We start from the raw sequence: 48,492 nt of genomic DNA, 5'->3' as shown, positions 1-48,492 counted from the left end.
GTTCGAGCGCGCGGCCGCGAGCCACGGCGCCGGCGTGCGCGGCATCGTGCGGCTCTCGGCCAGCGACGTGATCGCCGTCGAAGTGCTGCCGCCGATTCTCGCGCAATTGCGGCGCAACCATCCGGGGCTCGTCATCGAACTGGTGCCGACCGACCGCATCCAGGACGTGCTCAAGCGCGAGGCCGACATCGCGGTCCGGATGGCGCCGCCCGCGCAGGAAGCGCTCGTGGCGCGGCGCATCGGCGAAATCGACATCGGGCTGTTTGCACGCGACGACTACCTGGCGCGCAACGGCGCGCCCGCGACGATCGACGAACTCGCGCATCACGCGCTGATCGGTTTCGATACGGTCACGCCGTTCATCCGCTCGGCGGGGCGCGGCATGCCGCTGTGGAAGCGCGATGCGTTCGCGCTGCGCACCGACAGCAACCTCGCGCAGCTCGCGATGATCCGCGCCGGCTACGGGATCGGCTTCTGCCAGACCGCGCTCGCGAAACGCGACGCGCGGCTCGTGCGCGTGCTGCCGGACGGGCCCGCGATGCAGCTGGAAACCTGGGTCGTGATGCACGAGGACCTGCGGACGAGCCCGCGCTGCCGCGCGGTGTTCGATGCGCTGGCCGACGGGCTGCGTGCGTACGTGAACGGCGAAGCCTTCGAATAGACGATTCGCGGCGACAACCACGGACGAAATGGGCGAATCGCCCGAACCGCACTACTCGTAGATTTTTCCGGCGAACAGGATGTCCGCCATGCGCCGCCACGGATTGTCGGGCACGTCGTAAAAGCGCAGCCCTTCCTCCGACGCCTCGGCCCAGTCGACCATCGCGTCCAGGTATTCGCCGATCGAGCGGTTTTCCCAGCCGAGCGCGGCATGCGCATACGGCGACGGCGGCACGTCGGCTTCGAGCTGGCGCTCCTTGTTCCAGTCGTGGCCGAGCACGCGCAGGAAATGGATCAGCGAGCGTTCGTCGACCACGCGCTCCAGCGCATCCTGCAGCTTCGCGGCCATCTGGCGTTGCAGTTCGTCGTTCATTTCTTGTCTCCTGGCGCGCCTCTCAGGTACGCGCCGCCGCATGTCGTGCGGCCCGGTTTTACATCAGCAATTGCCGCGACAGCACCTCGCGCGCCTGCGTGACGGTTTCGCGTTCGCCCGGCATCGGCGGCGTCAGCGAAAACACCGCGTCGGGCAGCGGCGGCAGCCGGTATTTCGCGCCGAGCCGCATCAGGCCCTCGCCGATCGCCGACGCGCACAGGCAGCCCACACCGAGCCCCGCCGCCAGCATCGACTGCAGCCCGGCCACCCCCGACGCGCTGTGCACGAGCCGGTACGGCGTGTGCTGCTCGTCGAGCGAGCGCACTGCGACCTGATGCATCATGCAGTCGTCCGGCAGCAGCACGAGCGGCAGCGGCTCGGGCAACGGCTCGGCGAGCGCGGGCGATGCGACCCACGACAGCGGCTCGCGCCGCAGCACCCAGCGCGTATCGGCCGACGCCGGCCGGAACGGCCCGCTCGACAGGTTCATCACCACGCCGAGATCGACCTGCCCGCGCGCGTGCGCGGCCTCGATATCGGCGCTCTTCATCGCGCTGACGTGCAGGCTCAGCTGCGGGTAGCACTCCCTCAGCCGCGCGAGCAGGCCCGCGACTTCGTTGGTCCGGTAGTAATCGGTGATCGCGACGCGCAACTCGCCCTTGATCGCCTGCCCGCGCACTTCGTCGAACGCGGCCTCGTTCAGCGCGACGATGCGCCGCGCGTGCTGCAGCAGCCGCGAGCCGGCCGGGGTCGGCTCGACCCCGCGCTTGCTGCGCACGAACAGCGGCACGCCGGCGCGCGATTCGAGCTTGCGCACCTGCTCGCTGACCGTCGACTGCGACAGGTGCAGCAGCGGCGCGGCGGCCGTCAGGCTGCCGGCGTCCGCGACCGCCGCGAAAGTACGCAACTGATCCAGGTCGAAACCGCGCATCGCCATTCTCCATCCATCGAATAACCCGATGGATGCTACCACCAATTCCCGCTTTTCCGATTCATAGCCACCATCCAGAATGGGGGTCAATCGCCCTTCCCGGGCCGAACCGGCGCTCCCTGCGTCGTGCCCGGCCTGAATGCGGCCCTCATTCCTTCGGATTTGCTTCCATGACGAACGACACCCTTGCCCCCTGCGTGCCGGCCGGCACGGCTGCCGCGGCGACGCCGCGCAGCCACCACGGCTGGGCGCTGGTGGTCCTGCTGGTTGGCGCGATTCTGCCGCCGCTCGACTACTTCATTGTGAATCTCGCGCTGCCGGCCATCCGCGACGGCATCGGCGCGCGCCCGGCCGAGCTGCAGCTGGTCGTGTCGGCGTACGCGTGCGCGAACGCCGTCGTGCAGATCGCCGGCGGCCGGCTCGGCGACCTGTACGGCCGCAAGCGCATGTTCATGATCGGGATGGCCGGCTTCGTCGTCGCGTCGACGCTGTGCGGGCTCGCCGGCAGCGGCGCGGTGCTGGTCGGCGGCCGCGTGCTGCAGGGCCTGTTCGCCGCGATCCTCGCGCCGCAAGTGCTCGCGACGATCCGCAGCGTGTTCAGCCCGCAGGAGCAGGTGCGCGTGATGGGCTTCTACGGTTTCGTGTTCGGCCTCGCGGCCGTGATCGGCCAGCTCGGCGGCGGTGCGTTGATCAGCCTGCATCCGTTCGGGCTCGGCTGGCGCGCGATCTTCCTCGTCAACCTGCCGATCGGGATCCTGGCGCTGATCGGCAGCTGGCGCTTCATCCCGGAAAGCCGGCCGCCGCGCGGCCAGCGCGTCGACGTGCCCGGCATGGCGCTGCTGTCGCTGTTCCTGCTGATGCTCGTCTACCCGCTCACGCATGGGCGCGAGGCCGGCTGGCCGCTGTGGATGGTCGCGTGCCTCGTCGGCGCGCTGCCGATGCTCGGCGCGCTGCTGGCGGTCGAAGCGCGCCGCCTCGCGAACGGTCACGATCCGCTGCTCGACGTGCGCCTGTTCCGCAATCCCGTCGTCGCGCTCGGGCTCGTGCTGGCGTTCCTGTTCTACACGCTGAGCGCGTTCTTCCTGAGCTACGGGATCTACCTGCAGGGCTGCCTGAACTGGTCGCCGCTCGCGTCGGGGCTCGCGATCCTGCCGCTCGGGCTCGGCTTCCTGTCGAGCCCGCTGCTGATGCCGCGGCTCGTCGGCCGGTTCGGCGGCTATCGCGTGCTCACGCTCGGTTTCGCGATGCTCGCGGCCGGCGTCGCGACGGCCGCCGCGCTGGCCGGTGCAGCCGCGCCAGGCCCCGGCTTCTACGCGGGGATCGCGGCAATCGGGATCGGCCAGGGCCTCGTGCTGCCGTCGGTCGTGCGGATCGTGCTCGCGGAAGTCGACACGGCGCGCGCGGGGGTCGCCTCCGGCATGGTCACCGCGATGCTGCAGATCGGTGCGGCGGTCGGCGCGGCCACGCTCGGCGGCGTGTTCTTCGCCCGGCTCGGCGCGCATCCGGCCGCGCTCGATTATGTGCAGGGCTTCAGGACGTCGATGTTCGCGCTGACGGCCGTGCTGCTCGTGTGCGTCGCGCTGTCGGCCACGCTCGGGCCGCTGCATCGGCGGCTGCATGCGGGCACGTAAGCGGAACGGGAATCGCAGTAACGGCAGGGTCTGAAGCGGAAACGGCACAGGTGCGAGTGCAGCCGCTCGCCGGCATCCGGCTCACGCGTGATGCTTGCGTTGCGCGTGGCGCGCTTCCCATTCGGCCAGCTCGACGCGATAGCGCGCAAGCGCTTCGTCGTAGAGATCGAAGACGCACGGCGAGCAGCCGCTGTTGCAGCAATCTTCCAGTTCGGGTTGGATAGGCGGGGTCGGACGGGGATCGTCGACGGACGATTCCGGAGAGGCAGTGTTGGGCACGGCGAAAATCGAATGAAGAGACGTGTTCAGTATAAGCGGATGCTGCACGGCATGCGTGCCGCGCCGGCCATTCCACGTTGCGTCATATCCCCGGAATCGTCACCTGGTCGTGGCGAATCCGGACCTCGCGCGTCCATGCATCGATTTCGGCGATCACCTCCGCAAGCGCGGCGCAGCTCGCGTCCAGACGGTCGACGAAACCCTGCCGCGCATCGCGGAAGACGAAGCCGAGCCGGTCGCGTGCCGTCGTTCGCTGCACGGCGTCGCCAAGCATCTTGCGCGTGTCGTCCCGCTCGTCGACGATCCGAAGCCAGTCCCGCATACCGCACTGCTGATCGAGATCACGGCCGTGGCCGAAATTCCGCTGGCGCGGTTTCGCCGGCCAGCATCGCGCGCGTGACTCGGCGGTACGACATCGCGCTGTATAACGCGCCGGCCATAGCATTCCCGACCGGCGCGCCTGCTCGCAACCCGCGCGCTTACTTCACCGGCGCACCCGGCTTCGCGGCGCCCGCGCCCGCCTTGTCGGCCAGCGGCTGCCACGCGGCACCGAGCGAATACCAGTCGACCCGGCGCGTGAGCGTCATGATGCCGGCGAGGATCGCGAACAGCAGCAGCGAACCGAGCATCAGCGCGTTGTCTTCCGACAGCAGCAGGCCGTAGAGCGCCGCGTACAGCACCGCGAGCAGCGCCGCGAACGTCGCGCCGCGCTTCACGCTGTGCAGCACGAACGACAGGTAGAAGCCGAGCAGCCCGATGCATGCGCCGCTCGCCGCGAGATACGCATACGCGAACTTGATGTGTTCGGACAGGCTCAGCAGCAGCAGGAAGAACAGCGCGAGCGACAAGCCGACCAGCGTGTACTGGATCGGGTGGATGCGCAACCGCTTCACGAGCTCGTACATGAAGAAACTCGCGAACGTGAGCATCACGAACAGCGCGCCGTACTTCGTCGCGCGTTCGGCCTGCAGATAGACGTTCACGGGTTCGATCACCGACACCGACGCCATTTCGATCGCACCTTCCCCGTTGCCGGATGCGATCTGCTCGCGCGCCTTCGTGTTGAACGACGTCACGCGCCAGTTGCCGGTGAAGCCGTGCGCATCGACCGTGCGGTTGTTCGGCAGGAACGCGCCGTCGAAACTCGGATGCGGCCACGTCGACTTCAGCGAGAAATCGTTCTGGTCGCCCACCGGCGCGAACGCGACGGAATCCGCGCCGCGCAGCGGCAGGTCGATGCTGAACGGCACGGCCGCTCCCGCGCTTGCGTCCGCCAGCGCCGCGAGATCGACGTTCGCATGCACACCCTGGCGCAGGCTGTCCAGCCGCGTGCCCTGCTCGACGTCGAAGCGCGCACCGCCGATCCGCAGGTCGGGCTGCGCGGTCAGCCCGCGAATGTCGCCGATGCCGATCGCGACATAGGCATCGTCGACCTTGAAGCTCACGTGGCCGTCCGCCTGCGGCAGTTTCTTCAGGTCCGGCAACGGCAGCGTGCCGGTCAGCCGGCTTGCGAGCTCGTACACCAGCGCCTTGTGGATGCCGCGATAGCGGACGCTGGTCGTCAGCGTGCCGTCCACGTTCAGCGTCTTCGGAAACACGAGCAGGCGTCTGGTCTCGCTTCTCAGGCTCGTCTTCGGTGCGCCGCGGGCCGGCGTATCGTCACGCACGCGCGTGACTTCGGTGTAATGCACGACGAGCACGGGCCCTGCCACCGTCTGCGGCCCCGCATAGCTCGACCAGATGCTCTGCAGCGCGTCCATGCGATACGCGGAGCGTTCCTGCACGATGCTTTGCACCATGTGCAGCGGGATCAGGATCAGCAGCGCGAGAAACGCGGTGATCGCGAATTTGAACAACAGGACTCGATTCATGGCCGACAGGTACCGAAGTAGAAGGGTACGGTCAGCATGAGCGGCCCCGGTGAAGGGCGATTGAAGCGGGTGTGAAGCGAATGTGAGGCGAATGTGAGGCGAACGTGAAGCGCGGTCAGCCCGCCGACGGCAGCGTGAGCGTCGCGCACGCGCCGCCTTCGTCACGGTTCGCGAGCGCGACCTGGCCGCGATGCAGCATCGCGACTTCGCGGACGAAACACAGCCCGAGGCCCGTGCTGCGATCCTGCCCGTCGGGGCGCGGCAGCGAATAGAAGCGCTCGAACACGCGCGCCAGTGCGTAGTCGGGCACGCCGGGGCCGTCGTCGGCCACGCGCACGATCGCGACGTGCGCCCTCCCCGCCGGCTGCCGTTCGAGCGCGATGCGGATCGTGCTGCCCCGCGGCGCGAAATCCAGCGCATTGTCGAGCAGGTTGCCGAGCGCCTGGCGCAGCAGGAACGGATCGCCTTCGACGACCGCCGGATCCGCCGCGTCGATCGCCAGGTTCACGCCGCGCTGCCGCGCGCGCGGCTCGATATCGTCGACGAGCTGTTCGAGCACCGGCCGCAGCGCGACCGGTTCGCGCACCGACAGGCGCTGCTTCTGCTCGACTTCGGCGAGTGCGAGCAGCTTGCGGATCATCTGTTCGAGGCGGCCGGCCTGGCGGCGGATGTTCTCGGTGAAGCGCCGGCGGTTCGCGACCGGCATCTCCTCCTGCAGCAGTTCGGCCGCGCCGCTGATCGCCGCCAGCGGGCTTTTCATCTCGTGCGTGAGCGTGTGGATGTAGGTCTCGACGTACTGCCGGTCCTCCAGCCGCTGATGCATGCTTTCCACCGCGCGCCCGAGCTCGGCCAGTTCGCTCGCGCCCTGCAGCGGCATGTCGGCCCGCTCGCCCGCCGCGATCGCGCGCGCATAGCGCTGCAGGCGCCGCAGCCCGACCACCAGCCACCATGTGCACGCGACGCCGATCAGGATCGCGCCGCCCATCAGCAGCGCGCCGTACAGCATGATCTTGCGCTGGCTGCGCGCGATGAACGGCGCGACCGTCTGGTTCGGCTTCGCGATCGTCAGCACGCCGATGATCTCGTTGCCGCGCCGGATCGGCGCCGCCACGTGCATCACGGTGCTGCTGTCGTCGTTCGGATCGCTGCGCGTGCTGCGTGCGCCGTATTCGCCGCGCAGCGTCCGGTACACGTCGTTCCAGCGCGAATAGTCCTGCCCGACCGCGCGGCCGGTCGAGTCGTAGCGCACGATGCCGTGCGCATCGGTGATGTAGAGACGGTAGCCGATCGCGTTCTTTTGCACGCCCCACACGTTCGCGCTGACCGGGCGTTCATGCAGTTTCGAGAGCTGCCGCGCGAAAGCGCCGTCGGCGATGTGGCCGTTCGCCATGTCGTCGGCGGCCAGCGTCGCGAGCACTTGCGCGGTATCGACGAGCGTGTCCTCCATCGCCTCGCGCACGCCGGGCTTCACCTCCTGCACGAACACGCGCAGCGTGATCAGCGCGGCCAGACCGACGATCAGGAAAAAGCCGAAGAAGATGCGCAGGCCGATGTGCATGGGCGGTGCAGTCGTTACGGTTGCAGCGAATAACCCATCCCGCGATGCGTGCGGATCGGGTCGCGCTCGGGGGCGATCGCGCGCAGCTTGGCGCGCAGCGTCTTGATGTGCGTGTCGACCGTGCGGTCGGCCGAATCGAATGCCTCGTGCCACACGAGGTCCATCAACTGCTCGCGCGAATAGATGCGCCCGGGATGCCGGACCAGCAGCGCCAGCAGCCCGAATTCGTAGCGCGTGAGGTCCAGCGCGTGGCCGAGCCACACCACGCGCGCGCCATCCGTATCGAGCGTGAAACCCGGTGCGATCGTCTCGACTGGTGCCGGCGCAGGTGTCGATTCGGGTGCGGCCGTCCGATGGAAACGCCGCAGGATCACGCGCACCCGCGCGGCCAGCTCGCGCGGCGAAAACGGCTTGATCACGTAATCGTCGGCGCCGATTTCGAGCCCGACGATCCGGTCGATTTCGTCGTGCCGCGCGGTCAGGAAAATCACCGGCACGTCGGAGAACGTACGCAGCCGCCGGCACACCTCGAAGCCGCTGAGATCCGGCAGGCCGACGTCGAGCACCACGAGATCGAAGCGCGCATCGCGCAGGCGGTCGAGCGCCGCCTGCCCGAGCGTGCAGTGGACGGTCTGCATGCCGTCGGTGCCGAGGGCATAGATGATCGTGTCCGCGATCGCCATTTCATCTTCGACGATCAGGATATGGGGCTGATGCATGGTCTCTGGCTGGGCTCGCGCAATCCGGTGCGACATTGTACGCACGGCCGGCCGCGGCGCGAGCCCCTGCCCGCCGCGCTATGCCACGCGGCCCGTCACCGGAATCGACGCGCCCGTGATCGCCTGCGCGTCGGCCGACAGCAGGAAGCCGATCGTCGCCGCGATCTGCTCCGGCCGCACCCAGCGCGTGAAATCCGCGTCCGGCATGTCCGCACGGTTCGGCGGCGTATCGATGATGCTCGGCAGGAGCGCGTTCACCGTCACGCCGCGGTCGAGCAGTTCGGCCGCCAGCGCCTCGGTGAGCCGCGCGACGCCGGTCTTCGCGGCCGCGTAGGCGCCCATCCCCGTGCCGGCCTTGAATGCCGCGCCGGCGCCGATGTTGACGATGCGCCCGGCCGGGCTCGCCAGCAGGTGCGGCAGCGCGGCCTTCGATGCGTTCAGCGCGGTCTTCACGTTCAGTTCGTACATGCGGTCCCACGTGGCGGCGTCGCCGTCGGCGATCGTCTGCCACACGAACGCGCCCGCGATGTTCAGCAGCGCGTCGACCCGGCCGAATTCACGCTGCACGGTATCGAGCGCCTGCACGGCGGCCTGCGGATCGACGAGATCGATGCCGCCGATGCGCAGCGCGTCGGCCGGCACGCCGGGCAGCGCCTGCGCCGCCGGGGCCGTGCCGCGGCCGATCAACGCGACGCGTGCGCCGCGCTCGCCGAGCCACGCGGCCGTCGCGACGCCCAGATGGCCGAATCCGCCGGTGATCGCGACTGCCTTGCCTTTGAGATCGTGTTCCATCGATGTTTTCTCCTGGATCGAGGGTTGCTTGATGATGCGTGTTGATGGGTCATGCCGGCCGCGGCATGCGTGCGCGACCGGCAATTCGCCACAGCGTAGCGCCGTTCACGCATCCGTGCGCACGGCGACGAGGCTGCGGCGGCGCAGTTCCTCCGTCGTTTCGCCCTGGTTGTCCGGTCGCCAGCCCGGCGGCGGCAGCACGAAGCGGATCGCGGTCCACACGTCGCGGGCCGTTGCGACGTCGCGGGCAAGGCTCGCCCAGTGCTCGAGCTCGACGACGAACGGATTGCGCGAGCGGATCGGCGTGACGAGGCCGAAACGGCACGGCTCGTCGGCGGGATAATCGGCAAGCTCGCGACCCTCGTGAGCGGATCGTCCGCCGACGTGCATCGCCAGCAGAGCGCGCTGAAGATCCGCGAGCAATTCGCCGACGCACTCGTGCACGAACTCCGGTCGCAAGGCATCCCCGCGCTGCGCGGCCCGATGCCCGACGGCCGCGACGCGCTGGTGGTCGAAGGCCGGTTCGAGTCGATCGACGCCGGCCACCGCCGCCGCCGCACGCTGATCGGGCTCGGTGCGGGCAAGCGCGAAGTAAAGGCATCGGTCACCGTGTGCTGTTCCCGCCGACGCATGGCGCGCCGCAGCCGCTCGGCACGTTCTCGTCCAGCGCGAACAGCGGCCACCTGCCCGGCATGGTGGAAACCGCCGGCGCGGCGAGGCGAGGCGGCCGCCTCGCAACGTCGGCAGCGGTTGGCGCCGGCCTGCATGGCGTGTCGGAAGCGAAGCACGACACGGTGGCGTCCGATACCGACTGCCTCGCGCGCTCGATCGCGAAGCAGATCGCCACGCAGAACGCAGCGAACGCGTGGCTGCCGACGGCGTCGGCAAGCTGACGCGTCAGGCCGCCGGCTGCGCGGCCCGGCGGGCACGCAGGCGAGCGGCCGGGCATAATGCGCGAGACCGGCCCGACGCCACGCGCCGCGGCCGCGCCGGGCCACCCGACGGCCCGTGCCATTTCCGTCCCGAATCCTGAACCTCAACCCGTCAATTCCATGCAAGTACTCGTCGTAGGAACCGGCAAGCTGGCCAGCGAGCTGCTCGACGCACACCGGCTCGACCCGGCAACCTGTCGCGTGATCCCCTGGTCGGACAGCGCGCGCAACGACGCGCAGCGTAGCGACGACCGAATGATCGTCGTGCATGCCGGTTCCGGCCGCGAGCTCCCCGCCGTGATCGCATTCTGCGAGGCCACCGCATCGCCGCTCGTCGAGCTGTCGACCGGCTCCGTGCTCGAAACCGGCTCGCATGCTTTCCCGGTCGTGCTGTGTCCGAACACGAACATCCTGATGCTCAAGTTCATGAGCATGCTGGAAACCAGCGGCCACCTGTTTCACGACTGCCGGATCAGCCTAACGGAGTCCCATCAGGCCGGCAAGACGTCCGTCCCCGGCACGGCCGTCGGGATCGGCCAGTCGCTCGGCGTGCGGCCGGCAGACATCCGCTCCGTACGCGACCCGGACGTGCAGCGCAGCGAATTCGCCGTCACCGACGATCAGCTTGGCCGCCACGCGATTCACCGGATACGCATCGACGACGGTGCATGCAGCCTGCAGTTCGAATCGCGCGTGGTGGGTGCGACACCTTACGCGGACGGCGTGTCGCGCATCGTCGACGCCGTCCGGCAGCACGACCTCGAGCACCGCCGCTATTCGATCGTCGAGTTCATCCGCAACGGCTGGCTGTAGTCGCGGCGAGACGCGGCGAGACGCGGCGGGCGACACGCGCGCGCCGCGTCGCAGACGTTTTTTGCGCAATGCAAGAAGGGGGGCGGTGCTGATTTGCGTGGATGCCGTCGATCGCCCGATCCGCGACGTCCGGGCCGCCATGAATCTCGCCGACCGGCACCCGACGTCCCGCATCGGCGGCGGTCAAGATCACGCCAGCCGGCTTCGCCGCCACGGCCGCTCGATAAATTCGACGAGCCATCCCCCTTTCGCATTCGCTGGTAAGTTATCGGACGAAGTCCATTCGCAGAGATGGCGCGCGAATCACCGCCGACGTCAACGTCTGAACTGCTACCGTCGACATCCCCCCGACAGGAGAACAACCGATGACCCGCCCCGATTTCATCAAGCACTGGACCGAGCTCGAAGAACCGGAAGCGCATCGCTATCGCGGCGACACCGAGCCGATGGCGCTGGACGCTCCGCTTTCCGCCGCGCTCGGCATCACGCGTATCGGCATTCATCACGTGCGGCTTCTGCCGGGCCGGCGGACCTCCTATCCGCATGCCGAAAGCACCGAGCAGGAGTTTGTGTACGTGCTCGAGGGCAAGCCCGATGTCTGGATCGACGGCGTGCTTTACCCCGTTGCCGAAGGCGAGTCCGTCGCGTTTCCGGCGGGCACCGGAATCTGCCACACCTTCATCAACAACACGCAGGACGAAGTCCGGCTGATGGTGATCGGTGAACGTCCGCGCGACGACAACCGCATCCGCTACCCGATGAACGACGCGTATGAGCTGACCCGCGCGGACCGCTGGGTGGACTGGCCCGCCAGGCCGCTCGGGGACCATAACGGAATGCCGGACTGACGCCTGCGCAGATGCCCTCGGCGGAACACGCCGAACCTGCTGCGCGAGCTCGCAGCAGGCCGACGAGGCTCCCCCGTTCCGCCGGTCGTTACCCGGTCAACCGTCACTCGCTGCCAAGCACCGCTCCGCTCTCGGGCAACGTCGCACCGCCGTCGACGACGATCGTCTGCCCCGTGATGTACGCGGCATCGGCCGATGCGAGAAACAGCATCGCGTTCGCGATATCTTCCGGCTCGCCCATCCGCGCGAGCGGAATGTCGCGCGCGATCTGCGCCGCGACCGACGCGCCGCCGAGATTGCCGGCCGCCGGCGTGCGGATCATTCCCGGCTCGACGCCGTTCACCGTCACGTTGCAGCGCGCGAGCTCCAGCGCCGCCGCGCGAATGAAGCCGTTCACGCCGGCCTTCGACGCCGCGTAGTGCGCAAGCCCCGGATACACGACGCGCGGCCCCGTCACCGACGACGTGACGAGCAACCGCCCCGCGCCCGCCCGCTCGAATGCCGGCAGCGCGGCCTGCGCGAGCCAGAACAGCGCCGACAGGTTGACCGACAGCGTGCGATCGAGCGTCGGCTCGTCGATCTGCGTGAACGGCGTCAGTGGAAAATACGCGGCATTGTGGACGACGGCATCGAGCCGGCCGCCATCGCGCTCGACCGCCGCAACCAGCGCGAACAGCTCGTCACGGCTCGCGGCGTCCACCCGATAGGCGCGCGCCACGCCACCCGTGCTCGCGAGCGCGTCGGCCTGCGCGGCGGCGGCCTCGCCGTTCAGGTCGGCGAGCGCGACGAATGCGTCGGATTCCGCGAAGCGGCGTGCGATCGCCGCGCCGATCCCCTGCGCGGCGCCCGTGACGAGCACGACGCGCCCGCTGAAATCCGCACGCAGGCGGCCGCCGCACGGCACGGCACTCATCGCTGCGCGTCGCCGTCGAGCGGATGCACGGTGTCGTTCAGCACCTGCGCATGAGCGCCGATCGGGAAGTTCGACAGCGTGCCGAAATCGCCGCCCTGATAACCGAAGATCTTGCCGTCGGTCTTGCGCTGCGCGAGGTCGATCAGCACGACGCCGAGCGTCGGCACCACCTTTTCTCGCCACACGAACAGATACAGTTCATCTGCAATCCTGAAGTAATGGCAGCGGTCGACATCGGCCAGTCCGCCTTCGACACCCTGCAGGCACTGCCACGCGTAGAAGTTCTCGTTCAGGTAGATGTGCTCGTAGCATTCGGTCGGGCTGTAGCGGTACATCGTCCGCTTGCCGATCAGCTCGCGCGTGGGCCCGTGCAGCGGCCCCGGTTGCGTGTGACCGCCGAGCGTGCCGTGCCGGAACCCGGCCTCGACGCCCGTCAGCGGCAGCCCGCGCGCAACCCGCGTGAACGCGTCGATGCGCGTATCGGCTTCGGTCGGCAACGTGCCGACGACCGACGTCCACACGCCGCTGTCGAGATCGATCACGAGACTGGCCGACGTCGCGCGGGCCGCCGAATCGATGTAGTCGACGAAGTACAGCCCGTCGCGCAGCCGCGTCACGCGGCACGGCTCGCGGCCGCCCGTGTCGGTCGCCGCATCGCGCCACTGCAATGCGCCGGGCTCGAACGTATAGACGCGCCACGCACCCGATGCGTCGCCGAGCGCAAGCGTCCGCCCGGCGAGCGCGTCGACGGATGCGAGGAGGTTCGCCTCCGGCGCGAAGCCGTCCGCGAGCGCGCCAACCTGAATGAATACCGGATCCTGTCGTTCCACCTGCCGTCTCCCGCGCAGCTTCAGGCCCGGCGGGCCGTGTACGCTGCTCATGTGCACATGGTGCGGGTTGCGCGCGCCGCGCGGTATCGGCCAAAAGGATGAAGGGCGCGCGGCGCCGGAACGCGCTAAAGTGCACGAAATCCGCGCCGCGACCGGCGCGAGGAGCGTACATGCACCGCGTCACCCACTACCGACGGACCGGCGAAGGCATCGAGGCAATCAGCCTCGAATCCGACCGCGCGTTTCCGCGCCACGCGCACGACGAATTCGGGGTCGGCGTGATCGTCAGCGGCGCGCACCGGTCGTGGAGCGGCCGCGGGCAGGTCGACGCACTGGCCGGCGACGCGATCATGGTCAACCCGGGCGAGATGCACGACGGCTCGCCGATCGAGGCCGGCACGGGCCGGCGCTGGCGGATGCTGTACCTCGCGCCCGCGCTGGTCGCAGGCGTCGCGGCGGAAGAAGGCCTCGGCGGCGTCGAGCTGGCACATCCGGCGGTGCGCGACGCACGGCTCGCGGCCGCGGTGAGCCGGTTGCATGCACGCATCGTTGCGGGGGAATCCCAGCCGCTTTCCCGTGACGAAGCGCTCGTGATGCTCGTCGCCGGGTTGCTCGCGCGGCACGCGAACCGCACACTGCCGGCGGCGTGCGTCGCACCGGCGATCCGCATCGCCCGGGAGCGGCTCGACGCGGCGCCGGCTGCCCCCGTTTCGCTCGCCGAGCTGGCCGACCTGAGCGGCGTCAGCCGCTTCCAGCTGCTGCGCGGGTTTGCCCGCGAACTCGGCATCACACCGCATGCCTACCTGATCCAGTCGCGCGCGCGGCTGGCGCGCGCGCTGCTCGCCAGCGGCCTGTCGATCGCCGATGCCGCGGCCGAAGCCGGCTTTGCCGATCAGAGCCATTTAACGCGTGCGTTCGCGCGCCAGTTCGGGATCACGCCGGGGCGGTTCACACAGGCCGTTTGACGCCACCGTCATCCCGCGCGACGGCCACCGCGCGCACAGCCGTCGAAGGCTGCGGCCACATCGACGGCAGCGGTAATGGTCGCCCCCTTGGCGCAAGCATGCCGAGTCCCGCGCACCGTGTTCGACACTCCGCACGCCTGCAATTTCGTTCAAGACGCGCACTGCCGCCGTACGCGACGATGCGGCGCATGAAGACACGACTGATTGGCTATCTCTATCTCGCCGCCGCGATGACGGGCGTCGGCAGCACCGTCATCGCGAGCCGTCTCGCGGCCGGCGGCCTGCCGCCGTTCGCAGCCACGGCGCTGCGCTTCCTGATCGCGACACCCCTGCTGTTCGCGCTGATGCGCGTGCAGCGAATGCGCTGGCCACGCGTCTCCACGCGCGACGCCGTGCTGCTCGTCATCCAGGCGGCGGCGGGCGGTGTCGGTTATACGGTGCTGCTGATCTGCGGCACGAAACTGTCGTCGCCGCTCGATGCGGGCGTGATGCTCGGCACGCTGCCCGCGATGTCGACGCTGATCGCGGCCGTCGTGCTGCGCGAGCGCCAGACGCCGCGCGACTGGGCGGCCGCCGCGCTCGCAACGGCCGGCGTGCTGTTCGTCACGTTCGCGCCCGGCCAGGCCACGCCGTCACTCCGCGCGCTTGCCGGCGATGCGCTGGTGCTGGCCGCCGTCGCGTGTGAAGCGGTATTCATCCTGCTCAACCGGCGGCTTGCCGCACCGTTGCCGCCGCTGGCGCTGTCCACCGCGATGTCGGGCCTCGGCTTCGTGCTTGCACTCATACCGGCCGCGTTCGAATGGCGCGCGGCAGCAACCGGCTGGACCGTCGGCGCCGTGTCGGCGATCGCCTACTATGCGCTGGTGCCGACCGTGCTCGGCTACCTGTGCTGGTATGCGGGTTCGGCGCGCACGAGCGGCACCGAAGCCGCGCTGTTCACGGCGGTCGCGCCGGTTTCGGCCGTGCTGTTCGCCGTCGCGTTGTTCGGCGAAGCGCTCAACGGCACGCGGGTCGCCGGCATCGCGCTCGTCGTCGCGGGCATGCTCGTCGGCGCGGCGCGGCGGCGCGAACCGCCAACCGAAGCACACGATACGCACCCGGCGAATCCGGGTCGGCCGGCCAGCCCCGCGCCCACCGCGCAGACCGCCGCCGACTGACTCGCGCTCATCGCGTCGTTGCGGAAACGGCGGCGGCTCCGCTCCGCCGCATAGCCTGTCGATCCCCGCGTTCCCGCCACGCAGCCGGCGACTGTAGGAATGTGTCCGCGCCCCGCAAAATCGTTGCGCACCACCCCGCAAGATGCAATATTCGCGTGGCCGGGCCTTTGACAACCATCGAACGACAATCCGCCACGCAATGAACAGGAAGGAAGCCAAAACAAGAATCGCGGTGCTGCTGTCCGCGGGAACGAGGAAGGCCGACGCACTGGCCGAACTGTCCGGACAGGGGCTCAAGGATCGCGTGCTCGCGCACCTGATCGCGTCGCGCCCCGATCCCGAACGCTGCCGCAAGAACAAGCTGCACATCCGGATCCTGGTCGCGCTCGGCATCGCCCAGCTCGCGATCAGCCTCATGCTCGCGTACTACTTCTTCGCAACAGGCGCCGGCAACGGCCTCGTGCTGGTGTTCCTCGCATTGACCGTGCCGCTGTCGCTGCTGTTCATCTGGGGCTTTGCGACCAATCGTGTCGGCGCATATCACGCGTTCATCCTGCTGTCGCTGCTGCAGTTGCCGAAGACCGTCGCCGAGCTCGGACGCGATCCGTCGACCGCGCTGCCGAGCCTCGCGATCACGGCCCTGCTGGTGGGCTACGTGTGGTTCGTCCGCAACCGCCTGTTCCCCGACTACGGCTGGCTTACGCCGCGCAAGGTCGAAGGCCGTTACGCGTTCGTCGAGCACGCCTGACGCCACCGGCACCCGACCTCGGCCGCAAAAAAGGCGCCGGGCCGCCCCGCAATCGCGGGACGGCCCGGCGCCTTCTGCATTCCGGAACCGGTCGGCTTACTTGGCCTTTTCAGCCGTATCGCTGATCGCCTGGCCGCCCTTCGAAATATCCTGGCCCATGCCGGCGACCGTGTTGCAACCGGCAAGCGCGGCGGTCACCACCAGCAGCATTGCAGCAATCGTACGCGTCATTCTCATTCTCCTTCGAATCAACAAGCCCGTCGGGCGAATCGTATGTGGCGTGGTGCCCGGCAGGATGCGGGGCACGGGGCCTGACCTGATTATACGGAGACGGTCGCCGCGCGCCAGTACGAACCCGACGCATGCCATACGGGCCACACGGCCGGTTCGCGCAGATTTTCCTTGACTTCAACGCGCCAGCAACTAATATACGCACCGCGTATATTTTCCGTCAGGAGCCGCCGATGACCGTTCCCCAGCAAGCCTTCCTCCGCGACGCGATGCGCCGCCTCAACATGACCCGCGAAGCGTTCGCCAATCGCATCGGCGTCAGCCGGCGCGCGCTGGACACCTGGCTGTTGCCGGACGATTCGCAGGAATCGCGCGGGATGCCCGAGATCGTCGAGCGCTTCGTGTCGGAAATCGTCGAACGCTCGGCACCGGAAGGCGGCGGCTATACGCAAAGCGTAGAGAGCCAGGGGCTCGCCAAGCAGTTCTTTTTCGAAGGCAAACCGCAACTGCTGTCGGTCGACCAGTTCTCGCGGGAATCGGTCGAGGCGCTGTTCCGCGTGGCCGACGTGATGCAGCCGATCGCGCGCCGCCACAAGATTTCGCGCGTGCTGGAAGGCGCCGTGCTCGGCAACCTGTTCTTCGAGGCCAGCACGCGTACGCGCGTGTCGTTCGGTGCCGCCTTCTGCCGGCTCGGCGGCTCGGTGTGCGATACGACGGGCTTCACGTTCTCGTCGATGGCCAAGGGCGAATCGATCTACGACACGAGCCGCGTGATGGCCGGCTACGTCGACGCACTCGTGATCCGCCACCCGGAGAAAGGCTCGGTGGCCGAGTTCGCACGCGCAACCAACCTGCCCGTGATCAACGGCGGCGACGGCCCCGGCGAGCATCCGAGCCAGGCGCTGCTCGATCTCTATACGATCCAGCGCGAGTTCTCGCGGCTCGGCAAGATCGTCGACGGCGCGCACATCGCGCTGGTCGGCGACCTCAAGTACGGCCGCACCGTGCACTCGCTCGTCAAGCTGCTCGCGCTGTACCGCGGACTCAAGTTCACGCTCGTGTCGCCGCCGACGCTCGAGATGCCGGCCTACATCGTCGACCAGATCGCGACGAACGGCCATGTGATCGAGCAGACGACCGACCTCGCGGCCGGGCTGCGCGGCGCGGACGTCGTCTACGCGACGCGGATCCAGAAGGAGCGCTTCACCGATGAGTCGTTCGAAGGCTACACGCCGGATTTCCAGATCAACCAGGCGCTCGTCGATACGGTGTGCAAGCCCGACACGCTGATCATGCACCCGCTGCCGCGCGACAGCCGGCCCGGCGCGAACGACCTGTCGGTCGACCTGAACCGCGACCCGCGCCTCGCGATCTTCCGCCAGACCGACAACGGCATTCCGGTGCGGATGGCGATCTTCGCGGTACTGCTCGGCGTCGAGAACCTCGTCCAGCATTCGATGCGCGACGCGACGTGGCGCCCGCCTGCGTATCTCGGGCCGGAGGACGCGGTGTTTCACGGGGTCGATTGAGAAGGAACAGCCGGGGCGCGCCAGTCACGCGCCCCACGCTCAACGGAAAGCGCGCCGGGCAGCCCGGCGCGCTTTATTTTTTTGCGCGCGGTGGACAAGGCGAGCAATCGGCGCCTAGGACGCCCACGGATCGATCACCCGCAGGCCGACCGCCTCGAATGGCGCGACGTCGCGCGTCGCAATGATCAACCCGTTCGCCTCGGCCGTCGCGGCGATAAAGACATCGGCAGGCGAGATCGCACTGCCAGCGGAACGCGCACGCGCTCGAATGCTCGCATACGCTTTGCTCGCCGCATCGTCGAACGGCAGAATCCGGCCGCGAAACAGCGGCACGACGCGCTGCTCGATGCTTTGGTGAAGCCAGTCGCGCCTGCGCCCTTCCGGCAATGCCGCCACGCCGAAGCGCATTTCGGCAAGACTGATCGCAGCAAGAAACAGCGTTTCGACGTTTTGGCCATCAAGCCACTCGATCACGGCCGCGCTCGGCTCACGCCGCAGCGGCTCGGACATCACGTTCGTATCGACAAGGATCATTCGAAACTCACCGGGTCGGTTGGCGTCTTGTCGCGCTGAACGTCGGAATCGACGCCGCCCGCCTCGCGTCCGATTTCCGCCAGCAACGTCCCCAGCTTGAGCCTGCCACCCGGCAGAACGGCCTGCTCGAGGATGTCTCGCACCTCTGCTTCGGTGCTGCGCCCATGCTGGGCCGCACGAATCCGCAGCGCACGGTGCACTTCATCGGGCAGGTTTCGAACGGTAATCACGGGCATGATGCACCTCACCACATTTGCTTTCAATGCAGTCATATTAACACCTTGATGTCATGGCGGGCGATCCGCAACAACGCCACTCTACCCCGCCCGACAAGCCCGCCACACCTGGCCTTTCAGCCATCAACCACCATCCCGCAAGCCCACAACCACCCCGCCACATTCGCTAACAATTTCCCGACAAACGCGAACAAGAACGCTTCTCATTTATCGAGGAATTACATAGAATGCCGCCTGAAAACAAATCGTAATAATTCCCGGCGGCATGCACATTTCCGCAGCGCACCGCCCCGGGGCCACACCGCGAGGTCGAAGCGCACCATGAAGTCACGTCCCGACGAGCTGAAGCTCGGTAAATTCACCACCCTGTGCAGCGTGCTCGCCGCGAGCCCGGCGTTCGCGGCAGACGGCACGCCGCCGCCCGCCCCGGCCGGCACCGAGGGCCATCTCGCGCCGATCGAGGTTCAGGGCAAGGCCGAGCACAGCTACAAGGCCGACTTCTCCGCTTCCGCGAAATTCACCGCGCCGCTCGTCGACACGCCGAAATCCGTCACCGTGATCCCGCAGGAACTGATCCAGAACAGCGGCGCGTCGACGCTGACCGAAGCGCTGCGCACCGTGCCCGGCATCACGTTCGGCGCCGGCGAAGGCGGCAACCCGCTCGGCGATCGTCCGTTCATCCGCGGCTACGACACGCAGGGCAGCATGTTCGTCGACGGCATGCGCGACACGGGCGCCACGACGCGCGAGATCTTCAACACCGAGCGCATCGAGATCACCAAGGGTTCCGACGGCGCGTACGGCGGCCGCGGCGGCGCGGGCGGCAGCATCAACCTGATCACGAAGGCCCCGCACCTCGGCACCACCGCCGCCGCGAGCGCGGGCCTCGGCACCGACCGCTATCGCCGCTTCACGGCCGACGGCAACTGGCAGTTTGCCGATCACGCCGCGTTCCGCCTGAACCTGATGAGCCACAACAACGACGTCGCCGGCCGCGACGCGGTCAACAACGAGCGCTGGGGCGTCGCGCCGTCGATCGCGTTCGGCCTCGGCACGCCGACGCGCGTGACCGCGAGCTATTACCACCTGTCGACGGACGACATGCCCGACGGCGGCATTCCGTACTTCTACACGACGTCGAACAAGCCCGCGAACGTCGGCACGATCTATCCGGCGCCCGTCGATCGCCACAACTTCTACGGCCTGATCGACCGCGATTTCCGCAAGACCACATCGGACATCAGCACGATCAGGATCGAACACGACATCACGTCGTCGCTGACGATCCGCAACACCACGCGCTACACGGAATCGACGCAGGACTACATCTGGACCCAGCCGGACGACAGCCAGGGCAACGTGGTGAACGGCAAGGTCTGGCGCCGCAACAACAACCGCAACAGCTCGATCAACAGCCTCGCGAACCAGACCGAGCTGTTCGGCGAATTCCGCACCGGCCCGTTCAAGCACAGCTTCACGACCGGCATCGAGCTGTCGCGCGAATGGGGCAAGCGCGATTCGTACACGGTCGCGACCGACAAGGGCACGATCTGCCAGAAGGGCATCGGCGCGGCATCGGGCTACAACTGCACGAGCTTGTGGTCGCCGAACCCGAACGACCCGTGGGCCGGCTCGATCACGCGCAACAACGACTATGCGCATGCGCGCACCACGACGAAGTCGATCTACGGTTTCGACACGATCGAACTCACGCCGCGCTGGCAGGTCAACGCCGGCGTGCGTGTCGACGATTACTCGACCCGCTTCACCGACACCCGCGCCAACGGCGGCAAGACCACCACGCGCGACGACACGCTCGTGAACTGGCAGGCCGGCCTCGTGTTCAAGCCCGCGCAGAACGGCAGCATCTATGCGTCGTACGCGACGTCGTCGACACCGGCCGGCATGATGCTCGGCGAAGGCAGCGAAACGCAGTCGCTCACGCCGGGCCGCGGTGGTGTCGGCTCGAACGCCGATCAGCTGTCGCCCGAGAAGAACCGCAGCATCGAACTCGGCACGAAGTGGAACGTGCTGAACGACAAGCTCGCGCTGACCGCCGCGCTGTTCCAGATCGACACGACGAACGCACGCGTGACGCTGCCGAACAACCAGTACGCGATGGTCGGCAACAAGCGCGTGCAGGGTCTCGAGCTCGGCGTAGCGGGCCAGATCACGAAGCAGTGGCAAGTGTTCGGCGGTTATACGTACCTGAAGAGCGAACTGCGCGACAACGGCAAGGACAGCGCGAACAACGGCAACCGCTTCCCGAACACGCCGAAGCACAGCTTCACGATGTGGTCGAACTACGACGTCACGCCGAAATTCACGGTGGGCGGCGGCGCGTTCTACATGTCGGAAGTCTTCGGCGATCCTGCGAACCTGCGTGCCGTGCCGTCGTACTGGCGCTTCGATGCGATGGCGCAGTACCGGATCAACAAGAAGCTCGACCTGCAATTGAACGTGAACAACCTGTTCAACCGCACCTACTTCGACCAGGCGTATCCGGCGCACTACGCGTCGATCGCACCGGGCCGCTCGGCGTTCGTCACGCTGAACGCGCGCTACTGATCGATGGAGGCCGTGTCGCTGAAGGCGCTCGCGTCGGTTTCGCCGCGCGAGTTCGCCGACATCCTGGCCGGGCCGCCCGAGCGCGCCGCCGCGTGGGTCGCGGCGGCGGCCGACAACGGCATCGTCGATGCGCAGGCCGTCTACGGGCAATACCTGCTCGACGGGCGTGGCGTCGCGCGCGATCCGGCGGCCGCGTTCAACTGGTTCCGGCACGCGGCGCGGGCCGGCCACCCGATGGCGATGAACATGCTCGGCCGCTGCTACGAGTTCGGCTGGGGCACGGCCGCGTGTGCGCCGGTTGCCGTGTACTGGTACCGGCTCGCCGCGCAGGCGGGGCTCGACTGGGGCATGTACAACTACGCGACGGCGCTTGCGCTCGGCAACGGCGTCGACGAGAACCGCGCCGATGCGCTCGACTGGTTCCAGCGCGCGGCCGCGCTCGGCCATGCGAAGTCGATCAACCTGATCGGCGGCTTCTACGAGGACGGCTGGGTCGTACCGGTCGACCCCGACGCCGCGTTCGACCACTATCGCCGCGCCGCCGTTGCCGGCGATTTCCGTGGCCAGTTCAACCTTGCGCGGCTGCTCGCCGAGCGCGGGCGCATCGACGAAGCGCTTGCCTGGCTCGCGTGTGTGCCGGCCACCGCTACCCCCGCGTTCGTCGCGAAGATGCGCGCGTATCTCGCGTCGTCGCCGATCGACGCGTTTCGTGCGGCGGCGATGCAGTTGCAACCGCCGCAGCCGCAACCGCACTGCATGGAATCCGCATCATGATGCTTCATATCCCCGGCGTACTGACGAAAGCGCAGGTCGCGCAATGCCGCGAGTTGCTCGATGCAGCCGAATGGGTCGACGGCAATGCGACGTCCGGCACGCAGTCGGCACTCGCGAAACGCAACCGGCAATTGCCGGAAGGTGCGCCTGCCGCACGCGCGGTCGGTGACGCGATCCAGGACGCGCTGGCACGCCATCCGCTGTTCTTTTCGGCGGCGCTGCCGCTCAAGGTGTTTCCGCCGCTGTTCAATCGCTACGAAGGCGGCGAGACGTTCGGCACGCACGTCGACAACGCGATCCGGCTGCTGCGCGGCACGGATTTCCGCGTGCGCAGCGATCTGTCCGCGACGCTGTTTCTCGAAGAACCCGATGCGTACGACGGCGGCGAGCTGTGCGTCGAGGATACGTACGGCACGCATCGCGCGAAGCTGCCGGCGGGCGACCTCGTGCTGTATCCTGCGTCGAGCCTGCATCACGTGACGCCCGTGACGCGCGGCGAACGCGTCGCGTCGTTCTTCTGGATCCAGAGCATGGTGCGCGACGACGGCGACCGCACGCTGCTGTTCCAGCTCGATACGCAGATCCAGGCGCTTTCCGCCGAAAAAGGCGCGAAGGATCCGATGGTCATTTCACTGACCGGGATTTATCACAACCTGTTGAGGAAGTGGGCCGATGCGTAGCGGGAACGGGTAGCGCTGTCAGGCCGTGCCCCCTGCGCTTGCGTCACGCCGGAATCCATGACTAAAATGACCATCGTCAAATGACCATGCTCATATCATGATGCCGCACGACCCCGTATCGAAATCCGAATTCAAGGCTCGCGCACTCGAATACTTCCGGCTCGTCGAGGCGTCAGGCGAAAGCCTGATCGTCACCGATCACGGCAAGCCGACACTCGAAATCCGGCCGTATCGCGCACGCGAGGCTCAGCCATTGGACATATTGCGCGGCTCGGTCATGCGCTACGACAATCCTCTCGATCCGATTGCGGAAGATGATTGGGAGGCGTCGCGGTGATCGTGCTGGATACACATGCGTTGGTGTGGTGGGTGGCGGGCGATCCGTCACTCAGCAAGAAGGCGAGAAGCGCGATCGATCGCGCTCGGAGTGAAGGCGCGCTCGCCGCATCGGCGATTTCCGCGTGGGAGATTGCGATGCTGGTGCGCAACGACCGCCTCGCGCTGACGATGGACGTCGACGCGTGGCTGGCCACCGTCGCGCAGATCGACGGAATGCGCTTCGTGCCCGTCGATGCCGACATCGCCGCGAAATCCACCGACCTGCCCGGCACGTTCCACAAGGATCCGGCCGACCGCATGATCGTCGCGACCGCTCGACGGCTCGGCGCGCCGCTTGTCACGCGCGACGAAAAAATCCGTGCTTACGCGCACGTCAAGACGCTCTGGTAAGCGTCGGCCGCCCGCGGACCAAACCGCGACACATCCTCCGCCGGACTCTGGCATATTGGCGATTCGTCTGATAAAAACACCTCGGCCGGCCAGCCTCACCGCCGGCTCGTGGCCCGCAGTCGCTATCGCGCCACTTCATCCACTATCGTGATTTCGCTCTCCGATCCCGTTGTCCGGTCGATTGCCCTGCTGGAGTCGCACGAAGGGTTCGTCGATCTCGCAGGCTTCCATGACCGCATCGCCGTTGCGCCCGGCCCCGACGACGTCGCAAACACGAGCCCACATTTCCTGAAAGTGCGTCGTGGCGTGGCGAAACGGCTAATCGCCGCCGCGCAGACGCTACCTGACGGCCTGCGCCTGTAAGTCAAGGAAGGCTATCGCCCGCTGGCCCTGCAGCGCCGCTACTTCACCGGGCATCTCGCGCACCTGCGCCGGACGCTGAATCCGCTGCCGGACGAAGACGCGCTGGTCGCACTGACGAGCCGCTACGTCGCACCACCGGAAGTCGCCGCCCATCCGACGGGCGCTGCCGTCGACCTGGCGCTGATCTCGGCGGAAGGCATCGAGCTCGACATGGGTTGCATGCTCGACGCCACCGACCAGGAATCATCCGGCGCGTGCTACACGCACAACCCGTTCATCAGCCGGTCGGCCGCCGCCAACCGCCAGGTGCTGATCGCCGCGCTGACGGGCGCCGGCTTCACCAATTACCCGTCGGAATGGTGGCATTGGTCGTTCGGCGACCGCTATTGGGCCGTCATGCACGATCAATCGCACGCGATCTACGGCCCCGTCGAGGAAAACATGCTCGACGAAGCCGCGCGCTGACATGCTTTCCGGAGAAACGCGCCCGCTTCGGTAACATCCTCACTTGTCGATCCCTGCCCGCTCCCGCACAATCGCCGCACCTGCGTCACTCTCCCCCGCACCGATGTCCTACGCGTCATTCGCCACCGGCGTCCTGCTCGCCGGCGGCCTCGGTCAACGCTTCGACCCAAGCGGCCAGCAAAGCAAGCTGCTCGCGCTGCTTCCCGACGGCACGCCGGTTGCAATCGCGGCCGCCCGCCATCTCGCGGCGGTCACGTCCGACGTGATCGCCGTCGTGCGTCCCGGCGCCGAAAAACTCGCGATGCTGCTGAACGAAGCCGGCTGCCACGTCGTCTACGCGCCCGACGCCATGCGCGGCATGGGCGCGAGCCTCGCGGCCGGCGTGCGCGCGACGCCCGATGCGAACGGCTGGCTCGTCGCGCTCGGCGACATGCCGTGGATCGCGGCGTCCACCTACGAGACCGTCACGCGCGCGCTCGACGCCGACGACGCATCGATCGTCGCACCCGCGCATCGCGGCGTGCGCGGCCATCCGGTCGGTTTCGCCGCGCACCACTTCGATGCGCTCGCCGCCCTCGACGGCGACACCGGCGCCCGCGCGCTGTTCGCCAGCGCACCGGTCAAGCTGCTCGACGTCGACGATCCCGGCATCGTGCGCGACGTCGATACACCGGCAGATTTGCGCTGACCGCGATCGCTCGGCGCCCGGCGCACGCCATGCATCGTCGCGCAGGCACCCCGCTGGAAGCGCGCCGATTCAGGGCATTCGCGGACGATCGACGGCCCACCGCGAGAATCCCGCTGCAAACGCACGCCCGATTGGCTATAACGGAGACGAGGCGCCTCCGCCGCGCCACCGCCGTTACGCACTGCGCGAGTTCTCCATGACCGACCACACGACCCCGACGCCCGAGCCACCGGCTGATCCGAACCGCGATCCGGAAGACGATCCGTTATCGCCGCCGTCGCCGGGCCATCATCACGACAATCCGCAGCAGCCCGACGGACCGCCGAGCAAGGATCCGGTCTAGCCGCCGTTCGGGCACCCCGCACATGCGTCCCTGTTTCGCGTCATGGGCGGTCACCGGCCGCACTGTCGCCGCCTGACGCCGCATGACGCCGCCTAGCGCGCCGTGTACCCGCCGTCGATCGGCAGCGATACGCCGCTGACCATCGACGCCGCATCGCTCAGCAGGAACAGGATCGGTTCGACGACCTCGTCCGGCTCCGCAAATCGCCCGAGCGGGATCGCGGCCAGCATCGGCGCCCGCTTTTCCGGTTCGCTCCACGCGAACTGGGCCATCGGCGTGAGCGTGACGGTGGGGTTCACGCTGCTCACACGAATGCCGTGCGGCCCGAGTTCGATGCACAGCACGCGCGTGATCGCATCCATCGCCGCCTTCGACGCGCAATAGCTCAGATGCGCGGGCAAGCCGACGAGCGCGGCCTGGCTCGATACGTTGACGATGCTGCCCCGCGCATGCGCTACGCCACGTCCGTCGCACGCGATCATCTTCCGTGCGACGGCCCGTGCGACGAGCGCCGCGCCGCGCGCATTGACGGCCATCACGCGATCGAAATGCGCGGCGCTCACCTCGAGCGCCGATTCGAGCGACGCGATCCCCGCGCAATTCACGAGGCCGTCGAACGCATCGTGCGCAGCGAGCGCCGCGTCGATCGCATGCTCGTCACCGCCGACATCGAGTCGCAACGTCTCGCACGCGGTCTCGCCGGCCAGCGCATCGAGCGCGGCCAGGTCGCGCCCGGCCGCGACGACCTGCGCGCCCGCTTGCGCCAGCGCGACCGCGCACGCGCGCCCGATCCCGCTCGACGCCCCCGTGACGAGCACCCGCGAGCCGTCGAAATCGAATCGTGTCTTCATGATGGCGTGTGCAACCCGTGCATGATCGGTTTGAGCGCCGGATACAGCGCCGTGTAGAGCGCAAAGCGCGCCGCATACGTTTTCGCGCGTTCGGCATCGGGCCGCGCGCGCTCGACGAGCGAGACCCATCCGCCTTGCGCGTCGTCGTGCGACACGAGCCCCGCCCCGACGCCCGCGAGCAGCGCCGCCCCCATCGCGGCTTCGACGTCCTGCTCGATCGTCCACACGGGGAAGCCCGTCACGTCCGCGATGATCTGCATCCAGAGCGCCGAATGCGCGGCCCCGCCCACGACGATCAGCCGGTCGTCGAGCGCGGCCGCGCCGCGGCGCCCGGCCTCGATGTTGTGCCGCAATGCGAACGCGACGCCTTCGAGCACCGCGCGATACAGGTGCGCCCGCGTATGCGCGAGACTCAGCCCGACGAACGCGCCGCTCGCCTTCGCGTCCCACACGGGGCTGCGCTCGCCCATCAGGTACGGCAGGAACAGCACGCCGTCTGAGCCCGGCGGCACGCTTTCGGCCGCTTCCTCGAGCAACACGTGCGGATCGCCATGCGGCAACAGGCGTGCCGCATTGATTTCCGCCTGACAGAACCGGTCGCGAAACCACGCGACCGACGCGCCGGCCGTGATCGCGCCGCCGAACACGTACAGGTCGCGCTGCCCGTTGAACACGTGCGGCATGCTGACGAGCCCGTGCCGCGCATCGACGTGCCGGCTCACGTAACCCCAGCACATGCTGGTGCCGATCATCGCGACGTGCTGCCCCGCGCGCGTCGCGCCGGCCGCGAAGGTCGCGACGGCCGCATCGACGCCGCCCGCGACGACGGGCGTGCCGGCCGGCAGCCCGAGCGGCTCCGTCCATTGCGACAGCAGCCCGCCGACGATGTCCGTCGAGTCGACGAGCCGCTCGGGCATCATCGTCGCCGGAATGCCGAGCATGTCGAGCGCATCGTCGGACCACTCGCGGCGCGCGACGTCGTACACGCCGCCGATATTGCCGGCCGAACTGTGATCGACCGCGACCTCGCCGGTCAGCAGGTAGATCACGTACGCGTTCGGCGGCAGGAAATAGCGCACGTTCGCCCATACGTCCGGCCGCTGGTCGCGCAGCCACAGCATCTTCGTGAAGCCGTAATAGCTGTCGACGCCGTTGCCCGTGATCACCCGCAGCCGCTCGACGTTCACGTTCGCGTTGACCCAGTCGACTTCCGCGGTCGCACGCCGGTCCATCCAGATCAGGCACGGATGGAGCGGCCGCATGTCGCTGTCGACCGGAATGCCCGAGCCGCCGTACAGGCTGCCCACGCACACCGCGCGGATCGCATCGGCCGGCACGCCCTGCGCGCGCGCATCGCTCACGCAGCCCGCGATGCACGCGAGCACGGCATCGAACCATACCTGCGGCCATTGCTCGGCCCATAGCGGACGCGGCGTATCGGGCTGGTAGCCCGCCGAGCGCCGCGCGACGATCGTGCCGTGCCGGTCGACGAGCAGCGCCTTGGTGCTCTGCGTGCCGATGTCGACGCCTATGACGTATTCCATGATGTCTCCGGTGAGGCGCGCGCCGGCCGTCAGCGGGCCGGCTTCAGCAGCACCTTGATCGATTCGGGCGATTTCGCGACGCGGATCGCGTCGTCCCAGTCCTCCAGCGCGAAATCGTGCGTGACGATGCCTTTCGACGTGACGAGCCCGCGCGCAAGCAGGTCGATCGCGACCGGGTAGCAGTAGGGCCCCAGGTGCGCGCCGCGCACGTCGAGTTCCTTGCGGTCGCCGATGATCGACCAGTCGACGGTCGCATCCTCGCCGAACACGCTGAATTCGACGAAGCGGCCGAGCTTGCGGATCAGGTCGAGCCCCTGGTTCACGCCGACGGGTGCGCCGGTCGTCTCGATGTAGACGTCGCAGCCGTAGCCGTCGGTGAGCGAGCTGACGATCTCGCGCGCGTCGTCGCGCTTCGGGTTGATCGTCACGTCCGCACCGTACTCGCGTGCGAGTTCGAGCCGTTCGTCGATCAGGTCGATCACGACGAGCTTCTTCGGCGTCTTCAGGTGCGCGACCTGCGTCATCATCAGCCCGAGCGGGCCCGCACCCGCGATCACGACCACATCGTCGAGCTGGACGTCGCCGCGGTTCACCGTATGGATCGCGCACGACAGCGGCTCGATGATCGCAGCGTCCTCGAGCGATACGCCGAGCGGAATCTTGTGGACGATCGCGGTCGGCGGAATGCGCATGTACTCGGCCATCCCGCCGTCGGCCACCTCGCGCTGGAAGCCGAAGATGTTGTGTACCTCGCACATCCAGTACTGGCCCGACTTGCAGTAGCGGCACTTGCCGCACGGCACGATCTGCTCGGCGATCACGCGATCGCCTTGCGCGACGCCGAAATGCTCGGCCGCGCCGTCGCCGAGCGCTTCGACGTAGCCGAAGAATTCATGGCCGGGAATCACGGGCGCCTTCACCCACGGGTTCGGGCCGCCCCAGAACATCTTCGCGCCCGTATAGCATTTGCAGTCGCTCGCGCAGATCCCGCATGCGGCGATGCGGATCACGAGCTCGTTCGCGCCGGGGCGCGGCTTCGCGACCTGTTCGACGCGATAGTCCTCGGGGCCGTGGCAGACGACCGCGGTCATCCGCGGCGGGGCTTCGGGTGTCGTCATGGGTTGTCTCTTTGGTTGATGATCTGGATGACTGATGAATCGATTGTTACCGCGACCGTTCGCGGCTGATGTAGATCGCGAGCAGGATGATTCCGCCCTTGATCACGTTCTGCACATACGGGTTCACGCCGATCATGTTCAGCCCGTTGTTGAGCACGCCGAGCAGCAGCGCGCCGACCAGCGTGCCGAGGATCGCGCCGCGCCCGCCGGAGATCGACGTGCCGCCCATCACGACGGCCGCGATCGCGTCGAGCTCGAAGCCCACGCCCGCGTTCGGCTGCCCGCTCATCAGCCGCCCGGTCAGCACGATCGCGGCAAGCGCCGACGTGAGCCCGGCCAGCGTGTAGACGATCAGCTTCACGCGCGCGACCCGCACGCCGGTGAGCCGCGTCGCCTGCTCGTTGCCGCCGATCGCGTACACGTAGCGTCCGAACGGCATCCGGTCGAGCAGCAGCCATGCGATGGCATAGACCACCAGCATGATCAGCACGGGCGCCTGGATGCCGAACACCTTGCCGCTGCCGAAGAACGCGACCCAGTCGGGCAAGCCGTCGATCGGGTAGCCGCCGGTGTAGATCAGCGCCAGGCCGCGCGCGATGCCCATCGTCGCGAGCGTGACGATGATCGGCGGCATCCCCGCGAACGCGACGAACATGCCGTTCAGGAAACCGAAGCCGAGGCCGACCGCGATGCCGATCGCAAGCGCGGCAACCGCGTTCACGCCCGCGACCATCAGCCCGGCCGCCAGCGTGCCGGACAGCGCCATCACGGAGCCGACCGACAGGTCGATCCCGCCGGTCAGGATCACGCAGGTCATGCCGACCGCGATGATCGCGTTGATCGACACCTGGCGCAGCACGTTTTCCAGGTTCGCGGCGGACAGGAAGCTCGGGCTCGCGATCATCATCGCGAGGCACACGACGATCAGGCCGACGAGCGGATAGAACAGCGTCGAGCGCCGCAACTGCGCCCACATCGCGCGGGGCGGCGGTGCGTCGCCGTTTGCGGCGGTGGCCGCGAGCGTCGTGGAAGGCGTGGAAGAAGAATCAGGCAGGTTCATGGGTCGCTCCTCGCGTGCCGGCCGTGGCATAAGTCATGACCGTGTCGGGATCGATCTCGTCGCCTGCGAGCGTCGCCTCGATGCGGCCCTGCCGGAACACGGCGACGCGATCGCACATGCCGACGATTTCCGGCAATTCGGACGAGATCATGATGATGGCGTAGCCGCGCGCGGTGAGTTCGCGCATCAGCCCGTAGATTTCGGCTTTCGCGCCGACGTCGATGCCGCGCGTCGGCTCGTCGAAGATCAGCACCGACGTGTGATGGTTCAGCCAGCGCGCGATCACGACCTTCTGCTGGTTGCCGCCGGACAGCGTCGCGACCTCGGTGTGGATCGACGGCGCCTTCACGCCGACGCGCCGCATCACGTCATGCGTGGTGCGCGCCTCGCCGCGGCGGTCGATCAGCCAGCGCATCGACCGGTACTTGCCGAGGTTGTTCAGCGAGATGTTGTCGCGAATCGAGAACGACGTGACGAGCCCTTCCGTCTTGCGGCTTTCCGGCAGGATGCCGATACCTGCGCGCAGCGCGTCGGCCGGATCGGCGAGCTTCGCCGCCGCGCCGCGCACGCGCACGTCCTTGCGGTGCGCACGCGTCGCGCCGATCACCGCCAGCGCCGTTTCCGTGCGGCCCGAGCCGACCAGCCCGGCGAAGCCGAGGATCTCGCCGGCATGCAGCGTGAAGCGGTTCACCGCGCCGCCGCGCTCGATCTGCAGCTCGTTGACCTCCAGCACCCGTGCCGCATCGGCCGCGCGCGCCGGCTTCGGCGGAAAGCTGCTTTCGATCCGGCGGCCGACCATCATCCGCACGAGCCGTTCGACGTCCGTGCGCGCGACGTCGGTCGTCGCCACGTACTGGCCGTCGCGCAGCACCGTGATGCGGTCGCACACCGCGAAAATCTCGTCGAGGTGATGCGAGATGAAGATCATCGCGACGCCCTGCCGCTTCAGCTCGCGCATGATCGCGAACAGGTGCCCGGCCTCGGCCGGCGTGAGCGTGGCGGTCGGTTCGTCGAGGATCAGGATGCGCGCGTCGAGCGACAGCGCCTTGCCGATCTCGACGAACTGCTGCTGCGCGACCGACAGCGTGCGGATCGGCGCATCGAGATCGATCGCCACGCCGAGCCGCGCGAAGATCGCGGCCGCCGCGCGACGCATCCGCTTGCGGTCGCGCGCCCCCCAGCGGGTGCGCAGCTCGCGGCCGAGGAACAGGTTGTCGACGGCGTCGAGATGCGGAATCAGGCTGAATTCCTGGAACACGATGCCGACGCCCGCCGCGACCGCGTCGTGATAATCCGCGAAATGGCGTGCGGTGCCGTCGATCTCGATCGTGCCGGCATCCGGCTGATGAATGCCGCACAGGATCTTCATCAGCGTCGACTTGCCCGCGCCGTTCTCGCCGAGCAGCGCGTGAATCTCGCCACGCGCAATCTCCAGATGAATGTCGGACAGCGCCTTCACGCCCGGAAAGCTTTTCGTGATGTGGCTGAGCCTGAGTATCGTGTCCATCGGCTTCTCCAGACGAAGGGCGCCGGCCGTGCCGCCGCCCTTCGCGTCGCATCGCACGTCGTTCACCAGCTGAAGCCCTTCGCGTTGCCGCGGTCGACCACCTTCACGTCGACCGGGATCGCCTTCGGCACCGTCGCGCCCCACTTGCGCGCAATCGCGATGCCGAGCGCGATGCGCACCTGGTCGGCCGGGAACTGCGCGGTCGTCTCGATGAATTTCGAATTCGGCTTCTGGATCGCGGCGATCGCCTCGGGCGCGCCGTCGACGCTCGTCAGCTTGATGTCCTTGCCGGAACCCTCGATGGCCGCGAGCGCACCCATCGAGCCGCCGTCGTTCACGCTGAAGATGCCCTTCAGGTTCGGATGCGCGGAGATCATGTTCTCGGTCACCGACAGCGCGGTCGCGCGCTCCTGCTTGCCGTTCTGCGTGTCGACCAGTTTCACGTTCGGGTATTTCGCGAGTCCCGCCTTGCAGCCGCGCACGCGCTCGAGAATCGGCACGACCGGAATGCCGTCGAGGATCGCGACCTCGCCACTGCCGCCGATCGCCTTCGCGAGGTAGTCGCACGACATCACGCCCGCGTCGTAGTTCTTCGAGCCGACGAACGAATCGACCGGGCCGTTCGCGTTCGCATCGACCGCCACGACCACCGCGCCGGCCTTCTTCGCCTGCGTGATCGCCGACTGGATCCCGGTCGAATCGGTCGGGTTCACGAGCAGGATGTCGATCTTCTTCTGCAGCATGTCCTCGACGTCGCTCACCTGCTTGCTGACGTCGTGATGCGCGTCGGTAACGACGACCTGTGCGCCGATCGATGCAGCCGCGTCGTTCAGCGCCTTCTGCATCGTCACGAAATACGGGTTGTTCAGCTCCTGGAACGTCATCCCGATGCGCAGCGGTGCGGCCTGCACGGCGGCAGCGGGCAGCCAGGCCGCGACGGCGAGCGCGGCCGCCACCGCCATGCGGGCGGCGCGGCGGGGGGATGAAGCGGGCGATGCATGCGTCATGACGGTGTCTCCGGTTATATGTGCAGCTTTTTCGTGGTTGAGTGAGCCCCTCGCGACGTGAGCGGCGCGATCGGCTGGGTAAAACGGCGGGGAAAACTCGGGCGGGCCGCGGCCCGGCGATCATCCGGGCTGCGGCGCGAGCTCGGGGACGCCGGGCGTGACGATGCGCGGCGGCAGCAGATTGCCGGTGGGCGCCGCGTGCAGCGCAAGCTCGCGGCTGCGCGCATTCAGGCGCTGCAGTGCGCGGAATTCGGACGGCGCCATCCCCTTCACCGCCCGGAACTGGCGGTTGAAGTTCGACACGTTGTTGAAGCCGGCCTGGAAGCAGATGTCGGTGATGTTCGCGTCGTCGGCGAGCAACATCTGGCACGCGGATTCAATCCGCAGACGATTCACGTACTGGACGAACGGCATGCCCGTCTGGCGATGGAACGCACGCGAGAACGCGCTGACGCTCTGCCCGGTCAACTGCGCGAGATCGGATTCGCGCAGCTCGGACGCGAGGTTCTTGCCGATATATGACAGCGCATGGCTGAGCCGCGTGGGCGTGACGTCGGCCTGGTCGTATGCGGGGCTCGCGAGCAGCGTGCGTTCGGCCGCGCCGCACAGGCGTTCGAGGATCGTCATGAACAGCGCGATGCGGCGCATGCCGCGCGCGGCCAGCAGTTCGTCGAACAGCGGCGCGATCGCGGCGCTGGTCGCCGCGTCGAAGCCGACCCCGCGCCGCGCATCGTCGAGCAGCGCCTGCGCGTCGCGGCATTCGGGAAACGCGTCCATGCAGCGGCGCACGAACGCGGGGTCGAACTGGATCACGAGATTGCGGCGCTCGACGGTTTCGCCTTCGGCCATGTCGCTGACCCAGTTGTGCGGCAGGTTCGGGCCGAGCAGCACGAGATGGCCGGGGCCGAACGAACCGATGTGGTCGCCGACGAAATACTTGCCGCGGGTCGCGACGATCAGGTGCAGTTCGAATTCGGGATGGAAGTGCCAGCGGATCGTGCGATACGGATAGCCGTGCGACCACACCTTGAACGACTCGTCGCGTCGCACGTCGACCACTTCCAGATCGGGGTGCATCATCGTTGGCGTCTCCATTCCCATGTGTCGCTGGCCGGTTCGTATCGCGCATGCGCCGCGCATTTCACGCGGCGACGCGACCGGTCGCATGGGAAGCAATGTAGGTCGATCGAGCGCGCGGCTCCACCAACTTTACGCCTGATTTCCGATACTTTTTTGCGCATTCCGGCCGCAAACGGCGCCCGACGGCAAATTTGTGCAGCGCGGAACGGCCGCGCCGCCGCCCGCTCCGGTGCTTACGCGGCCGCGTGCTCGCGCGCCGCACGCACTTCGTACGCCTTCAGGTGGTTGTACGCGATCCGCAGCAGCGACAGCGCATCGGCCGCCTGCGGGTCGCGGCGCGCGAGCAGGTCGCCGATCACGTGATCGGCTTCGACGCGCGCATGATTCTCGACGTCGCGCAGCATCGACGCGGTCAGCGGCGACGGCGTCAGCACCATCCGCTGCATCCGCTCGATGGCGGCCGGGTCGGGCCGATAGCCGTTGTGCTCGGCAATCGCACTGCATTCGCCGAGCATCGTCTCGAGCAGGCGGCGGCCGTCCGGCGCGGCGAGAATGTCGCCCACCGAGCCGCGGAACAGCGACGTGCTCGCGGCGAGCGTTGCGAGGAACACCCACTTCTCCCACATCCGCGCGGCCACGTTGTCGCTGAGCGTCGCATCGAAACCCGCGCCGCCGAGCACCTCGGCCACCGCGCGCACCCGCGGCGATTCGCCGCCCGCGAGTTCGCCGAAGGTGACGCCGTGCGTGTCGTTGAGGTGCACGATGCGCTGCTCGCGATCGAGCGTCGCCGCGATCACGCACAGCCCGCCGAGCACCTGCGCGGCGCCGAACCGGTCGCGCAGCACGTCGAGATGGCGCATCCCGTTGAGCATCGGCAGGATCAGCGTCTGCGGGCCGGCGAACGGTGCGAACGAGTGCACCGCGTCGTCGAGGCTGTACGCCTTGCAGCTCAGCAGCACGAGGTCGAACGGCGCGACGCCGTCGCCTGCATCGCCCGCGCGCACGGTCTGCACGTTCGCGAGCGTCAGGTCGCCGCGCGGGCTGCGGATCAGCAGCCCGTCGCGCGCCAGCGCGGCCGCGCGGCCGTCGCGCACCAGGAACGTCACGTCGCGCCCCGCCGCGGCCAGCCGGCCGCCGAAGTATCCGCCGACCGCGCCGGCCCCTACCACCAGAATTCGCATCGTTGCCTCCTTTCGGTTTCGTTCGGTGTCCGCGCCGCTGCCCAGGCGCCGGACGCATATCTCATGCAACGCTCACTGGTTCAACGGCTTGATCCGCGGAACTGCTCGGCGGTCATGCATGAGTCTTCCGCATTCAAACACGTCCGGAAGTCGGAAGGGATGAAATCAATTCGGCACCGCATGAGGTCTTGTGGCCGTCGAACGCGGCGGCTTGGCCTTCGACCTTGAATTCCGGGTCACCTTCGACGATCACGCAAGCACCGTGAATCGGACATGAACACGTGTCGCCGATGCGAGCGACCGCGCGACCCATTACCTTGCTCGTACCGGCTCCGGATTCGACCCGGCCGCCGTGGGTATGTGCGTCGTCTACCCGGACAATTCCCCGCATATCTCCATCCCCTGAATGACTCGGCGCGGCAGCGCACACATGTGCACGTGCCGCCGCGCCGACTACATCACCACGAATATCCCTGCTGACCGTAATCGGTATCGTGTCGGCGACCCCACCACGGCAGGTAAGCATTGTTTCCGCCACGCGCGCGGAACCAATCCTTGTTCGGATCGATCGTCGTCAACTTTGACGGCGGCAGGACGACAACCGCGACCGGATGCTCCGCATCGGTGGTGCCCGCAACCAGTGCGTTACCGCCAAAGTGATTGATCCGGCCGATCGCCAGTGCAACGTCGGTCAATGCGCTACCGGTTCCCATATCGCCGAGCAGCGCCGCCGTGTTGAACGTCTGCTTTGAGTGGTCGTATTCCGGCAGGATTTCGGTGAGCGTTTGCGACAGGCCGACAAGACGGTTCGAGGCCGCATCACTGCCTTTACCTGCATCGTGAACGATGTATTTCAGGTCAGTAACCGCGACGCCGGCATTGCGTGCCGCGTGGTCAATGGTTGCCTTCCACGCCTGCACGGTGCGCGTTGTGCCAACCTTCGGCGAAAAGTCCTTCGTGTCGCCCGTCGCCGCCTTGCCGATCCATGCGAGCGGTTCACGCTCCGTGTTGAAGGTCGGGCCGGCGAGGAACAGCACGACAAGGTTCTCGTTAATCTGCGCATCCGTGGGCGGAAAACTCGGCGCGTCCCAATTCATGACCCACACGCTCTTGTCGGGGTTCGTCTGCAAGTAGTTCAACGCCTTGTTCAGCGACGTAAATCCGGCGTTCGCACCGCCTTGCGTGATCTGCACATCAGGGGGCGTGTCACGGCTCCAAACAGATTTGGGATGTGGGTCGCCAATCTCGAAGAAACTCATGGCCCGCTTTTGCAAGCGGGCTTGTGCCTCTTTGGGTTCAAGTCGATTCGGGATCGCAAGTTCGATTCGAATACCGGCAAGTTCGCGCCAGTCCTTTGAGTTCTCGGGACTAACCGTGTAGAAGTATTTCGCGTTGCTCGCGTAGCGCGTCCGTAGCAGCGACAGGAATTCATCGAGGTACTTGTGATAGAAGCCCTTGAATGTTTCTTCACCTTCGTTGCCGTACACCAATGCCCCGATTGATTTGAGCGTCGAGAACGATTTCGGATCGGTGCGAACCATGTCATCGTTCTTGTTCGGTGCGGCGAGTCCTTGCGTCCACAACAGTTGCCATTCGGTCGGATAGTCCTTGCGTTCGAGCGGATTCAACCAAATCAGTCCGACGACCTGCGCGACAAACGGCTTCACCGGCTCTTCCGCTACTGGCGCTGCCTTGCCGGTGGGTGTCTGGGCGGGGGCGGCCTGTGCAGGCCGCATGACGGCGGTGGTGAACAGCAAAACCAAAAGCGCCAGCAAGCCGGGCGCGACTACGAATCGTTTCATCCAATCTCCTATTTCCAAGTGTGCCGGGTCCGGTTGTTCGACGTGTGCCATCAGCGTCGCCATGAGTAGGGCCGCGACCATCCATACCAAAACAGCGACAGCGACACGTCGCGGCCATGTAGCGATCAGCGCCTTCATGCCACACCCCCGACCTTCAAATGAGCCTGACCTTCGCGCTCGTCAGCAATCTTGCCGGGCATGTTGCCTTCGCCGCCCTCTTTGTGGACCCATTGGTGCATCGCTAGATCGTCGATTTTTCCAAGCAAGAAATAGTCATAGTATTGCTTGTGCGGATTGTCGTCCGAAACACCTTTTCCCATCCGCCAATCAGCTTCAATGCGCAGCGCCTTGATTTGCGTTTCCGTCAGATAGCACAGGCCAACCGCCACATCATACGCAAGCGCATATTCAGCATGATCCGCATTGGTCATCGTTGTTGAGTGGTTTGTCGGGTTATTGGTCTGACCGCGGTCCATGCCGTCCGTGATCTGCTTGTCGCGCCAATCCTTATAGCCTTCGGGCACGTCGCTTTTCCCGTCTTCGCCTATCACGTGACCGTCCTTATCAACCCAATCAGAGTTCATCGCACGTCGTGCTTCCAAACGCATCAGCGCGCGATCTTCGTAGCGTTGTCCGGTTTCACTCTCAGCCGTACCTTGGGCGTCACCGTCCTTGTTCTTTGACTTGTAAAGGTCATAGGGATCGTCGGCCCGCTTGTCCGCATCCGCCTTGCTCGCGTCGCGCCATGCGGACGGCGGATCGTTGCCTTCGTTGAAGTCGCTTTTGGCTGGTCCATCTTCTGTCGGCGTGATCGGCTTGCCGAATCGCTTCGCCTTCGGCGGGAACGGTTGATCCAGCGCGGGGGCATCCGCAGTCACGGTCCAGCCCTTCGGCGGGTCTTCATTCACGCGGAACATCTTCATTGCAGCAGTCGCAGCAGTTCCCGCGTACATGAGGGGCGCGGTAATTAATGTCCCCATCATCCCCCAGACCGACTCGTTTCCTTTGAGCGCACCAACCAGACCGAATTTTGCCGGCGGCGACGGCGGATACCAGAATCCCGGAGTCGATCCTTTCTGCACACGTCGCCAGTCGTCTTCCCAATATCGATAGTCTGTCTGCACGCCGACATCGAAACCCGATGCGAAGACACGCTGCGTCAGTACGCCGGGAACGCCGATATCGTCGATTTCAAGCTTGCTGATACCGCGCCAGCCAATCCCTTGAACCGTCACCGCCGAAATCACCTGATCGTGCGGACAACAGTACGCCGTGACGCGGCCATACGTCGATTCATTCAGACCGTGTCGCACGCGATCTTCCTGCGCTGCATACGACTTGTTGCTCGTCGGTGATACCCGACTGTTCCCCATGTCTTCATCGATCTTGTCGGCGGGAAGTTCGTAGGCTTTGCGCGTGCCGATGATCGACAGAAACTTGCCAAACGTCTGCGTGCGCGCTGCGTAGGTCTGCCGTCCACGATTCCCGTGTGGGTCTTTCGTCTCACGTTGCGACCACGTATCCATTCCCGTGGAAGATTTATTCGGACCGTCCCCCTTCGCGAAGCTATATGGTGCATTTGCCAGCACATAGGCGTCCGCTACGCATCGCCCCTTGTGCCCCCACGGGTCTTCAACGTCGGGCAGTGCATCACCGAAGAACGCCGCTGTGAGGCCCACAATGTTGCCTTGGCTATGACATACGACGGTAATCGGTACAGTGGCCTGCATGCGGCGGATCGACTCGATCAACTTGGCAAGGCGCAAGGCCGCGAGTGCGCCATACGCGCGGGGCGGCGCGCGATACAGGGGCCGATTGGTCGGGTTGATGGCCTGCACGCTTGTCCAACCGAATGCACGATCATCAAGTCCGCCATGCCAAAGATCGGGGAGACTCGAGCATCCATTCGTGAACGGACCGCCGCCCCAATAGTCCTGTTCGTTCAGGAAAATCTTGTCTCCGTATTTCTTCAATTCTTCGGCGGTCGCCCGATAACCCCACCGGAAGTGAATCACGTTCGAGAACGACGGATCGGGCTTGATGTAGTTGTCCGCAAGCAACTTTGGATTCAGAAACCCGTCCGGCGTCAAGCTTTCGGTGTACTTCGCAGGCGTCAATTGACCGGCATCGATGCCGGTGTACTTCAATTGATCATCAAGACGGCCGAGCCGACGATTGAGGCCCTTGCATAGTCCTTCCTCCGCCGCTTCGAACCATTCTCCTTCCGAATTCACGCCATGCACGAAGATGACGATGCCGGGCAGCGGCATTTGCTTGATGCAGATAAGCCGCTTGTCCTTGTCGAACAAGGTCGGCCCTTCGGCACGACCCACAACAATAGGCGGCGGTTCTCCGCGCGATGCAGTTGCGCCCGCCGCATCGGATTTTGTGGTCGGTTCGTCGGTGCGCGCGTCGGCGACCGGTCGAGGATCGAGAAAAGAATTGGTCATCAAAACTCCGGCCCTTGCTTATACGTTCTTCTTGACGAACTGCACCGCCAGCTTTTCGAACTGGTCGGCATGCACCGCCGGCAGCTCGCCGGCCGCATCGGTCTTCAGATTCGACAGCGCCCCCGACGCCTTTTGTACCTGGCCGTCGAACCCTGCCGCCGCGTTGCCGTCCGTGGCACGAACGAGCTTCGGCACGCGGCCGAGCGGCGCATGATCGAATTTCGGCATGTCAGCGGACATGCTGGCAGGACCGTCCCACGAATGGCCGGCCGATTTCACGGTGAAGGTGCCAGGGCAACCGAGTTCGATATCGCCGCCGTGCAGCTTGAGATATGCGCCCCCCGACGTGACGAACACCACCTGATCACTCGCCATGCCCGCGAGCTTGCCGCCGGCCGCAGTGAGTTGGATGTTCTTCGCCGAATCGACTTGCGTATCGTCGTTCTGCGATTGAATCGTGACCTTGCCTTGATTTGCGATGGCCGACACGCCTTCGCTATGTGCGAACATCGCGACGCCACGTCCTCCGTGCAGGTTAATACGCTCGCCGCTGGTGACTTGCACGTGTTGCTGCGCCACTTGATCGATGTTTACACCGGCATAGGTCACGTGCGTTTTCGGCGTGAGGTTGACCGATCCGGCTTGCGCGCCAAAGGCCATCAGTGCGGATGCGTCGCCCGCCGAGCCGCCGGGCTTCCAGTTCTTGAACGCATCGGCGATGTTCGTTTGGCCGGCCGTGTCGGCAGCTTGCCCACCGTGCTGGCCGGCATAGTCACCCAGCGATTTGAAGAGTTCCGTGCACTGGCCGAGCAAGCTAACGAGTTCGTCGCGATCGAGCTGGCCGCCGCTTGCCTGCGAGCGCGCGTAAGTTGTCAACAGAATGCCTTGGGCGGCGCGCAGCGCGGCGGCAGCGTCGGTGCGCAGTTCCGCGCCTTCGCCCCGGTCGGTCCCGTGTCCGTCCTTCCGGGGCTGCGTGAGATACCCCAAGTTCAATTGCGTATACGCATGTTCGCTCGCTAGCTGTGCGGAAATTTGCGAGGGGGTATCGTCAAGACGTAGTTGGTTATAACGTCGCCCCTTAATCTCCTTCGTCTTGATCCCGGACACGTACCGGTTGCCCGGCAGCGCGCCGGTATGGGTGAACGTCGCAGGCGGGTTCGCGCCGTTGCTCAAAACCCCGATGATGACCAAACGGTCCGGGTCGCCTGAAAGACAGCCCAATAAAACTTCCATTCCGACGCGGGGCAGAAAAAGCGCGCCGAAGTTGCCGCCCGCCAAACTTGCACCGACGCGGATAGGTGCACTGTCGCCGGCCAACCCGTTCGTGCCGACACCTTGAGCGTGGGCGTGATCCGCCGGATCGATGCCGTGAATCTGCACGCGAACGCGGCCGTCCGCGTCGCAAAACACTTCCTCTCCCTCCGTGCCGACAATCGTTCCGGTCAGCAGGTGTACGGGCGGCAAATCGATCTTCGGATCGTAGGACGGCTTGAGCGGCACGCCGCGCCGGACGCACGTGAAACTGTTTTCGTAGCGCGTGTCTTTCCGTTCCGACACATCGGCCGGCGCGGGTAGCGCGGTCTGCGCAATGTTTCGGCTCGCTGCGAATAGCGCGATCACGCGGCCAGTCAGGTCTTTCGGAAGGTTGTTCCAGATATCGTGACGAACTGACGTAACGACGAACTGTCGCTGATCGACCGGCTTCATGTCGAGTTCGGGGTCTCCCGTCAACGTGAACCATGAACCAACCGGCATATCGCGGACGCTGCTGATACCGTCGTACCGCTCCGCTGCGAACTGGTGAGCCAGCATCCGGTCGCGCGTAATGCGTTCGTGATCGTTCCACGAATCGCCGACGTGCGGAATGTCGATCGCAACATCGGTCAGCAGCCGTGCAAGGTCGTTACCCGATTCCCCCTGATCGATGCCGGTAGCGACGGCGGAATTGTCCACACGGGCTTTCTTGTAGTCCCACGACGGCCGGCTCGCCTTGCCGGACGACAGGCTCTGATAGTGCGCGAATAGCGTTACCGTATCGCGTTGTTCAGTTCCGGCGTCGCGGGGGTGAAGACGCACGGCACCGGCCGGGGCTTCGGCCAACCGCATCGGGTCATCGCAAAAGACGAGTGTGTGAATCGGCCGCTCGTCGGTCATGCTGCGCGTTCCACCGGCTGGTCCGGCCTTCGCGAAGACCGTGATCCCTTCGCGCCGCAGTAGCCGGCGGATAAATCGTGCATCCGACTCGTTGACCTGTCGCGTCAGTTCACGCACCGGGTAGCGTTCACGGCGCAGGCCGGACAGATCGAATTCGAACGCGCGGGCAAGCGCCACACTCCGTTGCCGCCATTCGTTCATCATCGTCGCGAGAATGTCGATAACATTGCGCGAACGGAATATGCGGGAGTTCGTGCGGCGGTCCATCAGCGACAAAGCGTCGCAAACGTTTAATCGATAGACGGTCAATTCGCCGTCCGATTGGCCCACCTGCACATCGCGAACGATCGCGTTGATCGTCTACAAGCCGCCCCGGTCGGTCGTGAGGCGCACCGACACCGGCAGACCGAGAAGCAGCTTGGGAGACAGGTTGTCGCGTGTCGAAACGCAGTTCAGATAGCCGTCGATACCGGTCACCAACCCTTCGTGGATATCCGCGTGATGAAGCGCCAGTAGATGACCGACCGCGCTTTGCGCTTGCCCGAAATTGAGGGTGACGGGCCGCTGGTTCCAGTCAACCAGACCGGACGAAAAACTTCGAAGGGTTTCAGCTATCGACATATCCGCGCTCTCATCTTTCTTCTTCGTGACTTGGTCTTTTAAGCGGGCGGTCATGGGGACCACACCGCCAAATTCGGAAGTCGGTCGCTAGCATACCAAAGTTACAGATTCAATCGGCAACGGCATATTTTGAGATATGCATTTACTCGATTAAGTCGTCAGCCATGGCTCGCGCGGCGTCGCGCCGATCGGCATGCGCTATCCCCGTCGTCCGAATCCGCTCATCCCCAAACTGCGCGCGACTCTTTGAGGCCTTTCAATGTTTCGCCGCGGGCGTTTAACGTACTGATTGCCACGCTGACCATATGAGCCTTGGCAGGCAATTCGCTTAACTTCTTGACATGGATCGCCCTACTTTCCGGTAACTCAATCATCTCCACTTTCATTGCTGCTCCCGTCGTTTATCCATTCCCGTTGACATCCGGCCCCTTCCAGACCCTTGCCGCGTGACTTGCTGAAAAGGACCAACACGGCGCCCGTTAATTTCGCGGCACCTTCTAAGGGATTTCCCCTCTACGGCGACGCGCATCGCGCGCCGTCAAGACATCTATCCCGTCACGCCGTTCCGGCGAGCTTCCACGACTGACCGACCACATACCATGCGCAACCTTTCCCTGAATCAGAAACTCGCCTCGATGATCGTCATTCTCTGGCTCGGCCTGCTCGTCATCGCCGGGCTCGGCGCATGGCAGACGCGCGCCTCGATGATCGCGGACCGCCGCGACCAGCTTGCGTCGCTGGTCGCGCAGGCGGCGAGCGTGACCGACCATTACTACAAGCTGTCGCAGCAGAACGCGCTGCCGGAAGCCGACGCGAAGCAGAAGGCGCTCGAGGCGATCGCCGCGATGCGCTACGGCACCGACGGCTACGTCTCCATCAACGACTCGAAGCCGGCGATCGTGATGCACCCGATCAAGGCCGAGCTCAACGGCAAGGACGTGTCGAATTTCACCGATCCGAACGGCAAGCACCTGTTCGTCGAGATCGTGAAGGCCGGCAACCTGGAAGGCGGCAAGGGCTTCGTCGAGTATCTGTGGCCGAAACCGGGCGCCGACAAGCCGCAGGATAAAACCAGCGCCGTGCAGCGCTTCGCGCCGTGGGACTGGTATCTCGTGACCGGCATGTACATGAACGACGTGCGCTCCGCCGTGCTCGAAAGCGTCGGCCGCTGGCTCGCGATGACGACCGTGCTCGGCGGGATCGCGACCGCCGTGATGGTGATGGTGCTGAAAAGCGTGCGCGCGAACCTCGGCGGCGAGCTGGAAGTGGCGCTCGACGCCGCACAGCGCATCGCGCAGGGCGACCTGACCGCGCGCGTCACCGTGAAGGACAACGATCGCGGCAGCCTGCTGCACGCGCTGCACACGATGCAGGGCGGGCTGATCGACATGGTGTCGCGCGTGCGGATGGGTACCGAGAACATCAACGTCGGCGCGAGCGAGATCGCGTCCGGCAACACGGACCTGTCGCAGCGCACCGAGGAACAGGCGGCCGCGCTCGTGCAGACCGCGTCGAGCATGGACCAGATGACCGCGAACGTGAAGCAGAACGCGGACAGCGCCGCGCAGGCCGCGTCGCTCGCCGGCCAGGCCGCGCAGGTCGCGACGCGCGGCAGCGCGGTGGTCGACGATGTCGTGCGCACGATGAACGAGATCACCGGCCGCTCGCACAAGATCGGCGACATCATCGGCGTGATCGACGGGATCGCGTTCCAGACCAACATCCTCGCGCTGAATGCGGCCGTCGAAGCCGCGCGGGCGGGCGAACAGGGCCGCGGCTTCGCGGTGGTGGCGGCCGAAGTGCGCTCGCTCGCGCAACGCTCGGCGACGGCCGCGAAGGAGATCAAGTCGCTGATCGTGTCGTCGAACGAGACCGTCGAGCAAGGCGCGGCGCTCGTCACGCACGCGGGCGAGACGATGGCCGAGATCGTGCAGTCGGTGCGGCGCGTGAACGAGATCCTCGACGAGATCAGCCACGCGTCGCGCGAACAGAGCGCCGGCATCGAGCAGGTCAATCGCGCGGTGGGCGAGATGGACCAGGTCACGCAGCAGAACGCGGCGCTCGTCGAAGAAGCCGCGGCCGCCGCGCATTCGCTGCGCGATCAGGCCGAGGCGCTGCGGGACGCGGTGACGCGGTTTGCGTTGCCGGCTTGACGGCAGCCGCCCGGCGCACGCATGCTCACGCTGCGCCGCCGGGCCGTGACGCGGCGGCGCCGATGCCAAGCCCCAGCCCCGCCGCCCGCTGGATCAGCTCGACGTCGTTGCTCACGCCGAGCTTCTTCATCGCACTGATCTTCTGCGCGCTCACCGTCTGCTTGCCCTTGCTCAGACGTTGCGCGATCGTCTTGATCGGCACGCCCGACAGATACAGGCGAATGACCTCGATCTCGCGCGCCGACAGCTTCACGGGCGCCTCGCTGCGCTCGCCGAATGCATCGACCGCGCGCCTGACGAGCGGCGACAGGTAATGCCCGCCGCTGTAGCTCGAATGAATGGCCGTGACGATATGGCCGACCTCGTCGAACTTGCTGACGATGCTCACGCCGCCGATCGCGAGCATCGACCCGAAGATCAGCGGATTCTCGTTCGCGACCAGCGCGACGATCCCGACGTTCGGACGCGTGCGCCGCAGCCAGTCGAACAGCGCAAGGCCGTCCATCTGCTCGTCTCCGCGGATTGCATAGTCGACCAGCACGACATCGCAGTCGACACCGCCGAGCGACACGACCAGTTCGGCCACACTCCGGTAGACCGCGACGATCTCGATCGCACAGCCGCTGCCTGCGACCTGCTCGATACCGGCCAGCGTCAACGGCCAGTCATATGCGAAAACGACGCGAACATTGAATTTCCTCATGCGCAGTTCCAGGGGGTTCATCGGCCGCGCGACGCGGAACGCGCACGGCCGGTTTGGCGTTGAAAGGATGTTCAGGCTATTTTTAGCCTGACCGTCGATTCTATGAAGCCACGCGTGGATGGGATATCGGACGACATCGGGATCGGCCGTCCGGGACGTAATACGAGTTTGATATTTGCGCCGGTTCGCGCGCCCAGCGCACGGCGGCCGGCATCGGCGGACATCGGCCGGATGGCCAGCGTTGCAGGCCGCGCGGGCCGCGCGGCCGGCCAGCAGGTAAAATTGCACCCTTTGCATGCCGCGCCGGGCCACCGGCGGCGAGCGACGCGCCGATGCCGGCCGCGCGCCACCGCCCTGTTGCCGGCTGCCCGACCTCCGGTGGCCCGTACGCCGCTGGCCCGATCTCCCCGCTTTCCTCATGACCGAATCCGACCTGCAATCCGACGACACCTCCATCCACGAAGACGGCCTCTGGCGCGACAACGGCTGGACGGCCCGCATCATCAAGAACGAAGACGACGACGGCTGGGCCGTCGAGATGATCAAGGACGGCGAGTCCGAGCCCGCGCTCGTCGGGCCGTGGACCATGGGCCGCGACAAGAAGAACCCGAAGCCGATGGACGCGAATGCGTTCCGCACGCTCGTGAAAACCGCGACCGAGGTGCTGATGCGCCACGAGCAGCAGCGGCGCGCGATGCTGCACAAGGAAGTGACGGTTCAGGGCGAGGACGACCAGGATGTGTCGGTGACGCTCGACATCGTGTCGGACGAATTCGAGCCGTACGCGCAGCTCAAGGCATTCGATCCGTATGGCGAGCTGCTGGCCGAAGCGAAGGTGTCGGCCGGGTTCAAGCTCAACAAGGCCAGCGCCGAGCGCTGGGTCGCCTCGGGCTTCGAGCGGCCGGCCGCCTGATCGCGCGCCGCCCGCCGGGCCGCGCGCTCAGGCTGCGGCGCCCTGCCGCGCGCGCCGCAGCCGGCGCGCCGCCAGCTTGCGCCGCACGAGCTGCTCGAACTGCTGCGTCGCGACCTCCGGATCGCGCGCGGCCAGCCCGAGCGCGTTGCGCGCGAGCTGGATCGGCGTCAGCACGAGGCCCCACGGCAGCCCCCACCAGCCGAACGCGGCCGATGCCAGCAGCGCGACCGCCTGCTTCCTGCGGCCGCAACGCCGGCAGCACACGTGGCGCCGCGTCGCCCAGCGCGTGACGAACAGCAGCGACACGACGCGATGCGACGCATGGACATCGACCGGCTGGTCGTCGCGACGGCAGATCGGGCACGGCCCGTAACGCCAGTCGTGCACGTACTCCCACACCTTCGCGTCGGGCACCCGTTCTGCCTCGACGACGATCGGATGCGCCCGGGCGCACGCCGGACGGCAATAGCGGCGGCCGTCGATCGACCGCCCGCCGACCAGGAACGTCCTGCCGCAGTGACTGCACTCTGCCACGGTAACCTCGGATAAGCGTGATGCGCCGCGTGCCGGCCGCGCGCGCATGGCTGCGCCGGCGGTCCGGACGGGCCGTTTCCTGTCTTAACGGCCGACGGCGCGCGGTCTTGAGCGGCTGGGGGCTGCGGCGCGTCAGCCGTGCAGCCCGTGCGAGGTCATCAGCCGATACAACGTCGCGCGCGAGATGCCCAGCGCGGCCGCCACGTCCGCATGCTGGTGGCGGTGGCGCATCAGCGTTTTCTCGATCGCGTGCCGCTCGGCCTGCCGGCGCGCTTGCGCGAGCGTCGGCAGCTGCCGCGACGTGTACGGGTGCAGTTCGAGATCGGCAGCCGAGATCATCGGGCCGTTCGTCATCACGACCGCGAACCGGATCCGGTTGATCAGCTCGCGCACGTTGCCGGGCCACGGATAGTTGTGGATCGCTTCGATCGCGCACGGCATGAAGCCGCGAATCCGCTGCGAACTGTCGCCGCGATAGCGCTGCAGCACGTAGTCGGCGAGCAGCATGATGTCGCGACCGCGCACGCGCAGCGGCGGCTCGTCGATGCGCAGCACGCACAGGCGGTAGTACAGATCCGCACGGAACCGCCCCGCCTGCATCGCGGCCTCGAGATCGACGTGGGTCGCCGACACGATCCGCACGTCCACCGGAAGCGACGCGTGCCCGCCGAGCCGCTCGATCGTGCCTTCCTGCAGGAAGCGCAGCAGGCTCGCCTGGCTCTCGAACGGCATGTCGCCGATTTCATCGAGAAACAGCGTGCCGCCGTGCGCGGCCTCGATACGGCCGATCTTGCGCTGGTGCGCGCCCGTGAACGCGCCGCGCTCGTGGCCGAACAGTTCGGCCTGCAGCAGCGTCGACGGAATGGCCGCGCAGTTCACGGCAACGAATGGCGCCTCGGCGCGCAACGACTGCTGGTGGATGGCCGCCGCCGTCAGTTCCTTGCCGGTGCCGGATTCGCCGGCGATGAATACGGTGGCGTCCGTGTTCGCGACCTTGCGGATCGTCGAGAATAGCCTGCGCATCGCGTCGCACGAGCCGATCATCGTGTCGCCGGGAGGCGCCGCATCTGCGTCCGGGCTGCCTTCCGCGAGCTTCAGCATCCCGTATGCATGACCGACCAGATAGCCGATGGTCGTATAGGCGGTCGCGTTGCGCACGTAGTCGAAGCAGCAGTGGCGAATCAGGCGTGCGATGGCGAGATCGCGCAGCCGCTCGTTGTCGGCGAGCGCGACCCAGCCGACGCGCGAATCGCGCAGCAGCGTCTCGAACGAGGCGACGTCGAGCGACGCGAAGCTGCCGAAATCGACGATGCCCGCATGCGGACGGTTCACCCTGACGAGATTCAGTGCGTCCGCAACGGTTTTCGCGCGCCACACGTCCCAGCCGCGCGACGCGAGACAGTCGACGAGCGCGGCATCGTGTTGCTGCGACAGGTAGACGAGCGGCCGCGACGGTGCGACAGGGTTGTGCCGGACGGCGATGAACGGGGCCGTCCCCGCATCGGGTTCGAGATCCTGCGGGCCCGACACCCTGATCTGGCAGCAATGGTTCACGATGGCCTCGTCGTGTAGGTTGGTTGTCGAAACGGCCGTTGCCGGATCGCGTAGGGCGGGGCATCGTGGTCCCGCGGCGCGGCGCCGGGCCGTCCTCGAATGGATGTTTCGTCATCGGCAGAAAACGACGCGCTGGGTATAGATTTGCGGCTCGACGACCGGCTTCGCGGAACGGTTGAGGTCGTCCCGATAAGCCCGGTAGGTCTTGCCGTTTACCGTCACTTCCGTCGAACGGGCCGTCTCGATCGAGTTGAGCCCGTTGCGCTGCCACCCGCTCACCCGATCCGCCGCCGTCACGGTCGACTCGCCGGCGATCTTCTGCGTGATCGTGCTGCCGTCGCTCCATGGCTGGGTCTGCATGTCCTCGGCATGCTGCATCGCGCCGATGGTCTTGCCGGTCGGCGCCGGCCCGTTCTGCGCTTCGAACGGCGCACCACGGCCATACACCGGCGATTGCCACGACGGCGCGTGCCCCTCCTCCGGCATCATGTAGATCATCTGCGGATCGCCGATCATCATCATCGGCGCGCAGGCCGTGTTGTCGGCGCGACCGAGCGTCGTCAGCGCCTGCGCGACGCTCACGGCGTTCGCGGCGGTCTGCTCGCCCAGGATCACGAAGACCGCCGGGTTCTGAAATACCGCCTGCGCAGCGGCTTGCGCGCTATACAGCAACAGAGCGACCAAAAAGATCCTCATGGTTGAGGCCTCCTTGCATCCTCGTCGGGCAAAAAGAGGTGTTGACCTCGGGGATGGGACCAACACCCGTGAAACGGGAAACGACCGTCGGGCATCGGGTTCGAACGACGTCCGTGCGGCCGGCGTTCCCGCCGCACGGGCGACCGACCCGCGTGCCTACGACGACGTGCTCGTCGAGATCACAGCCGGAGCCGGCACGACCGGTGCAGCCTGCCGGTCGACCGGAGCCGGCGGCAATCCTTGCGCCGGATCGGACAACGCCGGCATGCCGGCGGCCTGCGCAGCTGGCGCGTCCGGCACCTTCGCGTCGGCTGCCGGCATGTCGGCAGGCGCTGCGGCTGCGACGGGCTGCGCGGCTTCCGGCGCAGGCGCTTCCGCAGCGTGCGGAAGAGCGGCGGGGTGGG

Annotated in this window: 51 protein-coding genes and 3 pseudogenes; 21 read left to right on the top strand and 33 right to left on the bottom strand. The window is 66.8% G+C overall.

All coding sequences use genetic code 11. The features are described from left to right. On the top strand, positions 1-661 hold a 661-nt coding region (locus G3N64_RS20115), incomplete at its 5' end, for a LysR substrate-binding domain-containing protein (protein ID WP_205785496.1). 51 nt (positions 662-712) lie between these two features. On the opposite strand, the gene G3N64_RS20110 is transcribed toward G3N64_RS20115, so the two are convergent. Further along, entirely contained in the window at positions 713-1,033 is a 321-nt protein-coding gene (locus G3N64_RS20110) for a hypothetical protein (RefSeq protein ID WP_205785495.1), read from the bottom strand. 58 nt (positions 1,034-1,091) lie between these two features. Continuing rightward, positions 1,092-1,964 (bottom strand): LysR family transcriptional regulator, encoded by an 873-nt coding sequence (locus G3N64_RS20105; RefSeq protein WP_205785494.1) that lies wholly within the window; start codon positions 1,962-1,964, stop codon positions 1,092-1,094. A gap of 170 nt (positions 1,965-2,134) precedes the next feature. On the opposite strand from G3N64_RS20105, the gene G3N64_RS20100 reads away from it, so the two are divergent. Further along, on the top strand, positions 2,135-3,595 hold the full coding sequence (locus G3N64_RS20100) for an MFS transporter (protein WP_205785493.1): 1,461 nt from the start codon (positions 2,135-2,137) through the stop codon (positions 3,593-3,595). Positions 3,596-3,676: 81 nt separating this feature from the next. Here G3N64_RS20100 and G3N64_RS20095 read toward each other — a convergent pair whose 3' ends face one another. From G3N64_RS20095 to G3N64_RS20065, 7 genes and pseudogenes are all read right to left on the bottom strand, one after another. Further along, positions 3,677-3,874 (bottom strand): oxidoreductase-like domain-containing protein, encoded by a 198-nt coding sequence (locus tag G3N64_RS20095; protein WP_205785492.1) that lies wholly within the window; start codon positions 3,872-3,874, stop codon positions 3,677-3,679. Positions 3,875-3,956: 82 nt separating this feature from the next. Further along, positions 3,957-4,196 (bottom strand): hypothetical protein, encoded by a 240-nt coding sequence (locus G3N64_RS20090; RefSeq protein ID WP_205785491.1) that lies wholly within the window; start codon positions 4,194-4,196, stop codon positions 3,957-3,959. A gap of 157 nt (positions 4,197-4,353) precedes the next feature. Then, positions 4,354-5,745 carry a cell envelope integrity protein CreD gene (creD, locus tag G3N64_RS20085; protein WP_205785490.1) on the bottom strand — a complete coding sequence of 464 codons (1,392 nt, stop codon included), beginning with the start codon at positions 5,743-5,745 and terminating at the stop codon, positions 4,354-4,356. Between the two features lie 115 nt (positions 5,746-5,860). Further along, positions 5,861-7,303 (bottom strand): two-component system sensor histidine kinase CreC, encoded by a 1,443-nt coding sequence (gene creC / locus G3N64_RS20080; protein ID WP_205785489.1) that lies wholly within the window; start codon positions 7,301-7,303, stop codon positions 5,861-5,863. A gap of 14 nt (positions 7,304-7,317) precedes the next feature. Beyond that, a complete protein-coding gene (creB, locus tag G3N64_RS20075) occupies positions 7,318-8,022 on the bottom strand; it encodes a two-component system response regulator CreB (RefSeq protein ID WP_205785488.1) in 705 nt (234 codons plus the stop codon). 78 nt (positions 8,023-8,100) lie between these two features. Further along, entirely contained in the window at positions 8,101-8,814 is a 714-nt protein-coding gene (locus G3N64_RS20070) for an SDR family NAD(P)-dependent oxidoreductase (RefSeq protein ID WP_205785487.1), read from the bottom strand. A gap of 105 nt (positions 8,815-8,919) precedes the next feature. Further along, positions 8,920-9,150, bottom strand: a pseudogene (locus G3N64_RS20065) (sterol desaturase family protein); the annotation flags it as partial. On the opposite strand from G3N64_RS20065, the pseudogene G3N64_RS40430 reads away from it, so the two are divergent. From G3N64_RS40430 to G3N64_RS20050, 4 genes and pseudogenes are all read left to right on the top strand, one after another. Then, positions 9,076-9,369 (top strand): annotated as a pseudogene (locus tag G3N64_RS40430) (DUF4410 domain-containing protein); the annotation flags it as partial. The pseudogenes G3N64_RS20065 and G3N64_RS40430 overlap by 75 nt on opposite strands. Positions 9,370-9,425: 56 nt before the next feature. Then, positions 9,426-9,707, top strand: a complete 282-nt coding sequence (locus G3N64_RS39820) for a hypothetical protein (RefSeq protein ID WP_241021114.1) — start codon at positions 9,426-9,428, stop codon at positions 9,705-9,707. Between the two features lie 159 nt (positions 9,708-9,866). After that, positions 9,867-10,559 carry a dihydrodipicolinate reductase gene (locus G3N64_RS20055; protein WP_205785486.1) on the top strand — a complete coding sequence of 231 codons (693 nt, stop codon included), beginning with the start codon at positions 9,867-9,869 and terminating at the stop codon, positions 10,557-10,559. A gap of 365 nt (positions 10,560-10,924) precedes the next feature. Next, positions 10,925-11,407 carry a cupin domain-containing protein gene (locus G3N64_RS20050; protein WP_205785485.1) on the top strand — a complete coding sequence of 161 codons (483 nt, stop codon included), beginning with the start codon at positions 10,925-10,927 and terminating at the stop codon, positions 11,405-11,407. A gap of 103 nt (positions 11,408-11,510) precedes the next feature. Here the strand turns inward: G3N64_RS20050 and G3N64_RS20045 are convergent, their stop codons facing one another. Together G3N64_RS20045 and G3N64_RS20040 are read right to left on the bottom strand one after the other, a co-directional pair. Continuing rightward, positions 11,511-12,320 (bottom strand): SDR family oxidoreductase, encoded by an 810-nt coding sequence (locus G3N64_RS20045; protein ID WP_205785484.1) that lies wholly within the window; start codon positions 12,318-12,320, stop codon positions 11,511-11,513. Next, positions 12,317-13,150: a molybdenum cofactor biosynthesis F family protein gene (locus tag G3N64_RS20040; RefSeq protein ID WP_205785497.1), complete on the bottom strand. Its 834-nt coding sequence runs from the start codon at positions 13,148-13,150 to the stop codon at positions 12,317-12,319. The genes G3N64_RS20045 and G3N64_RS20040 overlap by 4 nt, the downstream gene beginning before the upstream one ends. Before the next feature lie 170 nt (positions 13,151-13,320). Here G3N64_RS20040 and G3N64_RS20035 point away from each other — a divergent pair, with 170 nt between their 5' ends. The 3 genes from G3N64_RS20035 to G3N64_RS20025 all read left to right on the top strand — a co-directional run bounded on the left by G3N64_RS20035 (position 13,321) and on the right by G3N64_RS20025 (position 16,020). Then, the gene (locus G3N64_RS20035) at positions 13,321-14,115 is read left to right on the top strand and encodes an AraC family transcriptional regulator (RefSeq protein ID WP_205785483.1); all 795 of its coding nucleotides are present in this window, start codon (positions 13,321-13,323) and stop codon (positions 14,113-14,115) included. Between the two features lie 188 nt (positions 14,116-14,303). Next, positions 14,304-15,272: a DMT family transporter gene (locus G3N64_RS20030; protein WP_241021109.1), complete on the top strand. Its 969-nt coding sequence runs from the start codon at positions 14,304-14,306 to the stop codon at positions 15,270-15,272. A 199-nt stretch (positions 15,273-15,471) separates the two neighbouring features. Then, the gene (locus tag G3N64_RS20025) at positions 15,472-16,020 is read left to right on the top strand and encodes a permease (protein ID WP_205785481.1); all 549 of its coding nucleotides are present in this window, start codon (positions 15,472-15,474) and stop codon (positions 16,018-16,020) included. A gap of 96 nt (positions 16,021-16,116) precedes the next feature. Here the strand turns inward: G3N64_RS20025 and G3N64_RS20020 are convergent, their stop codons facing one another. After that, positions 16,117-16,251, bottom strand: a complete 135-nt coding sequence (locus G3N64_RS20020; protein ID WP_009688930.1) for an entericidin A/B family lipoprotein — start codon at positions 16,249-16,251, stop codon at positions 16,117-16,119. A gap of 233 nt (positions 16,252-16,484) precedes the next feature. Here G3N64_RS20020 and G3N64_RS20015 point away from each other — a divergent pair, with 233 nt between their 5' ends. Next, positions 16,485-17,780, top strand: coding sequence for an aspartate carbamoyltransferase (locus G3N64_RS20015; protein WP_205785480.1), 1,296 nt, complete (start codon positions 16,485-16,487; stop codon positions 17,778-17,780). Between the two features lie 114 nt (positions 17,781-17,894). Here G3N64_RS20015 and G3N64_RS20010 read toward each other — a convergent pair whose 3' ends face one another. Further along, positions 17,895-18,314 (bottom strand): type II toxin-antitoxin system VapC family toxin, encoded by a 420-nt coding sequence (locus G3N64_RS20010; RefSeq protein ID WP_205785479.1) that lies wholly within the window; start codon positions 18,312-18,314, stop codon positions 17,895-17,897. Continuing rightward, positions 18,311-18,550 carry an Arc family DNA-binding protein gene (locus G3N64_RS20005; RefSeq protein ID WP_205785478.1) on the bottom strand — a complete coding sequence of 80 codons (240 nt, stop codon included), beginning with the start codon at positions 18,548-18,550 and terminating at the stop codon, positions 18,311-18,313. The genes G3N64_RS20010 and G3N64_RS20005 overlap by 4 nt, the downstream gene beginning before the upstream one ends. Before the next feature lie 321 nt (positions 18,551-18,871). On the opposite strand from G3N64_RS20005, the gene G3N64_RS20000 reads away from it, so the two are divergent. The 9 genes from G3N64_RS20000 (at position 18,872) to G3N64_RS19965 (ending at position 25,160) form a co-directional block, all read left to right on the top strand. Further along, on the top strand, positions 18,872-21,118 hold the full coding sequence (locus G3N64_RS20000) for a TonB-dependent siderophore receptor (protein WP_205785477.1): 2,247 nt from the start codon (positions 18,872-18,874) through the stop codon (positions 21,116-21,118). 3 nt (positions 21,119-21,121) lie between these two features. Continuing rightward, complete coding sequence (locus G3N64_RS19995; protein WP_205785476.1) at positions 21,122-21,892, top strand: tetratricopeptide repeat protein; 771 nt, start codon at positions 21,122-21,124, stop codon at positions 21,890-21,892. Next, a complete protein-coding gene (locus G3N64_RS19990; protein WP_089462312.1) occupies positions 21,889-22,572 on the top strand; it encodes a Fe2+-dependent dioxygenase in 684 nt (227 codons plus the stop codon). The genes G3N64_RS19995 and G3N64_RS19990 overlap by 4 nt, the downstream gene beginning before the upstream one ends. 97 nt (positions 22,573-22,669) lie before the next feature. Next, the gene (locus tag G3N64_RS19985) at positions 22,670-22,909 is read left to right on the top strand and encodes a type II toxin-antitoxin system Phd/YefM family antitoxin (RefSeq protein ID WP_205785475.1); all 240 of its coding nucleotides are present in this window, start codon (positions 22,670-22,672) and stop codon (positions 22,907-22,909) included. After that, positions 22,906-23,301, top strand: a complete 396-nt coding sequence (locus tag G3N64_RS19980) for a type II toxin-antitoxin system VapC family toxin (protein WP_166896049.1) — start codon at positions 22,906-22,908, stop codon at positions 23,299-23,301. The genes G3N64_RS19985 and G3N64_RS19980 overlap by 4 nt, the downstream gene beginning before the upstream one ends. A 147-nt stretch (positions 23,302-23,448) precedes the next feature. After that, entirely contained in the window at positions 23,449-23,664 is a 216-nt protein-coding gene (locus G3N64_RS39815; protein WP_241021108.1) for a hypothetical protein, read from the top strand. 21 nt (positions 23,665-23,685) lie between these two features. Further along, positions 23,686-24,129 carry a M15 family metallopeptidase gene (locus G3N64_RS39810; protein WP_346778827.1) on the top strand — a complete coding sequence of 148 codons (444 nt, stop codon included), beginning with the start codon at positions 23,686-23,688 and terminating at the stop codon, positions 24,127-24,129. 103 nt (positions 24,130-24,232) lie between these two features. Beyond that, on the top strand, positions 24,233-24,817 hold the full coding sequence (locus tag G3N64_RS19970) for a nucleotidyltransferase family protein (RefSeq protein WP_205785474.1): 585 nt from the start codon (positions 24,233-24,235) through the stop codon (positions 24,815-24,817). A 196-nt stretch (positions 24,818-25,013) separates the two neighbouring features. Beyond that, positions 25,014-25,160 (top strand): hypothetical protein, encoded by a 147-nt coding sequence (locus G3N64_RS19965; RefSeq protein ID WP_166896045.1) that lies wholly within the window; start codon positions 25,014-25,016, stop codon positions 25,158-25,160. A gap of 92 nt (positions 25,161-25,252) precedes the next feature. Here the strand turns inward: G3N64_RS19965 and G3N64_RS19960 are convergent, their stop codons facing one another. From G3N64_RS19960 to G3N64_RS19900, 14 genes are all read right to left on the bottom strand, one after another. Beyond that, entirely contained in the window at positions 25,253-26,011 is a 759-nt protein-coding gene (locus G3N64_RS19960) for an SDR family oxidoreductase (RefSeq protein WP_205785473.1), read from the bottom strand. Beyond that, a complete protein-coding gene (locus G3N64_RS19955) occupies positions 26,008-27,555 on the bottom strand; it encodes an FGGY-family carbohydrate kinase (protein ID WP_205785472.1) in 1,548 nt (515 codons plus the stop codon). The genes G3N64_RS19960 and G3N64_RS19955 overlap by 4 nt, the downstream gene beginning before the upstream one ends. Before the next feature lie 29 nt (positions 27,556-27,584). Further along, on the bottom strand, positions 27,585-28,673 hold the full coding sequence (locus tag G3N64_RS19950; protein WP_205785471.1) for an alcohol dehydrogenase catalytic domain-containing protein: 1,089 nt from the start codon (positions 28,671-28,673) through the stop codon (positions 27,585-27,587). 46 nt (positions 28,674-28,719) lie between these two features. After that, a complete protein-coding gene (locus G3N64_RS19945) occupies positions 28,720-29,733 on the bottom strand; it encodes an ABC transporter permease (protein WP_205785470.1) in 1,014 nt (337 codons plus the stop codon). After that, on the bottom strand, positions 29,720-31,240 hold the full coding sequence (locus G3N64_RS19940) for a sugar ABC transporter ATP-binding protein (RefSeq protein WP_205785469.1): 1,521 nt from the start codon (positions 31,238-31,240) through the stop codon (positions 29,720-29,722). Before G3N64_RS19940 ends, G3N64_RS19945 begins: the two co-directional genes overlap by 14 nt. Positions 31,241-31,302: 62 nt before the next feature. Continuing rightward, positions 31,303-32,247 (bottom strand): substrate-binding domain-containing protein, encoded by a 945-nt coding sequence (locus G3N64_RS19935; protein ID WP_205785468.1) that lies wholly within the window; start codon positions 32,245-32,247, stop codon positions 31,303-31,305. A gap of 120 nt (positions 32,248-32,367) precedes the next feature. Next, positions 32,368-33,327, bottom strand: a complete 960-nt coding sequence (locus tag G3N64_RS19930) for an AraC family transcriptional regulator (RefSeq protein WP_205785467.1) — start codon at positions 33,325-33,327, stop codon at positions 32,368-32,370. Between the two features lie 233 nt (positions 33,328-33,560). Beyond that, entirely contained in the window at positions 33,561-34,508 is a 948-nt protein-coding gene (panE, locus tag G3N64_RS19925; protein WP_205785466.1) for a 2-dehydropantoate 2-reductase, read from the bottom strand. A 133-nt stretch (positions 34,509-34,641) separates the two neighbouring features. Further along, positions 34,642-34,899, bottom strand: a complete 258-nt coding sequence (locus G3N64_RS19920; RefSeq protein ID WP_205785465.1) for a PAAR domain-containing protein — start codon at positions 34,897-34,899, stop codon at positions 34,642-34,644. 67 nt (positions 34,900-34,966) lie between these two features. Further along, complete coding sequence (locus G3N64_RS19915) at positions 34,967-36,448, bottom strand: virulence factor (protein ID WP_205785464.1); 1,482 nt, start codon at positions 36,446-36,448, stop codon at positions 34,967-34,969. Beyond that, positions 36,445-38,760, bottom strand: coding sequence for a hypothetical protein (locus G3N64_RS19910; RefSeq protein WP_205785463.1), 2,316 nt, complete (start codon positions 38,758-38,760; stop codon positions 36,445-36,447). Before G3N64_RS19910 ends, G3N64_RS19915 begins: the two co-directional genes overlap by 4 nt. An 18-nt stretch (positions 38,761-38,778) precedes the next feature. Continuing rightward, positions 38,779-41,271, bottom strand: coding sequence for a type VI secretion system Vgr family protein (locus G3N64_RS19905; protein ID WP_346778826.1), 2,493 nt, complete (start codon positions 41,269-41,271; stop codon positions 38,779-38,781). 3 nt (positions 41,272-41,274) lie between these two features. Then, positions 41,275-41,589, bottom strand: coding sequence for a hypothetical protein (locus G3N64_RS40425; protein WP_346778824.1), 315 nt, complete (start codon positions 41,587-41,589; stop codon positions 41,275-41,277). A 167-nt stretch (positions 41,590-41,756) separates the two neighbouring features. Continuing rightward, the gene (locus G3N64_RS19900) at positions 41,757-41,921 is read right to left on the bottom strand and encodes a hypothetical protein (RefSeq protein ID WP_205785462.1); all 165 of its coding nucleotides are present in this window, start codon (positions 41,919-41,921) and stop codon (positions 41,757-41,759) included. 213 nt (positions 41,922-42,134) lie between these two features. Here G3N64_RS19900 and G3N64_RS19895 point away from each other — a divergent pair, with 213 nt between their 5' ends. Beyond that, complete coding sequence (locus G3N64_RS19895; RefSeq protein WP_205785461.1) at positions 42,135-43,688, top strand: methyl-accepting chemotaxis protein; 1,554 nt, start codon at positions 42,135-42,137, stop codon at positions 43,686-43,688. A 25-nt stretch (positions 43,689-43,713) separates the two neighbouring features. Here G3N64_RS19895 and G3N64_RS19890 read toward each other — a convergent pair whose 3' ends face one another. Beyond that, positions 43,714-44,391: a response regulator transcription factor gene (locus tag G3N64_RS19890; RefSeq protein ID WP_205785460.1), complete on the bottom strand. Its 678-nt coding sequence runs from the start codon at positions 44,389-44,391 to the stop codon at positions 43,714-43,716. 418 nt (positions 44,392-44,809) lie between these two features. Here G3N64_RS19890 and G3N64_RS19885 point away from each other — a divergent pair, with 418 nt between their 5' ends. Then, on the top strand, positions 44,810-45,304 hold the full coding sequence (locus tag G3N64_RS19885) for a hypothetical protein (RefSeq protein ID WP_205785459.1): 495 nt from the start codon (positions 44,810-44,812) through the stop codon (positions 45,302-45,304). 27 nt (positions 45,305-45,331) lie between these two features. On the opposite strand, the gene G3N64_RS19880 is transcribed toward G3N64_RS19885, so the two are convergent. From G3N64_RS19880 to G3N64_RS19865, 4 genes and pseudogenes are all read right to left on the bottom strand, one after another. Then, complete coding sequence (locus tag G3N64_RS19880) at positions 45,332-45,838, bottom strand: hypothetical protein (protein ID WP_205785458.1); 507 nt, start codon at positions 45,836-45,838, stop codon at positions 45,332-45,334. A gap of 132 nt (positions 45,839-45,970) precedes the next feature. After that, on the bottom strand, positions 45,971-47,368 hold the full coding sequence (locus G3N64_RS19875; protein WP_346778825.1) for a sigma-54 dependent transcriptional regulator: 1,398 nt from the start codon (positions 47,366-47,368) through the stop codon (positions 45,971-45,973). Between the two features lie 135 nt (positions 47,369-47,503). Further along, positions 47,504-48,088, bottom strand: a complete 585-nt coding sequence (locus G3N64_RS19870) for a hypothetical protein (RefSeq protein ID WP_205785456.1) — start codon at positions 48,086-48,088, stop codon at positions 47,504-47,506. A gap of 156 nt (positions 48,089-48,244) precedes the next feature. Then, a pseudogene (locus G3N64_RS19865) lies at positions 48,245-48,492 on the bottom strand (chemotaxis protein CheA); the annotation flags it as partial.

This window comes from Burkholderia sp. Ac-20344 (assembly GCF_017104975.1).
Taxonomy (GTDB): Bacteria; Pseudomonadota; Gammaproteobacteria; order Burkholderiales; family Burkholderiaceae; genus Burkholderia.
This window is presented reverse-complemented; position numbering and strand designations above follow the sequence as displayed.

Excerpts from the sequence above, each read along its gene's own strand:
- G3N64_RS20105 (WP_205785494.1), bottom strand. The coding sequence starts at position 1,964 with ATGCGCGGTTTCGACCTGGATCAGTTGCGTACTTTCGCGGCGGTCGCG.
- creD (WP_205785490.1), bottom strand. The coding sequence starts at position 5,745 with ATGAATCGAGTCCTGTTGTTCAAATTCGCGATCACCGCGTTTCTCGCG.
- G3N64_RS19940 (WP_205785469.1), bottom strand. The coding sequence starts at position 31,240 with ATGGACACGATACTCAGGCTCAGCCACATCACGAAAAGCTTTCCGGGC.
- G3N64_RS19960 (WP_205785473.1), bottom strand. The coding sequence starts at position 26,011 with ATGAAGACACGATTCGATTTCGACGGCTCGCGGGTGCTCGTCACGGGG.
- G3N64_RS19990 (WP_089462312.1), top strand. The coding sequence starts at position 21,889 with ATGATGCTTCATATCCCCGGCGTACTGACGAAAGCGCAGGTCGCGCAA.
- G3N64_RS19930 (WP_205785467.1), bottom strand. The coding sequence starts at position 33,327 with ATGATGCACCCCGATCTGGAAGTGGTCGACGTGCGACGCGACGAGTCG.
- G3N64_RS19970 (WP_205785474.1), top strand. The coding sequence starts at position 24,233 with ATGTCCTACGCGTCATTCGCCACCGGCGTCCTGCTCGCCGGCGGCCTC.
- G3N64_RS19890 (WP_205785460.1), bottom strand. The coding sequence starts at position 44,391 with ATGAGGAAATTCAATGTTCGCGTCGTTTTCGCATATGACTGGCCGTTG.
- G3N64_RS19995 (WP_205785476.1), top strand. The coding sequence starts at position 21,122 with ATGGAGGCCGTGTCGCTGAAGGCGCTCGCGTCGGTTTCGCCGCGCGAG.
- G3N64_RS20050 (WP_205785485.1), top strand. The coding sequence starts at position 10,925 with ATGACCCGCCCCGATTTCATCAAGCACTGGACCGAGCTCGAAGAACCG.
- G3N64_RS19985 (WP_205785475.1), top strand. The coding sequence starts at position 22,670 with ATGATGCCGCACGACCCCGTATCGAAATCCGAATTCAAGGCTCGCGCA.
- G3N64_RS19910 (WP_205785463.1), bottom strand. The coding sequence starts at position 38,760 with ATGACCAATTCTTTTCTCGATCCTCGACCGGTCGCCGACGCGCGCACC.
- G3N64_RS19900 (WP_205785462.1), bottom strand. The coding sequence starts at position 41,921 with ATGAAAGTGGAGATGATTGAGTTACCGGAAAGTAGGGCGATCCATGTC.
- G3N64_RS20005 (WP_205785478.1), bottom strand. The coding sequence starts at position 18,550 with ATGCCCGTGATTACCGTTCGAAACCTGCCCGATGAAGTGCACCGTGCG.
- G3N64_RS20025 (WP_205785481.1), top strand. The coding sequence starts at position 15,472 with ATGAACAGGAAGGAAGCCAAAACAAGAATCGCGGTGCTGCTGTCCGCG.
- G3N64_RS20010 (WP_205785479.1), bottom strand. The coding sequence starts at position 18,314 with ATGATCCTTGTCGATACGAACGTGATGTCCGAGCCGCTGCGGCGTGAG.
- G3N64_RS19950 (WP_205785471.1), bottom strand. The coding sequence starts at position 28,673 with ATGACGACACCCGAAGCCCCGCCGCGGATGACCGCGGTCGTCTGCCAC.
- G3N64_RS19965 (WP_166896045.1), top strand. The coding sequence starts at position 25,014 with ATGACCGACCACACGACCCCGACGCCCGAGCCACCGGCTGATCCGAAC.
- G3N64_RS20100 (WP_205785493.1), top strand. The coding sequence starts at position 2,135 with ATGACGAACGACACCCTTGCCCCCTGCGTGCCGGCCGGCACGGCTGCC.
- panE (WP_205785466.1), bottom strand. The coding sequence starts at position 34,508 with ATGCGAATTCTGGTGGTAGGGGCCGGCGCGGTCGGCGGATACTTCGGC.
- creB (WP_205785488.1), bottom strand. The coding sequence starts at position 8,022 with ATGCATCAGCCCCATATCCTGATCGTCGAAGATGAAATGGCGATCGCG.
- G3N64_RS20045 (WP_205785484.1), bottom strand. The coding sequence starts at position 12,320 with ATGAGTGCCGTGCCGTGCGGCGGCCGCCTGCGTGCGGATTTCAGCGGG.
- G3N64_RS19935 (WP_205785468.1), bottom strand. The coding sequence starts at position 32,247 with ATGACGCATGCATCGCCCGCTTCATCCCCCCGCCGCGCCGCCCGCATG.
- G3N64_RS19885 (WP_205785459.1), top strand. The coding sequence starts at position 44,810 with ATGACCGAATCCGACCTGCAATCCGACGACACCTCCATCCACGAAGAC.
- G3N64_RS19920 (WP_205785465.1), bottom strand. The coding sequence starts at position 34,899 with ATGCGGGGAATTGTCCGGGTAGACGACGCACATACCCACGGCGGCCGG.
- G3N64_RS20090 (WP_205785491.1), bottom strand. The coding sequence starts at position 4,196 with ATGCGGGACTGGCTTCGGATCGTCGACGAGCGGGACGACACGCGCAAG.
- G3N64_RS19945 (WP_205785470.1), bottom strand. The coding sequence starts at position 29,733 with ATGAACCTGCCTGATTCTTCTTCCACGCCTTCCACGACGCTCGCGGCC.
- G3N64_RS20055 (WP_205785486.1), top strand. The coding sequence starts at position 9,867 with ATGCAAGTACTCGTCGTAGGAACCGGCAAGCTGGCCAGCGAGCTGCTC.
- G3N64_RS20015 (WP_205785480.1), top strand. The coding sequence starts at position 16,485 with ATGACCGTTCCCCAGCAAGCCTTCCTCCGCGACGCGATGCGCCGCCTC.
- G3N64_RS20030 (WP_241021109.1), top strand. The coding sequence starts at position 14,304 with ATGAAGACACGACTGATTGGCTATCTCTATCTCGCCGCCGCGATGACG.
- G3N64_RS19915 (WP_205785464.1), bottom strand. The coding sequence starts at position 36,448 with ATGAAGGCGCTGATCGCTACATGGCCGCGACGTGTCGCTGTCGCTGTT.
- G3N64_RS19895 (WP_205785461.1), top strand. The coding sequence starts at position 42,135 with ATGCGCAACCTTTCCCTGAATCAGAAACTCGCCTCGATGATCGTCATT.
- G3N64_RS40425 (WP_346778824.1), bottom strand. The coding sequence starts at position 41,589 with ATGACCGCCCGCTTAAAAGACCAAGTCACGAAGAAGAAAGATGAGAGC.
- G3N64_RS20110 (WP_205785495.1), bottom strand. The coding sequence starts at position 1,033 with ATGAACGACGAACTGCAACGCCAGATGGCCGCGAAGCTGCAGGATGCG.
- G3N64_RS20035 (WP_205785483.1), top strand. The coding sequence starts at position 13,321 with ATGCACCGCGTCACCCACTACCGACGGACCGGCGAAGGCATCGAGGCA.
- G3N64_RS19955 (WP_205785472.1), bottom strand. The coding sequence starts at position 27,555 with ATGGAATACGTCATAGGCGTCGACATCGGCACGCAGAGCACCAAGGCG.
- G3N64_RS20000 (WP_205785477.1), top strand. The coding sequence starts at position 18,872 with ATGAAGTCACGTCCCGACGAGCTGAAGCTCGGTAAATTCACCACCCTG.
- G3N64_RS20020 (WP_009688930.1), bottom strand. The coding sequence starts at position 16,251 with ATGACGCGTACGATTGCTGCAATGCTGCTGGTGGTGACCGCCGCGCTT.
- G3N64_RS19870 (WP_205785456.1), bottom strand. The coding sequence starts at position 48,088 with ATGAGGATCTTTTTGGTCGCTCTGTTGCTGTATAGCGCGCAAGCCGCT.
- creC (WP_205785489.1), bottom strand. The coding sequence starts at position 7,303 with ATGCACATCGGCCTGCGCATCTTCTTCGGCTTTTTCCTGATCGTCGGT.
- G3N64_RS20070 (WP_205785487.1), bottom strand. The coding sequence starts at position 8,814 with ATGGAACACGATCTCAAAGGCAAGGCAGTCGCGATCACCGGCGGATTC.